This is a genomic window from Streptomyces sp. NPDC048514, from assembly GCF_043199955.1.
Classification (GTDB): domain Bacteria; phylum Actinomycetota; class Actinomycetes; order Streptomycetales; family Streptomycetaceae; genus Streptomyces.
This window is the reverse complement of the sequence record NZ_JBICWT010000002.1, coordinates 280,593-338,263: the sequence shown is the minus strand read 5'-3', so window position 1 is coordinate 338,263 and position 57,671 is coordinate 280,593. Positions and strand designations below refer to the sequence as shown.

General features: G+C 71.8%; 40 protein-coding genes and 1 pseudogene (2 of these 41 cut by a window edge). 20 read left to right on the top strand and 21 right to left on the bottom strand.

Going from position 1 to position 57,671, the window contains the following annotated elements; genetic code table 11:
* Positions 1-1,352, top strand: the 3' portion of a protein-coding gene (locus tag ACGFT2_RS04360) for a cation acetate symporter (RefSeq protein WP_393273341.1). 394 nt of this gene lie to the left of the window's left edge; 1,352 of the gene's 1,746 nt are visible here — the last part of the coding sequence; its start codon lies off the left edge, out of view; it ends in the stop codon at positions 1,350-1,352.
* A 105-nt stretch (positions 1,353-1,457) separates the two neighbouring features.
* Positions 1,458-2,708, top strand: a complete 1,251-nt coding sequence (locus ACGFT2_RS04355) for a sensor histidine kinase (RefSeq protein WP_393273339.1) — start codon at positions 1,458-1,460, stop codon at positions 2,706-2,708.
* Positions 2,709-2,739: 31 nt separating this feature from the next.
* Here ACGFT2_RS04355 and ACGFT2_RS04350 read toward each other — a convergent pair whose 3' ends face one another.
* Positions 2,740-3,501, bottom strand: coding sequence for an SDR family oxidoreductase (locus ACGFT2_RS04350; protein ID WP_393273337.1), 762 nt, complete (start codon positions 3,499-3,501; stop codon positions 2,740-2,742).
* Between the two features lie 376 nt (positions 3,502-3,877).
* Here ACGFT2_RS04350 and ACGFT2_RS04345 point away from each other — a divergent pair, with 376 nt between their 5' ends.
* A complete protein-coding gene (locus ACGFT2_RS04345) occupies positions 3,878-4,606 on the top strand; it encodes a GAF and ANTAR domain-containing protein (RefSeq protein WP_393273335.1) in 729 nt (242 codons plus the stop codon).
* A 70-nt stretch (positions 4,607-4,676) separates the two neighbouring features.
* Here ACGFT2_RS04345 and fdh read toward each other — a convergent pair whose 3' ends face one another.
* The 3 genes from fdh to ACGFT2_RS04330 form a co-directional block, all read right to left on the bottom strand.
* On the bottom strand, positions 4,677-7,937 hold the full coding sequence (gene fdh / locus ACGFT2_RS04340; RefSeq protein WP_393273333.1) for a formate dehydrogenase: 3,261 nt from the start codon (positions 7,935-7,937) through the stop codon (positions 4,677-4,679).
* Positions 7,938-8,438: 501 nt separating this feature from the next.
* Complete coding sequence (nrfD, locus tag ACGFT2_RS04335) at positions 8,439-9,497, bottom strand: NrfD/PsrC family molybdoenzyme membrane anchor subunit (RefSeq protein ID WP_393273331.1); 1,059 nt, start codon at positions 9,495-9,497, stop codon at positions 8,439-8,441.
* On the bottom strand, positions 9,494-10,579 hold the full coding sequence (locus ACGFT2_RS04330; protein WP_393273329.1) for a 4Fe-4S dicluster domain-containing protein: 1,086 nt from the start codon (positions 10,577-10,579) through the stop codon (positions 9,494-9,496). Before ACGFT2_RS04330 ends, nrfD begins: the two co-directional genes overlap by 4 nt.
* A gap of 481 nt (positions 10,580-11,060) precedes the next feature.
* Between ACGFT2_RS04330 and ACGFT2_RS04325 the strand changes: the two genes are divergently transcribed.
* The 5 genes from ACGFT2_RS04325 (at position 11,061) to ACGFT2_RS04305 (ending at position 15,844) form a co-directional block, all read left to right on the top strand.
* Positions 11,061-12,581 (top strand): catalase, encoded by a 1,521-nt coding sequence (locus tag ACGFT2_RS04325; RefSeq protein ID WP_393273327.1) that lies wholly within the window; start codon positions 11,061-11,063, stop codon positions 12,579-12,581.
* A gap of 435 nt (positions 12,582-13,016) precedes the next feature.
* Positions 13,017-13,934 carry an SDR family oxidoreductase gene (locus tag ACGFT2_RS04320; protein ID WP_393273325.1) on the top strand — a complete coding sequence of 306 codons (918 nt, stop codon included), beginning with the start codon at positions 13,017-13,019 and terminating at the stop codon, positions 13,932-13,934.
* A 133-nt stretch (positions 13,935-14,067) separates the two neighbouring features.
* Positions 14,068-14,214, top strand: coding sequence for a hypothetical protein (locus ACGFT2_RS04315; RefSeq protein WP_393273323.1), 147 nt, complete (start codon positions 14,068-14,070; stop codon positions 14,212-14,214).
* Positions 14,214-15,488 (top strand): PP2C family protein-serine/threonine phosphatase, encoded by a 1,275-nt coding sequence (locus ACGFT2_RS04310; RefSeq protein WP_393273881.1) that lies wholly within the window; start codon positions 14,214-14,216, stop codon positions 15,486-15,488. Before ACGFT2_RS04315 ends, ACGFT2_RS04310 begins: the two co-directional genes overlap by 1 nt.
* Entirely contained in the window at positions 15,485-15,844 is a 360-nt protein-coding gene (locus ACGFT2_RS04305) for an STAS domain-containing protein (RefSeq protein WP_393273322.1), read from the top strand. The genes ACGFT2_RS04310 and ACGFT2_RS04305 overlap by 4 nt, the downstream gene beginning before the upstream one ends.
* Before the next feature lie 126 nt (positions 15,845-15,970).
* Here ACGFT2_RS04305 and ACGFT2_RS04300 read toward each other — a convergent pair whose 3' ends face one another.
* The 4 genes from ACGFT2_RS04300 to ACGFT2_RS04285 all read right to left on the bottom strand — a co-directional run bounded on the left by ACGFT2_RS04300 (position 15,971) and on the right by ACGFT2_RS04285 (position 22,611).
* A complete protein-coding gene (locus ACGFT2_RS04300; protein WP_393273320.1) occupies positions 15,971-17,191 on the bottom strand; it encodes a metallophosphoesterase in 1,221 nt (406 codons plus the stop codon).
* A 315-nt stretch (positions 17,192-17,506) separates the two neighbouring features.
* The gene (locus ACGFT2_RS04295) at positions 17,507-19,684 is read right to left on the bottom strand and encodes an FUSC family protein (protein WP_393273879.1); all 2,178 of its coding nucleotides are present in this window, start codon (positions 19,682-19,684) and stop codon (positions 17,507-17,509) included.
* Positions 19,685-20,015: 331 nt separating this feature from the next.
* Positions 20,016-21,191 carry a glutathione-independent formaldehyde dehydrogenase gene (locus tag ACGFT2_RS04290; protein ID WP_393273319.1) on the bottom strand — a complete coding sequence of 392 codons (1,176 nt, stop codon included), beginning with the start codon at positions 21,189-21,191 and terminating at the stop codon, positions 20,016-20,018.
* Between the two features lie 298 nt (positions 21,192-21,489).
* Positions 21,490-22,611, bottom strand: coding sequence for a hypothetical protein (locus tag ACGFT2_RS04285; RefSeq protein ID WP_393273317.1), 1,122 nt, complete (start codon positions 22,609-22,611; stop codon positions 21,490-21,492).
* Positions 22,612-22,915: 304 nt separating this feature from the next.
* Between ACGFT2_RS04285 and uvrA the strand changes: the two genes are divergently transcribed.
* Positions 22,916-25,384 (top strand): excinuclease ABC subunit UvrA, encoded by a 2,469-nt coding sequence (uvrA, locus tag ACGFT2_RS04280; protein WP_393273877.1) that lies wholly within the window; start codon positions 22,916-22,918, stop codon positions 25,382-25,384.
* 127 nt (positions 25,385-25,511) lie between these two features.
* Here the strand turns inward: uvrA and ACGFT2_RS04275 are convergent, their stop codons facing one another.
* Both ACGFT2_RS04275 and ACGFT2_RS04270 read right to left on the bottom strand, forming a co-directional pair.
* Positions 25,512-26,075 carry a type 1 glutamine amidotransferase domain-containing protein gene (locus ACGFT2_RS04275; protein ID WP_393273315.1) on the bottom strand — a complete coding sequence of 188 codons (564 nt, stop codon included), beginning with the start codon at positions 26,073-26,075 and terminating at the stop codon, positions 25,512-25,514.
* A 382-nt stretch (positions 26,076-26,457) separates the two neighbouring features.
* Complete coding sequence (locus tag ACGFT2_RS04270; protein WP_393273313.1) at positions 26,458-27,621, bottom strand: MFS transporter; 1,164 nt, start codon at positions 27,619-27,621, stop codon at positions 26,458-26,460.
* A gap of 266 nt (positions 27,622-27,887) precedes the next feature.
* Here ACGFT2_RS04270 and ACGFT2_RS04265 point away from each other — a divergent pair, with 266 nt between their 5' ends.
* Positions 27,888-28,778: a LysR family transcriptional regulator gene (locus tag ACGFT2_RS04265; protein ID WP_393273311.1), complete on the top strand. Its 891-nt coding sequence runs from the start codon at positions 27,888-27,890 to the stop codon at positions 28,776-28,778.
* A 33-nt stretch (positions 28,779-28,811) separates the two neighbouring features.
* Here ACGFT2_RS04265 and ACGFT2_RS04260 read toward each other — a convergent pair whose 3' ends face one another.
* Positions 28,812-30,593, bottom strand: a complete 1,782-nt coding sequence (locus ACGFT2_RS04260) for a PucR family transcriptional regulator (RefSeq protein ID WP_393273309.1) — start codon at positions 30,591-30,593, stop codon at positions 28,812-28,814.
* A 280-nt stretch (positions 30,594-30,873) separates the two neighbouring features.
* Between ACGFT2_RS04260 and dnaK the strand changes: the two genes are divergently transcribed.
* Genes dnaK through ACGFT2_RS04220 form a run of 8 tightly spaced genes read left to right on the top strand, consistent with a single transcriptional unit; the run spans position 30,874 to position 39,921 of the window.
* On the top strand, positions 30,874-32,775 hold the full coding sequence (gene dnaK / locus ACGFT2_RS04255; protein WP_393273307.1) for a molecular chaperone DnaK: 1,902 nt from the start codon (positions 30,874-30,876) through the stop codon (positions 32,773-32,775).
* Between the two features lie 8 nt (positions 32,776-32,783).
* Positions 32,784-33,392, top strand: coding sequence for a nucleotide exchange factor GrpE (gene grpE / locus ACGFT2_RS04250; RefSeq protein ID WP_393273305.1), 609 nt, complete (start codon positions 32,784-32,786; stop codon positions 33,390-33,392).
* A gap of 6 nt (positions 33,393-33,398) precedes the next feature.
* Complete coding sequence (locus tag ACGFT2_RS04245; protein WP_393273303.1) at positions 33,399-34,364, top strand: DnaJ C-terminal domain-containing protein; 966 nt, start codon at positions 33,399-33,401, stop codon at positions 34,362-34,364.
* Positions 34,361-34,768 (top strand): chaperone modulator CbpM, encoded by a 408-nt coding sequence (locus tag ACGFT2_RS04240; RefSeq protein WP_393273302.1) that lies wholly within the window; start codon positions 34,361-34,363, stop codon positions 34,766-34,768. Before ACGFT2_RS04245 ends, ACGFT2_RS04240 begins: the two co-directional genes overlap by 4 nt.
* The gene (gene clpB, locus ACGFT2_RS04235) at positions 34,759-37,395 is read left to right on the top strand and encodes an ATP-dependent chaperone ClpB (RefSeq protein WP_393273300.1); all 2,637 of its coding nucleotides are present in this window, start codon (positions 34,759-34,761) and stop codon (positions 37,393-37,395) included. The genes ACGFT2_RS04240 and clpB overlap by 10 nt, the downstream gene beginning before the upstream one ends.
* The gene (gene trxA, locus ACGFT2_RS04230; protein ID WP_393273298.1) at positions 37,392-37,838 is read left to right on the top strand and encodes a thioredoxin; all 447 of its coding nucleotides are present in this window, start codon (positions 37,392-37,394) and stop codon (positions 37,836-37,838) included. Before clpB ends, trxA begins: the two co-directional genes overlap by 4 nt.
* Before the next feature lie 5 nt (positions 37,839-37,843).
* Positions 37,844-38,107, top strand: a complete 264-nt coding sequence (locus ACGFT2_RS04225; protein ID WP_393273296.1) for a UBP-type zinc finger domain-containing protein — start codon at positions 37,844-37,846, stop codon at positions 38,105-38,107.
* Entirely contained in the window at positions 38,107-39,921 is a 1,815-nt protein-coding gene (locus ACGFT2_RS04220) for an FAD-dependent oxidoreductase (RefSeq protein WP_393273294.1), read from the top strand. Before ACGFT2_RS04225 ends, ACGFT2_RS04220 begins: the two co-directional genes overlap by 1 nt.
* A gap of 254 nt (positions 39,922-40,175) precedes the next feature.
* Here ACGFT2_RS04220 and ACGFT2_RS04215 read toward each other — a convergent pair whose 3' ends face one another.
* Both ACGFT2_RS04215 and ACGFT2_RS04210 read right to left on the bottom strand, forming a co-directional pair.
* Positions 40,176-42,623 carry a SpoIIE family protein phosphatase gene (locus ACGFT2_RS04215; RefSeq protein WP_393273875.1) on the bottom strand — a complete coding sequence of 816 codons (2,448 nt, stop codon included), beginning with the start codon at positions 42,621-42,623 and terminating at the stop codon, positions 40,176-40,178.
* A 439-nt stretch (positions 42,624-43,062) separates the two neighbouring features.
* Positions 43,063-44,133 carry a zinc-binding dehydrogenase gene (locus ACGFT2_RS04210; protein ID WP_393273292.1) on the bottom strand — a complete coding sequence of 357 codons (1,071 nt, stop codon included), beginning with the start codon at positions 44,131-44,133 and terminating at the stop codon, positions 43,063-43,065.
* A gap of 245 nt (positions 44,134-44,378) precedes the next feature.
* On the opposite strand from ACGFT2_RS04210, the gene ACGFT2_RS04205 reads away from it, so the two are divergent.
* On the top strand, positions 44,379-47,594 hold the full coding sequence (locus tag ACGFT2_RS04205) for a bifunctional cytochrome P450/NADPH--P450 reductase (protein ID WP_393273290.1): 3,216 nt from the start codon (positions 44,379-44,381) through the stop codon (positions 47,592-47,594).
* Between the two features lie 49 nt (positions 47,595-47,643).
* On the opposite strand, the gene ACGFT2_RS04200 is transcribed toward ACGFT2_RS04205, so the two are convergent.
* On the bottom strand, positions 47,644-48,267 hold the full coding sequence (locus tag ACGFT2_RS04200) for a TetR/AcrR family transcriptional regulator (protein ID WP_393273289.1): 624 nt from the start codon (positions 48,265-48,267) through the stop codon (positions 47,644-47,646).
* A gap of 270 nt (positions 48,268-48,537) precedes the next feature.
* Here ACGFT2_RS04200 and ACGFT2_RS04195 point away from each other — a divergent pair.
* Positions 48,538-49,482 (top strand): annotated as a pseudogene (locus ACGFT2_RS04195) (M56 family metallopeptidase).
* Between the two features lie 126 nt (positions 49,483-49,608).
* Here the strand turns inward: ACGFT2_RS04195 and ACGFT2_RS04190 are convergent.
* From ACGFT2_RS04190 to ACGFT2_RS04160, 7 genes are all read right to left on the bottom strand, one after another.
* Positions 49,609-50,475 carry a phytanoyl-CoA dioxygenase family protein gene (locus ACGFT2_RS04190; RefSeq protein WP_393273288.1) on the bottom strand — a complete coding sequence of 289 codons (867 nt, stop codon included), beginning with the start codon at positions 50,473-50,475 and terminating at the stop codon, positions 49,609-49,611.
* A 14-nt stretch (positions 50,476-50,489) separates the two neighbouring features.
* Positions 50,490-51,362, bottom strand: a complete 873-nt coding sequence (locus tag ACGFT2_RS04185; RefSeq protein WP_393273287.1) for an NAD(P)/FAD-dependent oxidoreductase — start codon at positions 51,360-51,362, stop codon at positions 50,490-50,492.
* A 136-nt stretch (positions 51,363-51,498) separates the two neighbouring features.
* Positions 51,499-52,599, bottom strand: a complete 1,101-nt coding sequence (locus ACGFT2_RS04180; protein ID WP_393273285.1) for a phosphotransferase family protein — start codon at positions 52,597-52,599, stop codon at positions 51,499-51,501.
* Complete coding sequence (locus ACGFT2_RS04175; RefSeq protein ID WP_393273284.1) at positions 52,599-53,837, bottom strand: acyl-CoA dehydrogenase family protein; 1,239 nt, start codon at positions 53,835-53,837, stop codon at positions 52,599-52,601. Before ACGFT2_RS04175 ends, ACGFT2_RS04180 begins: the two co-directional genes overlap by 1 nt.
* Before the next feature lie 29 nt (positions 53,838-53,866).
* The gene (locus ACGFT2_RS04170; protein ID WP_393273282.1) at positions 53,867-55,525 is read right to left on the bottom strand and encodes a class I adenylate-forming enzyme family protein; all 1,659 of its coding nucleotides are present in this window, start codon (positions 55,523-55,525) and stop codon (positions 53,867-53,869) included.
* A gap of 42 nt (positions 55,526-55,567) precedes the next feature.
* The gene (locus ACGFT2_RS04165; RefSeq protein ID WP_393273280.1) at positions 55,568-57,124 is read right to left on the bottom strand and encodes a long-chain fatty acid--CoA ligase; all 1,557 of its coding nucleotides are present in this window, start codon (positions 57,122-57,124) and stop codon (positions 55,568-55,570) included.
* 99 nt (positions 57,125-57,223) lie between these two features.
* Positions 57,224-57,671, bottom strand: partial view of an aspartate aminotransferase family protein gene (locus tag ACGFT2_RS04160; RefSeq protein ID WP_393273278.1) — the 3' end only. It continues 809 nt past the right edge of the window; the window shows 448 of its 1,257 coding nt (coding positions 810-1,257); the start codon falls outside the window, past its right edge — the gene reads right to left on this strand; its stop codon occupies positions 57,224-57,226.

Here is a 57,671-nt window from a genome sequence, read left to right as displayed (position 1 = left end):
ACCTGCTGCCCCAGCTGCGCGGCGCCGGCCTGACCCTCAGGCTGCTCACCGGCGCCCCGGGCCGGCTCGGCGGCCTGCTCGTCGCCCTCGTCGTGACCGCGGCCGTCGCCGCCGGCGGAATGCGCAGCGTCACCTTCGTCCAGGCGTTCCAGTACTGGCTGAAACTCACCGCCCTGCTGGTGCCCGTGGCGTTCCTGCTGCTCGCCTGGCGCGCCGACCACACCCCGGCGCCCGCCTGGGACGAGCGGCCCGTCTTCCACCGCGCCACGGCGGTGCGCCTCGATGCGGCGCTCACGCTCACCGTGCGCGAGCCGGTCCGGGTGACCGTGTCCGGAACCGTCGACGACCGTCCCGTACACGGTGGTTCACTCCGGCTTGCGGAGGGCCGGCACCGGATCGGCGCGGACACCACGCTGCGCTTCCCGGCCGGCGCCGTCGTCCCGATGCCGGACCGGACCGCCCACCGCGCCGCTCCCGCCAGCTGGGCCGAACCCCTGTTGTCGAGCCGCGGTCAGCACAGCCTGTACGCCACCTACGGGCTGATCCTCGCCACCTTCCTCGGCACCATGGGCCTGCCGCACGTCGTCGTGCGCTTCTACACCAGCCCCGACGGCCGCGCCGCGCGCCGTACCACCGTGATCGTGCTAGGCCTGCTCGGCGCCTTCTACCTGCTGATGCCCCTGTACGGCATGCTGGGCCGGCTCTACGCGCCCGACCTGCTGCTCACCGGCGACACCGACGCGGCGGTCCTCGTCCTGCCGCAGCGGCTGGTCGGCGGCATCGGCGGCGACCTGCTCGGCGCGCTCGTGGCAGGCGGTGCCTGCGCGGCGTTCCTGTCCACGGCCTGCGGGCTCACCATGTCGGTGGCGGGCGTGCTCGCCCAGGACGTGCTGCCCACGCTCGGCATCCGCCGCATCCGCCACTTCCGGCTGGCCACGCTGCCGGCGATCGCGGTGCCCGCAGCGGCGGGCACCGTGGTCGGCGACCTGCCGGTGGCCGACGCGGTCGGGCTCGCCTTCGCCGTGTCCGCCTCGTCGTTCTGCCCGCTGCTCGTGCTCGGCATCTGGTGGCGCGGCCTGACCCCGCCGGGCGCCGTCGCCGGGCTGCTGCTCGGCGGCGGCTCGGCGCTCACCGCGGTGACGGTGACCATCGCGGGCGGTGCGCGTTCGGGCTGGCTGCACACACTGCTCGCCTGGCCCGCCGTCTGGTCCGTGCCGGTGGGCTTCGCGGCCATGGTGCTGACGTCCCTGGCCACCCGCCACCGCGTTCCCGCGGGCACGGCGGCGACGATGGCCCGGCTGCACCTGCCCGAACCGTCACCGCCCCGCCCCGGACCCGCCACCACGACCTGACCGAGGAGCCACCGTGCACCCGCGCCCCCCGCACACGGAAGCCGCCCCCGGCCTCCCGGACCCCCGCCGCGACCCCCGGCCCCGCCGCCGCAGGGCGTGTCGCCCGTGACCGTGCTCGTCGTCGCCGTGCTGGTCCTGGCCGGGCTCGCCGTGTTCGTGCTGGGGGCGGCGCTCGGGCACGGCGCGGCCCGTCGCCAGCAGGAGCACTCGGCCGGCGGCGCGGCGGGCGCGGCCTTCCACGCCCTGCACACCGCCTCGCGGGCCGCGGCACCCCTGCGCGCCGGACTGAACCCCGACACCGCCCGCAAGGCGCTCCGCCGCCTGCGGCCCCTGCTCGACGTGCCCGCACTGGCCGTCTGCGCCACCGCCCCCACACCCGCCACCGCCTCCGCCGGGACCGCGCCCCCACCCGTCTCCGCCGGGACCGCAGCCGAGGGCGTTCTCGCCTGGGACGGCGTCGCCGAACACCACCGCGGCCGGCTCGCCGAACAGTTCACCCCCGCCCCGCGCACCCGGACGCTTCCGCTGCCGTGCGACGACGAGGACTGCCCCGTGCGCTGGGCGGTGCTGGTTCCCCTCACGGCCGACGGCAGGACCGTGGGCGCGCTCGCCGTACTCGCCGGCACGGAGTCCACCGCCCTGGTCCGGGCCGCGGAGGAAGCGGCCCGCAGGCTCTCCGTGGAGCTCGACCTCGCCGATCTGGACCGGGCCCGCGCCGGCGCGCACGAGGCCGAGGTCCGGGCCCTGCGCGCCCAGATCTCCCCGCACTTCATCTACAACTCCCTCGCCGGCATCGCCTCCTTCGTCCGTACCGACCCGGAGCGCGCCCGCGAACTGCTCCTGGAGTTCGCCGACTTCACCCGATACTCCTTCCGCCGCGACGGCGACTTCACCACCCTCGCCGAGGAGTTGCGCTCCATCGAGCAGTACCTGGAACTCGCCCGCGCCCGCTTCGGCCCCCGGCTGAAGGTCACCCTGTGCATCGCCCCCGAGGTACTGCCCGTGACGCTCCCGTTCCTCTGTCTGCAGCCCCTCGTCGAGAACGCCCTCAAGCACGGCCTGGACGAGTCCGGCGAACGCGGCGGCGTCACGATCGCCGCCGAGGACGAGGGCACCGAGGCCCGGGTCGTCATCGAGGACAACGGCATCGGCATGGAACCGGAACGCCTGCGCGCCATCCTGCGCGGCACGGCCGGTCCCGCCACCGGCATCGGCCTGAGCAACGTCGACCGGAGACTGCGCCAGGTCTACGGCGACGACTACGGGCTGGTCGTCGAGACGGGCGTCGGAGCCGGTACGAAGGTCACGGTCCGCGTCCCGAAGTTCCGGCCGGGCGTCCAGGCGCCGCCGCCCTGACCCCGGCCGCGTCGCACCCACGGCGCGGACGTCAGCGGGCGATGAGCTGCTGGCCCCCGTCGATGTCGTACGTCGCGCCGGTCAGGACCTCGTTGCACATGAGGTGGACGGCCAGAGCGGCGACGTCCTCCGGGCCCACGACCCGCCGGACGGGCAGCGTCGCGCGCAGCTCCTCCCGCCTCGCCTCGAGCCCGTCGCCCAGAAGCGCGGCGGACAGGGGTGTGTCGACGAAGCCGGAGGCGATGAGGTTGACCCGCACCGGCGCCAGCTCGAGCGCCAGGTTCGCGACGAGGGCCGGCTGGGCCGCGGTGAGGGCGGACACCACCGCCATGCCGACGCCGGGCCGCCGGCCGCCGGTGCCGCTCATGAACAGCAGGGTGCCGCCGGCCCGGACCTTGGCACGGCTGTACAGGGCCACCGCGAGCGTCATCGTCAGACGATCGCCGAACTCGCGCCGTGCGTCGGCGAGGTCCATGCCGTCCAGGGGCATGTAGAAGGGGGCACCGGCAGTCACCATCACGTGGTCGACCGGCCCCGGAAGATCGTCGAAGAACTGCTGCACACTGTCGGTGTCGGTGGCGTCGAACGCCGCCGTGCCGACCGGGTCCAGCTCGTGAGCGGCTTGCCGCAGCCGCTCGGGGTTGCGGCCGGTGAGCACCAGCCTGGCGCCGTCCGCGCGCACCTGGCGGGCGGTTTCGAGGCCGATCCCGGCGCTCGCGCCGATCACCACGACGGTCTGGTCCGTGAGGCGGGACCCGCCGGCCGTACCGGCGAGGCCGGGCACCGCGCTCATGACGACGCTCCGCCGGGGGCAGTCACCTCGCGGCCGCATGTCCTCGCACTGCTCGTCATCGATACCTCCGGGATGCCGCACGCCCCTGGCCCCAGTGTCCTGGCCCCGGCCGTTGATCGCCTCACGGGACCGGTCCGGCAGGCGCGCTTCCCGCTCGTACCCCCTCAGCGGGAAGTGGTCCGCCGTGACGACCGCCGGGCGCGTGAGGCACACCCGGCGGGGAACCCGGGTGGGAAGGCCGTGCTGCTCCGGGGACCGCGCCCGGTGCCGGTGTGAAGCGACGGCCGCACCGAGGTGTCGTTCGGACCGGATCTCCGTTTCCTCGGTGGCAGACACGACGCCGGCCGAGTGGCCACGGGCCTTGCGAGGGATTTCGATGAATGCCGACGACGTCTACGACGACAACCGCATCACCCAGTGGCTGCTCGACACCGATTCGCTGGAGGATTTCCTCCAGACCCTGGCCGACGCCGCCCTGAAGCTGTCCCACGCCGTGGGGGTCGGGGTGACGCTGGAGCGGGACGGCCGGCCCCTCACGGTGGTCAACGCGGGGGTCGCGGCCCCCGAGCTGGACGAGAAGCAGTACGGGCTGGACGACGGCCCCTGTCTGCAGTCGCTGCGCACCGGTGAGGAGGTCGTCGTCGGCGACATGATCGGCGAGAGCCGCTGGGGCGAATACCCCGGCTACGCCGCCGCCTGCGGCGTCCGGTCCTCCCTGTCGCTGCCGATCGCCGGGCACACGCACACCGCCGGTGCGCTCAACCTCTACGCCGGGCCGCCCGGCGCGTTCGAGTCGGAGGCCGACCGCTCCGCCGTGCGCCCCCTCGCCGCCCAGGCCACCGGCGGTATAGCGCTGGCCCAGCGGATCGCCGACGTGCGCGAGTTCGCCGACCAGATGCAGACCGCGATGAGGTCCCGCAGCGTCATCGACCAGGCCATCGGTGTGGTCATGGGCCAGAACCGGTGCACCGCCGAGGCGGCCTTCAACATCCTCCGGTCCGCCTCCCAGCACCGCAACGTCAAACTCCGCGACCTGTGCGCCGAGCTGATCACCGGCCTCACCGGCGAGCCGCCCACCGAACCCGAACTGCGTCACCGCCCCTGACACCGGACCGGGCTCTCGTGGGCGGTGCCGAACCTTGCGTTCACGGGGCCGGTGACGTCGGATCGGGTGCTCAGGGGTCGGTGCCGGTGTGCTCGTCGACGCCCGCCCGTGCGCGGTAGGCCCGCACCAGTTCCAGGGCGGCCGGCCCACGAGGGCGGCGCCCCGGGCGGATGTCGACGGCGAACGCCTTGGTCTCCTGGATATGGGTGTTCGGGTCGAGGGACAGGTGGATCAGCTCGTTGGCCGCGTCTCCGGTGGAGTAGCCGTTCGGGCCCCAGTGGTACGGCAGGCCCACCTGGTGCAGGCGGCGGCCCTGCACGGTGAGCGGGGTCATGCGGTCGGTGACCAGCACACGGGCCTCGATCACGCCGCGGGCGCTGACGATCGTCGCCCATCCGACGTGCTCCAGGCCCCGTTCGGCGGCCAGCTCCGGGGACACCTCACAGAAGAACTCCGGTTGCAGTTCCGCGAGATAGGGCTGCCAGCGGGACATGCCGCCCGCAGTGTGGTGCTCGGTGAGCCGGTACGTGGTGGCGACGTACGGGTACACCCCCGAGCCCGGCTCCCGGCCGCTCGGCTGGTAGCGGTTGTCGGGCAACGACGGCATCAACTGCCGGACCGGATTGCGCTGTTGCCGGTACAGCGGGTTCACGAACGGCGAGTCCTGCGGCTCGTAGTGCGTGGGCAGCGGACCGTCGGTGAGACCGGACGGCACGTACAGCCAGGCCTTGCCGTCCGCCTGCATGATGAAGGGGTCGGTGCCCGACAGGGCCTCCGGTCCGGTGGCGTCCGGCGGCGGCTCGTGATCGGGCGACTTGTCGGCCTTGAAGTCCGGGACGTCGTGCCCGGTCCACGAGCCCTGGTCCGCGTCCCACCACACCAGCGCCTTGCGCTCGCTCCACGGCCTGCCGTCCGGATCGGCGGAGGCACGGTTGTACAGGATGCGGCGGTTGGCGGGCCACGCCCAGCCCCACTCGGCCGCCACCCAGTCCTGCTCGCCGCCCGGCTTGCGGCGTGCCGCCTGGTTGACCCCGTCGGCGTACACCCCGCAGTAGATCCAGCAGCCGCACGTGGTGGAGCCGTCGCCCTTCAGCTGCTCGTACGAGGCCAGCGGGTAACCGTCGGCGTCGTGGCCGTTGATCTCGGCGAGCACGGCCTTCGCGTCGGGCTCGGCGTACTCGCCCCTGGTGGGGTAGTCCCAGGCCAGGTCGAGTACGGGCCGGTTCATCGGATCGCTGGACCCGGCCAGCTTCTCGCGGATGAGCCGGCCGAGGTGGTAGGTGAACCACAGGTCGCTGCGGGCCTCGCCGGCCGGCTCGACGGCCTGGTGGTGCCACTGCAGCAGCCGCTGGGTGTTGGTGAACGTGCCGTCCTTCTCGGTGTGCGCGGCGGCCGGCAGGAAGAACACCTCGGTGCCGATGTCCTCGGTGCGCAGCTCGCCGGTCTCGATCTCGGGTCCGTCCTGCCACCAGGTGGCCGACTCGACGAGGGAGAAGTCCCGTACGACGAGCCAGTCGAGGTTGGCCATGCCCATGCGCTGCAGTTTGGCGTTGGCGGAGCCGACCGCGGGGTTCTCGCCCATCAGGAAGTAGCCCTTGCAGATTCCGTCCAGCTGGGCCATGACCGTCTCGTAGGTGGAGTGGGAGCCCGTCAGCCTCGGCAGGTAGTCGAAGCAGAAGTCGTTGTCCTCGGTGGCGGCCTCTCCCCAGTACGCCTTGAGCAGACTGACGAGGTAGGAGCGCATGTTGCCCCAGTAGCCCTTGTGCGCCGCCTCGGCCCGCACGTAGCCGTCCAGGTCCTGCTGCTGGTGGGCGTGCGGCATCGGGATGTAGCCGGGCAGCAGGTTGAACAGGGTGGGGATGTCCGTCGAGCCCTGGATGGAGGCGTGTCCGCGCAGGGCGAGGATGCCGCCGCCGGGGCGGCCGATGTTGCCGAGGAGGCTCTGCAGGACAGAGGCCGCGCGGATGTACTGCACGCCCACCGTGTGCTGCGTCCAGCCCACCGCATAGGCGAACGCCGTGGTCCGCTCGCGCCCCGAGTTCTCCGTGACCAGCTCGCACACCTGGCGGAAGAGGTCCTGCGGCACGCCGCAGACGTCCTCCACCATCCGAGGCGTGTACCGGGCGTAGTGCCGCTTCAGCACCTGGAGGACGCAGCGCGGGTGGGTCAGCGTCTCGTCCCGCTCCGGCTCACCTTCCGGGATGTCGGGGCCGCCCGCGCCGTGGGACTCGCCGCGTGCCGCTTCCGTCACCGTGCTGCCGCTGCCGGTGCGCTCGTCGTACTCGAGGTCCCGCTCGCCCGAGGCCGCCTGCATCTCGGTGCCCTCGTACTGCCAGCTGGCGTTGTCGTAGCTGCGGGTGTCGGTGTCGAGGCCGGAGAAGACGCCGTCGAGGTCCTCGGTGTCCCGGAAGTCCTCCCGCAGGATCACCGGCGCGTTGGTGTACGCCACCACGTAGTCCCGGAAGTACTTCTCCCGCTCCAGGACGTAGTTGACGATCCCGCCGAGGAACGCGATGTCCGAGCCCGCGCGCAGCGGCACGTGCAGGTCGGCGAGCGCGCTGGTGCGGGTGAACCGCGGATCGACGTGGATCACCTTCGCGCCGCGGGCCTTGGCCTCCATCACCCACTGGAACCCGACCGGATGGCACTCGGCCATGTTCGAGCCCTGGATGACGATGCAGTCGGCGTTCTGCAGGTCCTGCTGGAAGGTGGTCGCGCCGCCGCGTCCGAACGAGGTTCCCAGACCGGGAACGGTGGAGGAGTGTCAAACACGCGCCTGGTTCTCGATCTGGATGGCGCCCAGCGCGGTGAACAGCTTCTTGATCAGGTAGTTCTCTTCGTTGTCCAGCGTGGCTCCGCCCAGGCTGGCGATACCGAGCGTGCGCCGCGTGCGGGTCCGGTCGACCTCCCACTGCCAGCCGGCCCGGCGGGCGTCGATGACCCGGTCGGCGATCATGTCCATCGCCGTGTCCAGATCCAGACGCTCCCACCGTGTGCCGTGCGGACGGCGGTACAGGACATGGTGCTCGCGGGCCCCACCGGTCGTCAGCTGCAGGCTGGCGGCGCCCTTGGGGCACAGCCGGCCCCGGGAGACGGGGGAGTCGGGGTCGCCCTCGATCTGCGTGACGCGTCCGTCCTCGACGTACACGTTCTGGCCGCAGCCCACCGCGCAGTACGGACAGACCGACTTCACCACCCGGTCGGCGGAGGCGACCCGGGGCGTGAGCCGCGCGCTGGTACCGCTCTTGGCGGCGGCGCCGCGGCCCAGGGGGTCCGTCCCAGTGAGCTGGCGGTAGACCGGCCAGGAGTCGATCCAGGTGCGTACGCCCATCACGTCGGCCTTCCCGTGCTGCCAGGTGCTGCTGCGAGTGCCCGGTCCTCCTCCGCCCGGTCGGATGGGCGGGGCGCGGTTCCGGGGGCGCGGCGCCGCTCACCCGGTCGCCGTACCCGGCGGCCCGGGATTCACGCCTCTCCTCCTGCCATCCGATTTTCCCGCACTCGCCGGGACACGGCATCCCGGGTCCCACGCGCCCCGGCGGCACTCCGCCCCCCGGCGGGGCCCCCGCGAGGGGACCCCGACGGCCCCGGCCGTCCCAGGCTCCTCGGCGGTGTCGGCCGGCTCGGTGGCCTCGGCGGTCCCTGCGGCCCTGCGGCCCTGCGGCCCTGCGGTTCCTGCGGCCCTGCGACTCTGCGGTCCCTGCGACTCTGCGACTCTGCGGGCCTGCGGGCCTGCGGCCCTGCGGCCCTGCGGTCTCTGCGGTTCCTGCGCCCCTGCCCTGGCCGCCCGAGCGTCGTGAGGGGCGGCCGTCGGGGGCGGCCGTCGGGGGTCGCGTCAGGGCTGCGGTCCGCTTCCGTCGGGCTCTCCGGTGCTTCCCTCGGCCGCCCGGGCACGGAGCCGTTCGCGCTGCGGTACGACCGTGTACTTCGGATCCTCGGCCGAGGCCACGCCGCCCTGGAAGATCCCGAACCGCAGAGCCGCCGAACCGGCCAGCAGAGCCGCGCCCGCCACGGCGGCGCCCGGCCGGCTCCGTCCGCCCGCGTACGCCGCCAGCGCGGCACCCCCGGCGGTGAGCGCTTCTGCGGCGCACAACAGCGCGTGCGGCCCGCCCTCCTCGAAGGGCTCGGCCGTCCGCCCCATGCGCCGCTTCATCAGCCGGAAGAAGCCCAGCTCGACGGCGGCGCCGAGGACGGCCATGCGGCGCGCGGGGCCGGTCTGCCCGGTCGGCACGCAGGCGAGGGCGAGCCCGGCGGCCGCGGTGGCGCCGGACCCGGCGAACACGAACGGCAGCTCGCGGTGGCCCTCGTGCCACGAGGGCACCGCGGTGTCGGAGATCAGCACGGCGGTGTAGGTGGCGACGGCCGGTCCGAGCGCCGCGGCGGACGCCGTGGCGACGGCACCCACCCGGCGGTGGCGGCCGGTGACGTCGGCGGCAGCGGCGGCCACCGTCAGCGGGGCGTAGCCCGCCAGCAGCCACGAGCCCAGGTTCATGGGGGAGGTGGGCTTGAAGACGCGGAGCATGTTGACGAAGCGGGCGGGACGGCCCAGGTCGTGCACCAGCGCGACCAGCGAGAGGGAGATCGCGCCCGCCGCGCCGAGCTTCGCCGTCCGGGCCAGTGCCGGCCGGGCGGTGGCGTGCGCCCCGGCGGCCAGCGGCGACGAGGCGCCGGCGAGGCCACCGAGGTAGAGGTAACCCGCGATGTCCAGGGGCTTCCACGTCGGCTTGTTGAGGATCGGCTTGCCGTAGTACGAGGAGAACTCGGCGTCGGGCACCATGGCCCGCTCACCGCGCCCCCGGCGCCGCCGCCTGCGTCCGGCGTGCTCGCCGGCGACGGCGTCACGGCCGGGACGCGTGTCCGCCACCCCGTCACGAGTGACACGGGATCCGGTCATCGCGGCCTCCCGGCGAAACTGACCACGGCCAGCGCGGCGAGCGAGGCCGCGGCCGCGGCCGCGTGCCGCCACATGGCGGGCAGGTCACGCGTGGTGACGACCGGGTCGGGCGGCAGCCCGTAGACCTCAGGCTCGTCCAGCAGCAGGAAGAACGCGCCGTCACCGCCGACCCCGTCGCCCGGGTCCTCGCCGTACAGGCGCGCGTCCGTGACACCGGCGGCGTGCAACCGGGCGACCCGGGCGGCCGCCCGCTCCCGCAGTTCGTCCAGCGCGCCGAACTGGATGGAGTCGGTCGGGCAGGACTTCGCGCAGGCCGGTTCCATGCCGACGCCGAGCCGGTCGTAGCACAGGGTGCACTTCCAGGCCCGCCCGTCGTCGCGACGCTGGTCGATGACGCCGTAGGGGCAGGCGGGCACGCAGTAGCCGCAGCCGTTGCAGATGTCCTCCTGTACGACGACCGTGCCGAACTCGGTGCGGAACAGCGAGCCGGTCGGACACACGTCGAGGCAGGCGGCGTGCGTGCAGTGCTTGCAGACGTCGGAGGACATCAGCCACCGCAGCTCGGTGCGTCCGTCGGCGGAGACGGGGGAGATCTCCGCGCTGCCCGCCGGGCCCGACGAGGTCGCCGAGCCCGGGGGCGAGGCTCCCGGCCCCGGCCCCGGCCCTGGACCGGGGCCGGATGGCGCGGCGAGGCCGCGCGCGGCGGCGAATACGTCGACACCGGCACCGGCACCGAGATCGACGTCCTCGTGGTGGACGCCTGGTTCCTGACCGCCCAGCGGCTTGCGCTGCTCGATGAAGGCCACGTGCCGCCAGGTGCTGGCGCCGAGGCCCTGGGTGTTGTCGTAGGACATGCCGGTCAGTTCGAGACCGTCCTCCGGGATCGCGTTCCACTCCTTGCACGCCACCTCGCAGGCCTTGCAGCCGATGCACACCGAGGTGTCCGTGAAGAAGCCCATGCGCGGCGGGGCGTCGGCGTACCCGGCGGCTTGCGCCACGTCGGGCTGCGGGCCGGAGAGCTGGTTGCCCCGCACGGCGTCCGGACCCCGTTTCGCCGCTCGGGCGGCGGTGCCATCGGTCATGTCCCGGCCTCCTCGCTCACCTGCGCGGCCCGCACGCCCTTCCAGCAGACGCCGCCGCCCGGCCACCCGCAACCCCAGGCGCACCCCTCCGCGGGCATGACAGGCGCACGGCACCACCCCTCGGCGCGGCACGGACCGATGACGTCGGGACCGTCTCCGCGATGCCGGCGCGGGTGCCCTGAGCGTGCGCGACGGGTGCCCTGAGCGTGCGCGGCCGAAACCGTGGCCCGCGACCTGCAGAAGCAGTCGGGAGGGATCGGGAGCCGACCTCGGGGACCACTCGATGTCGGCCCTTCTGCGTAGGTCGGTCGGCGCGAGGGCGTTTATCCGGTCCTCTCCGGGTCACGCGACCCAGGGGAACGAGGTGCCGGCCGGGACCGACCGCGCCGCGCGAGCGCGCGGAGACGGCAGCCCACACCGCACGGGTCGTCGGCGCCCGAGGAGCCGACGTCGCTGCCGGCGCACCACGAAAGGGAGACTCATGACGGAGATCCGACCCGCCACCACCACCGACTCCGGCGCACCGGTGGAGAGTGACGAACACTCGCTCACCGTGGGCCCCGGGGGGCCGATCCTGCTGCAGGACGCCTATCTGATCGAGCAGATGGCGCAGTTCAACCGGGAACGGATCCCCGAGCGCCAGCCGCACGCCAAGGGGAGCGGCGCCTTCGGCCACTTCGAGGTGACGCACGATGTCAGCGCGTACACGAAGGCGGCCGTGTTCCAGCCCGGTACCCGCACCGACCTGGTCGCCCGCTTCTCCACCGTCGCCGGTGAGCGGGGCAGCCCGGACACCTGGCGTGACCCGCGCGGCTTCGCGGTGAAGTTCTACACCAGCGAAGGCAACTACGACATGGTCGGCAACAACACGCCGGTGTTCTTCGTGAAGGATCCGATGAAGTTCCAGCACTTCATCCGGTCCCAGAAACGCCGCGCGGACAACAACCTGCGCGACCACGACATGCAGTGGGACTTCTGGACCCTCTCCCCGGAGTCCGCACACCAGGTCACCTGGCTGATGGGAGACCGCGGCATCCCGCGGACCTGGCGCCACATGAACGGCTACACCTCCCACACCTACATGTGGATCAACGCCGCCGGCGAGCGGTTCTGGGTGAAGTACCACTTCAAGACGGACCAGGGCATCGAGTATTTCACCCAGCACGAGGCCGACCAGATGGCCGCGGCCGACACGGACTACCACACCCGGGACCTCTTCGAGCACATCCGGGACGGCGACTACCCCAGCTGGACCCTGTACGTGCAGGTGATGCCGTACGAGGAGGCCGCGGGCTACCGGTTCAACCCGTTCGACCTCACCAAGGTGTGGCCGCACGGGGACTACCCGCTCATCCCGGTCGGTCGCATGACGCTCGACCGCAACCCCACCGACAACCACGCCCAGATCGAGCAGGCGGCGTTCCAGCCCAACAACCTGGTCCCCGGTATCGGGCCGAGCCCGGACCGCATGCTGCTGGCCAGGCTGTTCTCCTACGCGGACGCCCACCGCTACCGCATCGGCGCCAACTACCAGCAGCTGCCCGTGAACGCGCCCGTCGTCGACGTCCACACGTACTCCAAGGACGGGGCGATGGCCTACCGGAACACGACCGACCCGGTGTACGCCCCGAACTCCAAGGGCGGCCCCGCGGCGGACACCGAGCGCTACGGCTCCCCGCCCAGCTGGGCCGCGGACGGCGAGATCACCCGCGCCGCCTACGTCTCCCACCCGGAGGACGACGACTGGGGGCAGCCCGGCACCATGGTGCGCGAGGTCCTGGACGACGCCGCCCGCGATCGTCTGGTCGACAACGTCGTCGGCCATCTCCTCAACGGAGTGAGCGAGCCCGTCCTGGAGCGTGCCTTCACGTACTGGTCCAACATCGACGAGACCATCGGCAAGCGCATCGCCGACGGCGTACGGGCCAAGGCCGACGAGAAGGACCCCAAGGCCGCCGAACAGGGCAGCCCCGCGCGAAGCTCCATGCAGCACAAGGCGTGAGGGGCTCGGTCGGCTCCTGAGGGCGGACACCACCGCCATGCCGAAGGAAGCCGCGGGGGACCGGCGCCGACGGCCCGGCGAGGCGGAGCGGGCGCTCCCCGCGCCGGGCCGCCGACGGTGCCCGAACCGATCGCGTCGGCACGGCCGGTGAAGCAGCCGCCCCGGGTGCGCTCGGCGCCGAACGCACCCGGCTTTCCCGGCCCGGGAGGGCACCCGGCTTTCCCGGCCCGGGAGGGCACCCGGCTTTCTCAGCCCGCGACCGCCGAACGCGCCCGGCTTTCCCGGACCGCGACCGCATCCGGCGTTCCCGGCCCGCCCCGGCCGACGCACCGGCTCAGCCCGCCACGGCCGAGCGCACCCGACGCTTCCCGGCGAGCCGCCACCGAGCGCCGCGGAGGAGGCGGCCGACACGGCAGCGGGAGAAAAGGGGATCGCATGCCTACCGTCCGCCACAACCGCCCCCACCCCGCCGAGCACGACAGCCCGCTGCGGGGCCGGGTCGCCGTGGTCACGGGCGCGGCACGCGGCGTCGGCGAGGCCCTGGCCAGGCGGCTGTCCGCGCAGGGCATGCGGATCGCGCTGCTCGGCCGCGAGGAGGAGACCCTGTCCCAGGTGGCGGCCACCCTGGCTACCACGACCGTCTGCGTCGCGGCGGACGTGACCGATCAGGCCGCGCTCGACCGTGCCGCGCGGCAGGTCGAGGAGCGGCTCGGGGCGGCCGACGTCGTCGTCGCCAACGCCGGCATCGCCGTCGGCGGACCCTTCACCAGCACCGACGCCGAGCTGTGGCGGCGCGTCATCGACGTCAACCTGGTCGGCGCGGCGAACACCGCCCGGGCCTTCCTGCCCCAGCTCGCCCGGACGCGCGGCTACTTCCTCCAGATCGCGTCGACCGCCGCCTTCGGCTCCGCGCCGATGATGAGCGCGTACTGCGCCTCCAAGGCGGGTGCGGAGTCCTTCGCGCTCGCACTGCGCGGCGAGGTCGAACCCGAGGGGGTCGCCGTCGGCATCGCCTACCTGCACTGGACCGGCACCGACATGCTCGCCGGCATCGACGAGCATCCGGTGCTGAGGGCCCTGCGCCGGCACCAGCCGTCGTTCGCACGGCGGATCCACAGTCCCGCCCAGGTCGCCGACTGGCTCGCCACCGGCGTCACACACCGTGCCCGGAGCATCTACGCGCCCCCGTGGCTGCGCTGGTGCCAGCCTTTGAGGCCGCTCTTCCCGTTCGTGGTCAGCCGCGTCGCCCGACACGAACTGCGGGAGGGATCGACCGACGACCTCGGGGCCGACGTCGGGGTCCTCGGGGCGGGTGGGCACGCCGACTGGACGTCCTTCAGATCGGAGACCTGACCTACGGCGGCTCCCTCGTGCGCGAGCACGGCGAGCGGATCCGGTCGCCGGCGTCCGCCGATGGCACCCACGTCACCGCCGCTCGTCGCCGACGGACGGAAACGGCGGCCTCTCCGTCTGCGAGGATGGCTGCATGGACGCGCGGAGCAGGAACCAGGTCTTCGCCCGGATGACGTTCGCGTCCGACGACCGCGACGACCTCGCCGGCCTGGGTGTGCCCACGCCGGCCGCCCCGTGTTCCCGCGACGCGATCGCCGAGTCCGCGGGAGCCGCCCGATGATGTGCCGGACCGGCGACGAGGGAGAGGGTGCGGACGCGCACCGCGACGAGCGGTCGCCCGACGAGCGGGCGCAGTTCGCCGCGCTGCTGGAGGACAGCGTCGAAGACCTGTACGAGCACGCGCCCTGCGGCTATCTGTCCACCCTGCTGGACGGCAAGATCGTCAAGATCAACAACACCCTGCTGGGCTGGCTCGGCGAGCGGCGCGACGATCTGGTGGGCCGCAGGAACTTCTCCGACCTGCTGACCGTCGGCGGCCGGCTCTACCACGAGACCCACTTCGCCCCGCTGCTGCGGATGCAGAACGAGATCAGCGGCGTGGCCCTGGAACTCAAGGCCGCCGACGGCTCCCGCCTGCCGGTCCTGGTCACGTCGACCGTGAAGAGGGGCAGCGACGGGCAGCCGCTGCTGATCCGCACGACCGTCTCCGACGCCCGAGACCGCCGTGCCTACGAGACGGAGCTGCTGCGCGCCCGCGAGGAGGCCGACCGGGAACGCGACCGTCTCCAGCGCCTGGCCACCACCCTGCAGCAGACCCTGCTGCCGCCCGCGCTGGCGAGCGTGCCCGGCCTGGACGTCGCCGCGTACTACCACATCGCCTCCGTCGACGAGGTCGGCGGTGACTTCTACGATCTCTTCCCGCTGGCGGCCGGCACGTGGGGGCTGTTCCTGGGCGACGTGTGCGGCAAGGGCGCCGCGGCCGCGGCCGTCACCTCCCTGGCCCGCTACACGCTGCGTGCCGCCGCCGTCTACGACCCGGACCCGGCCGCGGTCCTGGACAACCTGAACACCGTCCTGACCCACGAGTACAACGGCACCGACCCCCGGTTCTGCACCGTGATCTTCGGTCTGCTCACCCCCGACCCCGACCGCGGCGGTTTCCACATCACCCTGGCCAGCGGAGGGCACCCGCCCGCCCTGCTGATGCGGGCCGAGGGCACCGCCGACTACCTGCCCACCCCGGGCGGACAGCTCATCGGCGCCCTGCCCGACGCCTGCATCGCGACCACCACCGTCCACCTCGCCCCCGGCGACACCCTGCTGCTGTACACCGACGGACTCACCGAAGCCCACATCAACGCCACCACGGGCGACGGAGAACGCTACGGCGACGACGCCCTCCTGGACTTCGGCCGCGCCCTGGCCCCCACCGTCGCGGGGGACACCGTCGCCGCCATCCGTGACCTGCTCGACACCTTCGGCGCCGGTGTGGACGACGACACCGCCGTCCTGGCCATCCACGTGCCCCGACTCCCCGGTGGAGAGCAGAAGTGACCCAGTACCTGACACTCCACACCCGCAGCACCACCGCCGGGGCGGTCATCGAACTTGCCGGCGAACTCGACCACCGCACGGCCGCCGACGTCCGCGAAGCGCTCCCCGGCCTTCGTCTGCGGGCCGGCCAGCAGCTCGTCCTCGACCTCGGAGCCCTCACCTTCTGTGACTCCAGCGGCATCACCGTGCTGATCTCGGCCCGTAACCACGCCCTGGCGGCCGAAGCGAGCATCGCCCTGGCAGCGGTGCCCCACCGGGTCAGCCGGATCTTCCGCATCGTCGGCCTGGAGCAGGTCTTCCCCAGCTACCCCACCGTCCAGGACGCCGAAGCCGCCTGGCACCCCACCGCCGGCTGACCGGCGTGCCCGTCGGCGTGCGATCCCGGCACGGACATGGACGGCGTCGGCTCGGCCGTCGAGTCCCGCCCCCTACCCGCCGGACCGCACGGACGACTCCAAGTGGGTGCGTTGGCCTGCCCGGTGCTACGGCCGGGTGGGCGGGTGCGGGGAGCGGAGCACGAGCAGGGTGATCTCGCTGGGGGCGAAGACGCGGAACGGCGGGCCCCAGAAGCCGGTGCCGCGGCTGGTGTAGAGGAGGGTGCGGGTGCCGTGGTGGCTGAGGCCGGCGAGGGCGGGCTGATCGATGCGGACCAGGTGGTGGAAGGGCCAGATCTGGCCGCCGTGGGTGTGGCCGGAGAGTTGGAGGTCGATGCCGGCGGCTGCCGCCCGGTCGATGAACTTGGGCTGGTGTGCCAGGAGCAGGACGGGCAGGTCGGGGTCGGCGCCGCTCAAGGCCCCGGCGAGGTGGGCGCCGTGGCCTGCCAGGCCGGAGGACTCGGCGGTGACGTCGTCCACGCCGGCGACCACGAGGGTGTCGCCTCCGCGTTCGAGCAGCAGATGGCGGTTGCGCAGCGGCTCCCAGCCCAGCTCGTCCATCAAGTCGACCCAGCCCTGGGCCTCGCTGTAGTACTCGTGGTTGCCGGTGACGTACACACAGGCCCGGGTGGCCCGCACGGTACCGAGTGGGGCGGCCTGGGCGCGGCGGCGTTCGGCCGTGCCGTCCGCGATGTCGCCGGTGTGGCAGACCAGGTCGGCTTTCAGGGTGTTCACCGTCTCGCACACCCGTGCCGACCAGCGGGTGCGATCGAGCGGGCCGTAGTGGGTGTCGGAGATGAGGACGACACGGATGCCGTCCAACGCGGCACCCAGCCGGGGGAGTTGCACGTCGAGTCGGCGCACGCGTGGCACACGGCGCGCTTCGGCGTACCCCCAGGCGAGCAGTACGGCGGTCACGCCGAGGACGGCCCACGTGACGCTCCGGGCCCGGTCCTGACTCTCGCCGGCGCCGGCCGCGGTCAGGGCGAGCCGCAGCATGACGCCGAGCAGAACGGACCAGGTGAACAGAAGCCAGCCGGTGCCCAGCAGGGTGTCACCGATGATCGCCGCCCGGTCCTGCTGGCGCCGGCCGTGGCCGCGCATCATCGCGAGCGGCATACCGATGAGGCCGAGGGCGAAGAGGGCGGTGCCGACCAGTGTGACGGGCAGCGGCCAGTGCTGGCCGGTGTACAGGAGCACCCAGCAGGGCACGGCCCACAGCAGGACGGGGGCGATCAGCGGGATGTAGCGCATCAGGCGGTGCAGTCGGCTGTGCCGCGGCGCTTGGGCTTCGCTGTCGGCGGGCCAGGTGTTGCTGGTGTCGGTCACGCTTCCCCTCTCTGACCGGGCTGCCGTCTCGCGCACTGTATCCGGTCGCCCTCGGGCCGGCCGGACCGGCTTTCGAGGCAGCGGCTTCGAGGCGCTCCTGGAACTGACCCGCCCATGCGTCCAGAGTCCCTGACACTCCGTCACGGAGATCAGTGGTTCGTACTGGGAGCGGCTCCGCACTACCGGGCTCCGAACTGCCGGCCCTGGCGGGTCCATCCTTGTGCCGGACACCGGCGTAGGTGTGGCGGCGCTCGGCGCGGCCGGGAGACTGTCTCCCGTTCCAGGAGGCGCCGCGCTCTTATGTCGCCGGCGCCGTCACCCACCTCGGTGCGCGGGCCCTGATCCGTCACCTTCCGTCGCCGCGGCGGCCCGCACCCGCTGCTCCTCGCGAGCAGAGCCGACGTCCCGTTCCAGGGGTGTGCGGCTCACGGCTGTCGCGAGGTCTTCCAAGGCCCGTTTCTGCAGTTCGGCTTCGCGCCGCACGACCGGGCTCCCGTTGCCGGCGGCGGTGTCCTCCCACGCGTGGAGCGCCTCCTCCACGCGTCCCCAGTCCGGATTCCTGTGCTCGCGCACGGCGACTGCCGCTTTTTCGGTGTCCGTCTCCAGGGCCTCGGCGAATCGCTCCGCCTCGGGGACGAAGGAGCCGTCGGCCCGCGGGACGTGGCTCTCCATGAGCATCGCTGCCCGGCCGAGCCCCTTGAGCGCCTCCTGCGCCTCCTGCGCCTCGCGTGACGTCAGACCCCTGGGGCGGACAGGTTCCTGCCTTGCCCGGTCGTACGCCTCCTGCCAGGCGGCACGTGCCTCCCTGCTCTCCAGCAGTGCCCGGCGCATGTCAGCGTGATGCTCCCGGGTCGGTTCGGCGTAGTCGCGGAGGACCGCGGCCGCGTAGCGGCCGTTGGCGGCGAGCCAGTCCGCGAGCCGGCCCGGCAGCCGGGGTGTCTCCCATGCGGGGAACACCACGTACGCCAGCATCGCCAGGGCCCCGCCGAGCAGGGTGAGCAGCACCCGCTCCGGGACCGTCTGCTCCCATGCCTGGCCGCCCATGCCGAGCAGGAAGACGACGTAAGCGGCGGTGAAGCACTGGGAGTAGGCGTAGCCGGTACGGTTCAGCGTGTACGACAGGGCCGCCGAGACCACCGCCAGCGCGCCGGACACACGGGCGTCCGTGCCCAGGGCCCGCACCATGCCGGTGGCGAGTGCGACCCCCGCCAGGGTCCCGGCGAGACGGGCCACCGCACGCGCGTACGTCCGGTGGAAGTCCGGCCGCATCACCATCACCGAGGCGATGGGCGCCCAGTAGCCGTGGCCCAGGGGTAGCCGGGCGGCGATCAGATAGCCGAGCGTGGCGACCGCCGCCAGGCGTACGGCGTGCCGGAACACGGGCGAGTCCCGGCGGAGCTCACGGCGCACCGCCCGGACGACGACCGGGACCAGCCGGAGCAGTGTCGGGCGCACCAGGAACTGGGCGCCGGCGGGGCCGGGCGGCGTGGGCGTCCTTCCGCGTGCGCAGCCGCTCCCGGCGATCTCCAACGCCTCGCCGAGCAGTTCCACGAGCCGCTCGGCGGCTTGCCGCGCCGGGCCCTCCAGCACCTCGTGCTCCTCGTCGACGCGCAGGACGTCCGTGCTCTCGGGCCGCACCTCGGCGGGAGTGCCCCGGCGGATCGAACGGGCGGCCGCATCCAGGACGTCGGCGGCCGCGTCGAGCAACTCCCGCGCGCGGTCCCGCCCGGGTCCTTCCGCCGGGGCGCCGACGTCGGGGTCGGCGAGCGCGGCGACGACCGGCCGAATGCGCTCGGCGAGTCCCCGGGGGCCGTGCAGGACGGGGGGACGGGTGCGGGCCTGTGACGGCGTCACGGCGGCCGCGTCCCGGGCCGTCATCAACGGCTCCGGGTCGAACGAGGCGGTCGGGTCGTGCCGCAACCGGCGGGCGTAATCCGCCACGGCGGCCAGGGCGTCGGCGAGCGCGTCACGATGCGCTCCCCAACGGCGGATGGGGAACAGCAAGATCAGCACGGCCTGTGTCACGCCTCCGAGGGCGATGACCCCGGCGTGCTCCAGGGCTCCCCCGACGCTCGTGGGCAGGGTGATGGTCACGAGCATGCTGCCCACGGTCGACGCCGCGACGATCCCAGCGGTCGATCCGACGGCCCACGCCATTCCCGCGGCAAAGGCCCATACGGCCAGCAGTGGGAGGAACGTGACGAGTCGCCCCGCCGCCAGGTAGCCCACGAAGGTGCTGAGCGCCAGACCCGCGCCCGCGCCGAGCGCGACCACCTTGCGTGGACGCCAGCTGCGCTGGAAGGTGGCCCCACCCGCGGAGTAGGCGCCGAGGGCGGCGGACGCGGCGTACGCGGGGGAGATCAGCCACAGCGTCGGCCCGACGACGATCGCCACCCCGGCGGCCGTGCGCAGCGCGAGCAGGGGCTCCAGTCGCGTCTCCTCGATCGTGAGCCCGGATCGCACGACTTCCCCGAAGGCCCGCAGCCACGTCACCGGTGTCCGCCTGGCCGGGACGCCCTGCCGGGTCGCGTCGGGCTGGGTGAGGTGCGGCAGCCGTCGGACAAGGAAGCCTCCCACCGGGCCCGCGAACCGGCCGGCGGCCGCAGCCGCTGGACGGGATGCCGCCCCTGCGGACACTGCTGAGCGTCCGCAGTCCGTCCTCCGGCCGGAGCGCGGGCAATCGCTGTTGGTTCGGGTCCGGCCGGAGCGCGGCGATCGCCCCCAGCACCGCCGGCGGACGGGCAGCAGGCCACCCGTCCCCCGGACCGGTCCGGGGGAGACAGGGAGCGCCGGCCGGCCCCGAGTCTCTTACCGCTTTACCGCTCTACCGCTTGCGGCCGTTCCCGTGTCCGTTGGGATGCAGGACCACCTTGGTCCAGCCCTCGTCACGGGCGTCGAAGTGCTCGTAGGCGGTGGGGGCCTCGTCCAGGCTGAGCTCGTGGGAGACGACGAAGCTCGGCTTCGCCTTCCCGCCGGCGATCAGATCCCGCAGCGCCCGGTTGTACTTCTTCACCGGCGCCTGCCCGGTCCCCATGCGCTGGCCCTTGAACCACATCATGCCGAAGTCGATCGGGACCTTGCCCTGAGCCTCCAGCTCCCCCTGGGCTTCCGCGCCGCCGGGGTCCTGGGGCAGGAACACGCCCACCACGCCGATGTCGCCGGTGAACCTGACCGAGTCGATCAGACCGTTGAGCGTGAGGCTGGCGTCCTCGTGCCCCTGGGGGTCGTGTGCCTGGTAGCCGACGCATTCGCAGCCGTTGTCGGCGCCCAGCCCGAGGGTGGCCTCCTTGACGACCTCCGCCGGGTTCTGCTCGGCGGTGTTGATCGGGATGGCCCCGATCTCCTCCGCCTTGCGCAGCCGGTCGGGCTGGTGGTCGGCCGTCCAGACGCGTCCGGCGCCCTTGAGGAGGGCGGAGTAGGTCGCCATCAGCCCGACGGGACCGGCGCCGAAGACGATGGTCTGGTCACCCGGTTTGACGTGGGCCATCTCGGTGGCGTGGTACCCGGTGGGGAAGATGTCGGCGAGCATGACGTAGTCGGTCTGCCGCTCGGCGGCGTCCTCGCCCAGACGCAGCGCGTTGAAGTCGCCGTAAGGTACGCGGAGCAGCTCCGCCTGGCCACCCTGGTAGGGGCCCATGTCGGCGAATCCGTAGGCGGCTCCGGCGAGGGCCGGTTCCGGCTGCATGGTCAGGCAGTAGTTGGTCAGACCCTGCTCGCACTGCTTGCAGAAGCCGCAGGCGATGTTGAAGGGCAGGACCACGTACTCGCCGACCTGGATTTTGCGGACGGCCGAGCCGACCTCCACCACCTGGCCCATGTTCTCGTGTCCCAGGGTGCGGCCGGACTCGAACGAGGTACGGCCCTCGTACATGTGCAGGTCCGAACCGCAGATGTTGGTGGTGGTGATCTTGACGATGATGTCGCAGGGGTGTTCGATCTTCGCGTCCGGTACGTCCTTCACTGTGACCGTCCGCGGGCCTTCGTAGACCGCTGCTTTCATGGTGGCTTCCCTTAGTGTCGCGGTAGGGCGCTGATGGGGAAGGCGCAGAGAGCCTGACTCTCGTAAGTGCTGCGTCGGGGCCCGGGACTCCGGCACGCCTCTGGGGGCCGTTCACCTGGATCAGATGGAACGGTCTGTCGCCGCCGGCCCCGCCAGACGGAGCTTCGGCGCTCCGGCGGCGTGCCGTGCGGGTCCCCGTCAGCCCCCGAGGCGAAACAACAACGCACCGACCGATCAGCGGAATCTCCGGAACCGGGCGACCACCGACCGACGTCACATCTCCGGCTGAGGTCACCCGCTAGTCACCGTTGTCGTCCCGCAGCACCCTGCGACGCTCCTGTTCGCGCTTGGAGTAGGCGGCTGCCCGGATCGCCTCGTCGCTCTCCAGGCCCGATCCCAGCGCGCCGCCCACCGTGGCGACCGAAGCGACGAACCAGGACAGCGTCCAGTACTCCGCGGCGTGCAGCGGGGTTCGTGTCGTGGAAGCGAACACCCGGTCGTTGAGGATGAACAGCGCCCATACCAGATTGACGACCACCAGACCCGCGTAGCAGACGAGCACCCCGATACCCACGGTCACGACCGTCGAGGCGTTGTAGAGAGCCGCCCTCTTCCTCGCCTCCGGCGAAACCTCATCCGTTCGATGCCACAGGTTCGCGTCCACGATCAGCCAGCCGATCATGAGAGCGACAGACCCGACCGTGGCGATCACCAGGCGTGGCGTGCTCAGGGAGGTGGCGAGGTTCCAGATGGTGGAGTTCACGGTGGCGACCGCTCCCGTGGCGAGTGCGGCCGCCAGGGCTTTCGACAAGCCCGGCACCAGACGCCACGGCCGGTTGGCGCGAACCATACCGAGGAGCACCCTCAGGTAACCGCGCGGCCCACTGACGATGTACCGCAGATCGGCGATCTCCTCCTCACCAACCTGGTCCGGATGAATGGGCGCGAGACGACCGATGAAGGGCCCCCGCAGCGGCTGACTTCCCGAAGGCTCCGCAGGCCCGGTGGCCTGCGGACCCGCCAGGCTGAGCACGGCTTCTTCCACGGCCTGCCGGGCCCTCGTCTGCAGCCGGAAGCCCCCCAGCGTGGGAAGAGACAGCAGCGCCACGCCGTGTTCGTGACTCAGATCCACCACGAGCTTGCGCCCATGTGAGTGCAGGGGAAGGTCGGTGAGAGCCACGACGATGTCCCAACTCTCCGCACTTCCGCGGTCCATGATCCGGTGCATCAGGGTGGGTGGGTCCTCGGCCCCTGCGGTGAACGGCTCGCTGACCACCTCGACGTCGAACCGTTGTCCCCGGCCCGACCTGCCGGCGAGCCGGTCAGGAAGCATCCGGGCCATGCGCTGCGCGATCTCCGTGGGCGCATCCGGATCCGCCAGGAGAGCCACGACCGTAACGCCCTGAGACGACACCCGCATGACTCCCTCTCGTCGGCTGCCCCGCGATCGCGAGTGCCCACAGGATGCCCCCGAGGTAACGCTGACGCCGTGTGACACGCAGGCCCCCGCCGGCAGGTGCAGGCGGTACGGTGAGGTCTCCTCGTCCTCCCCGCGCAGAGGCTGCTGCAGACAGGCTGCTGCAGACAGGGGGCAGGCGAAGGCCCCGGCCCCGGGCACTGACCGCCGCCGATCTCGACGTCTGGCGCTCGTGTGAGCGGAGCCCGGTGACGGCGCCTGTCGCGCGGTTCGCGGCGCGATCAGGTAACCAGGAACGGTGAACACGGTGAACGAGGACGCGACCGACCCCTTCGTGCATGTCCGGGGCGCCGGTGAGAACAACCTGCGGAACATCGATGTCGACGTTCCGCGGGACGCGATGGTCGCCTTCACCGGCGTCTCCGGTTCGGGCAAGTCCTCACTCGCGTTCGGCACGCTCTACGCGGAGGCCCAGCGGCGCTACTTCGAGTCCGTGGCACCGTACGCCCGAAGGCTGTTGCAGCAGGTCGGCGCACCACACGTGCAGGAAATCACCGGACTGCCACCGGCCGTGGCCCTGCAGCAGCGACGCGGATCGCCCAGCTCGCGCTCGACGGTCGGCACCATCACCACGCTGTCCAATCTGCTGCGCATGCTGTACTCCCGCGCCGGCACCTATCCGCCCCGGGCCGCACGGCTGGAAGCCGAGTCGTTCTCACCCAACACCGCGGCCGGCGCCTGCCCGGAGTGCCACGGACTCGGCGTCGTGCACGACGTCGCCGAGGACCTGCTCGTCCCGGACCCCTCGCTGAGCATCCGCGAGGGGGCGATCGCCGCCTGGCCGGGCGCCTGGCAGGGCGCCAACCTGCGCAGTGTCGTGAGCGGCCTGGGGATCGACGTCGACCGACCGTGGCGCAGGCTCAGGAAGAAGGACCGGGACTGGCTGCTGTACACGGACGAGCAGCCCTCCGTGTACATCGAGCCGGAGGAGGGCCGCGTCGACTACGGCTACCAGGGCAAGTTCTGGAGCGCCCGCAAGCACGTCATGCACGTCCTCGCCGACTCCAAGAGCGAGAAGATGCGCGAACGGGCGCTCCGGTTCGTCAGGAGTGTGCCCTGCCCCGCCTGTCACGGCAGCGGACTGCGGCCCGAGGCGCTCGCCGTGACCTTCGCCGGACGTTCCATCGCCGAGATCAACGCGATGCCGCTCACCGGGGTCGTGTCGTTGCTGCGGCCCGTCGCGGGGCGGTCCGAGGCCGACGCCACCACGTCGACCGCACGATCCGGGGAGACGACCGAGGTCGCGGTCCGGATCTGCGGCGATCTGGTTGCGCGGGTCGACGTACTGCTCGACCTAGGCCTCGGATATCTCAGCCTCGGACGCCGCTCGACGACCCTGTCGCCCGGCGAGGCGCAGCGGCTGCGGATCGCCACCCAGCTGCGCTCGGGGCTGTTCGGCGTCGTCTACGTCCTCGACGAACCCTCCGCGGGCCTGCACCCGGCTGACGCGGAACCGCTGCTGGACGTGCTGGACCGCCTCAAGGCGGCGGGCAACTCGCTGTTCGTCGTGGAGCACGACATGGACGTCGTACGGCGGGCGGACTGGGTGGTCGACATCGGCCCCGGTGCGGGCGAGGGCGGCGGACGCGTGCTGTACAGCGGCCCGGTCGCCGGTCTCGAGCGGGTCGGGGAGTCGGCCACGAGCCAGTACCTGTTCGGGCGCGCCCAGCCGCTCGACCACCGCCCGCGCACACCGCACGGCTGGCTGCACCTGCGCGGCGTCTCCCGCCACAATCTGCACGACGTGTCCGTCGACGTACCGCTCTGCGTACTGACGGCGGTGACGGGCGTGTCCGGTTCCGGGAAGTCGACGCTGGTGACGCAGGTGCTCGCCGAGGTCGTCCGCGGCCACCTCGGACTGGTACCCGAGGAGCCCGACGAGGCGCAGCTGGAGGTCGACGTCCAGGACGCGTCGGGGATCGAGTCGTTCGACCGGCTGGTCCGGGTCGACCAACGGCCCATCGGCCGGACTCCCCGCTCCAACCTGGCCACGTACACCGGGATGTTCGACGCGGTGCGCAAGCTGTACGCGGCGACGGACGAAGCCAGGGCGCGCGGCTACTCGGCCGGGCGGTTCTCCTTCAACGTGCCCGAAGGGCGGTGCGAGACCTGCCAGGGCGAAGGATTCGTCGCGGTCGAACTGCTGTTCCTGCCCGGCACCTACGCGCCGTGCCCGACCTGCGAAGGCGCCCGGTACAACGCCGAAACGCTGGAGGTCACCTACCGCGGCAAGAACATCGCGGAAGTACTGGCGCTGTCCGTCGACGCCGCCGCCGAGTTCCTGTCCGCCGTCCCGGCCGCCTCCCGCAGTCTGGAGACGTTGCGTGAGGTGGGACTGGGGTACCTGCGGCTGGGCCAGCCCGCGACGGAACTCAGCGGCGGCGAGGCGCAACGCATCAAACTGGCCACCGAACTGCAGCGAGCCCGCCGCGGGCACGCGCTCTACCTGCTCGACGAGCCGACGGCGGGGCTGCACCCCTCGGACATCGCGCTGCTGCTGCGACAGCTGCACCGGCTCGTCGACGAAGGCAACACGGTCGTCCTCGTGGAACACGACCTGGACACGGTCGCCACCGCCGACTGGGTCATCGACCTCGGTCCGGGCGGCGGCGACGCGGGCGGGCGGGTGGTCGCGGCGGGCCCGCCGGCCAAGGTGGCGAGGGCCCGCCGCAGCGCCACCGCGCCCTATCTCGCGGCCCGCCTCGCGCGCTCCTGACACCGGCGAGGGAACTGACCACCGGTCAGCCGCGTTCTGGGCGCCGGGTCGCGCGCGGCGCCGTGCTGCTGCCGGCTTGTGGCGTGTACGGCTCGCGAGGTGCCCCGTTCGGGCCCATTCCGCCGGGTCAGCCGGGCATGGGCTGGTGCGCCCGGCCGAACTGCTCCACGACGGCGGCGCAGAAGGCGGGCAGGTCGGCCGGGCCGCGGCTGGTGACCAGCTGCCCGTCGACGACCACCTCCTGGTCGGCGACGTCCGCGCCGGCGTTGCGCAGGTCGGTGCGGATGCTGGGCCAGGAGGTCAGGCGACGGCCGCGCACGGCGTCGGCTTCCGCCAGGGTCCACGGGCCGTGGCAGATCGACGCGACCGGTTTCCCGCTGGCCATGAAGTCCTTGACGAACTGGACCGCGTCGCGGTCCATGCGTAGCTGGTCGGGGTTCATGGTGCCGCCGGGCAGGAGCAGGGCGTGGTAGTCGTCGACGGAGGCGTCGGCGACCAGGCGGTCCACGGGGAAGGTTCCGGCCGCGTTGAGGTCGAACTGGCGGGCCTGGATCTCGCCGGGGTGGAGGGAGAGGATCTCGGTCTTCGCCCCTGCGCCCTGCAACGCACCGCGCGGCTGGTCGAGTTCCACGCGCTCGACGCCGTCGGTGGCCAGGATCCCCACCCGCATCCCCTGGAGTTCCTGTGTCATGGTATGGCTCCCTTCGCAGGTCGGAGTCGGACGCCGCCGCGTGAGGGCAAGTGGGGCTGTCGGGTGGGTGTCCTGTCGAGGGGAGGGTGTTGCTGCGAGCTGCTTTTCCCGAACCTCGAGACACCCGTCACGGTCGTCCCTTTTGCCTCCTCACCCGGAACGGACGGCGCCGCTCGTACCCGCCCGCGCCGCCATCGGCTGCTCCCCGGACGAGGTTCGCAGAGCCCCCTGCCGAGCGCCTCCGCACTGCAGGCCGAAAAAGGACACCGCCTCTTCCCCTGGCAGAGCAGCATGAAGCGCGTAGGCATTCCTCGGCCGGCCGTCCGCGCGAGGCGGCACGGCGTTGCGACCCCGCCCCGCACAGAGCGCCACCCCGGCGACTCTAGAGCGCGCCGGGACGGGGTGCGCGTTCGCGCGACGCGACGGCGACCGACACGACGGCGCCGCAGGAGAGGACCGCCGCGAAGCCGATCATCGCGGTCTGCACGGCGAAGTGCCGCAGGGCGATGCCGAACAGGACGGACGGCAGGCCCATTCCCAGGTACGCGACGACGAAGAACACGGCGAGGACCCCCGCGCGTGAGGCGGGCGCGGCAACGGAGACGGCACGTTCGAGGCCTCCCTTGAACAGCAGCCCGGAACCGGCTCCCGACAGGGACACGGCGACCAGGTAGAGCCAGAGCGCCGGGTGGTAGAGGGCGACGGCGCACAGGACCAGGCCGACCGGGAAGACCACCGCCCCCACGGTCAGGACCCGGGGCAGTGGGAGGCGGCCCAGCACCAGCTGGGCGGCCGCCGCGGCACCGAACATGAGGAAGGCCGCCAGGCCGACCACGAGGTGCGAGTCGGTGTGCAGGGTGCCGTGGAGCACGCTCGCCCCGAGGGAGGAGATCAGGCCGAGGATCGCGAAGGCGAACGCGCCCAGCGCGCCGGCCGCGCAGAAAGTCCGCCGGCCGCCGGGGCGCAGGACGAACCTGCTGGGCGGTTCGGCCACGGGCAGCTCCAGGTCCACGGTCTCCGGGGTGGACAAGACCAGCGCCAGGCACACGGCCATGGCGAGCGTGAAGATCGCCTGGCTGGTGATCAAGGGCGTGGGAAGCCACTCGGCGGCGGCTCCGGCGACCAGGGGCCCCGAGGCCAGGCCGCCCAGGTTGGCGGCGGTGGCCACGATGCCGGGCAGCACCGAACCCGTCCGTTCCGGACGGGCCTCGTGGTGGAGGTCGTGCAGGTACGTCGTCGCGGTCGAGGCCATCAGCCCCAGTCCGACACCGTTCAGGATCCTGCCCGCGATCAGCCCCGGCAGATCCCGCCACACGATCAGTACGACCGACGCGACGATGCCGACCAGCAGCGCCGGGACGATGACGCGTCGCCGGCCGAGCCGGTCCGACAGGTGGCCCAGTCCCAGAAAGGCGGCCGCTGCGCCCACGACCATCGAGGCGTACGCCACCGTGACCGTGGTCGCACCGAAGTGGTCCCGGGCCTCGTACAGCGGCCACAGCGGGGTCGGCGCGGTGCCGAAGGCCATCAGCACGGTGTAGGCCACCGCCACGAACCAGAAGCCGGTCGTGTGCGAGGCACGGCGCCGGGCGGGGGCGCGGGGCGGCAGGGCGGCGGGAGCGGGTGCTGGGAGCCGGATGGTCGGGTCGTCGGGAGCGTCGGCTGGGGGACGGCTCAGCGGCGTCGGAACGGCAGGCAGGGGTACCCCTCCTCGGGCGGAAGTGGATGACGCTTTCCATCCTCCTCACCAGCCGGGATCAGTACCAACGAATGTTTTTGCTGGGCTTGAGCAGTGCGAGTGATACTTCTCGGGTGGAGCTACGTCAGCTGGAGCACTTCATCGCGGTCGCCGAGGAGCTGAGTTTCACGCGTGCCGCCCGTCGGCTGCACGTGGTGCAGTCCGGGGTGTCCGCCGCGATCCGCTCCCTGGAGCGCGAGCTCGGCTGTGCCCTGTTCGAGCGCACGTCGCAGCAGGTCCGGCTCACCGGGGCGGGCGCGGCGCTGCTGCCGGAGGCCCGGGCCACCCTGCACGCCGCCCAGGCGGCCCAGGACGCCGTGCGCGCCGCACAGGACACGCTGCGCGGCACGGTGAATGTGGGCGCCATGGCCTCGGTCGAGGTGGTGGACCTGCCTGCGCTCCTCGGGCGGCTGCACGCGCGGCATCCGGCGATCGACGTGCGGCTGCGGCTGGCGACGACCGGATCGGCGGGACTGGCGCACGCGCTTCTCAGCGGCGACCTGGACGTGGCCTTCCTGTCGCTGCCCGAACGCAAGCCCGCCGGGATCGACGCACGGGAGCTGGCCACCGTGCCGCTCGTCCTGGTGGTGAGCGCCGCCCATCCGCTCGCGCAGCGGGGAAAGGTGGCACTTGCGGACCTCGCGGGGGAACCCTTCGTGGACTTCCCGCCGGGCTACGGCAATCGCGAGGTGGTCGACCGGGCGTTCGCGGCGGCGGGCGTCGTACGCCGGGTGGCACTGGAGGTGCCCGACATCGACATGGGGGCGGCACTGGTCCGGCACGGTCTGGGCATCGCCTTCCTGCCCGCGTTCGCCGTCGCCCGCACCCCCGGCCTGCACGTCCTGGACGTCCTGGACACCGTGCTCCGCTGGAGCATGCATCTCGGCACGTCGTCGACCCGGCGGCCCAGCTCGGCTCTGCGGGCGCTGCTCGACCTGGTCGACCTCCACGTCCTCGCCCTGTGACGCCCGGGCCGCGCCCCGGACGTCACCCGGACATCAGCCCGGTCCGCCCAGCACGATCTTCCACACTCGGGTCGCCACCTGGAGGTTCAGCCGGTCCTCGACGTTCGCGAGGTCGTGGCCGCTGATGTCGCGGATGCGCTGGAGCCGATAGCGCAGCGTGCTGCGGTGGATCGCGAGGGAGTCCGCGGTCTCGTCGTAGTTGCCGCCGCAGTCGAAGTACCGGGACAGGGTCTCCACCATGGCCGCGCGGTGCCGGGAGTCGTAGTCGATGAGCTGCCCGAGCCACTCGTCGACGAACGTCTCCAGTTCCCGGTAGTCGTTGCCGGGTCCCAGGATGCGGTAGAGGCCGAGCTCGTCGAAGAACGTCGTGCCATAGCGCTCGCGGGAGTGGCGGCGTACGTCCAGGGCGCGCTGCGCCTCCTGGTAGTGGTGGGGGATGTCGTTCAGGGAGTCGGAAGGGGCGCTCACCCCGATCGTCCCGGACCGTGTTCCGGTCTCCCGGGCGAGCGCCTCGTACAGCGCGCGGGCGTGCGGCCTCTCGTCGGCGATGAGGACGACGTGGTCGGAGCGGCGGGTCAGCAGCGAGCGCATGCCCACGGCAGAGGCCGCCCGCCCCACGGTCCGTGCGAAGGAGTCGTCGGGGGCCCGGTTCGACCACCGCACCACGACGATGTAGTGGCTGCGGTGCAGGTCGTGCCCGACTGCCTCGGACCGGGCGTAGGCACTCGGCTCGTCCGTCCCCGCCAGGAGGTCGTCGGCCAGCTCGCGGTGCAGCCTCAGCTCCGTTTCGGCCAGAATGCGCAGGTGCGTCATTTCCAGGGCGAGCGACGCGGCTGCGTGTTCCAGCGCGAGCACGGTGTGCTCGTCGGCCTCCTCCCGGGCATCGACCAGGGCCAGCACGCCCAGGATCTCGCCGTGCGGGCGGATCAGGGTGATCAGCCGGCCCCTTATCCGCACCGGCCCGGTCTCTCTGGCGACGGCGTGCAGCATTTCGTCCTGGCGTACGGGGTCCGGTTCGGGATAGGGGATGGGGCGGCTGGGGCCGGTCCAGGACCTCAGCCGACCGAAGCGGTCCTCGACCAGCGCGGGAAGTCCGGTGAGCCCGTGCAGTGCGCGGGTGACGGCTTCGTCGCCGCCGCCCGAGGCGGCGACGTCGGCCATGAGGGCGTGGACGGCTCGCTCGTAGCCCAGCTCAGCCACCACGGAGATCAGCTGCCGCTGGAGGGCTGTGCGTTCCTCCCTGAGCCGGTGCAGCTCCAGCGCGTCCTCGCGCTGGCGGCGGTGTGCGAGGGCGACCGACAGCGCAGCAGTGGTGTGCCGGACGAGCAGGGCGAGCAGGGATCGCTGGGCCTCGGTGGGCCGGGAGCGGGACGTGACCACGAGGTAGCCGTAAAGTCCCCCGGGGCCGCGTAGCCCCAGGGCCCGGCCCCAGGGCCTGCCGGCCACGGTCACGTTGCCGTCCCGCCCGGCCAGCTCCCGCACCCTCCGGCCCACGGCCAGGGCATGCGGCCGCCTGTTCCTCGGGCTGGGGACCAGGTCGCCGCCCACCTTGAGGTATCCGGCCTCGGCGCGGTATGGCCCCGCGGCGACGATGTGGTCCATGGCCAGGCCCAGGATCTCACCTTCGTCCGGAGCGTCGAACAGGGCGCGGGAGAGCGCGACCAGTTCGTGGTGGGCCCGGTCGGCCGGGGGGCGAGCGGTCAGGCGGGGCCCCCGGCGCGCGGCCGTGGGGTGCCGCCCGACGCTGCCCCGCGGAAGGCTGCCCCTCCGGTCGGAGTAGCGGTGGGACAGGCCGTACGCCCGACTGCCGACCATGGGATCACTCCGTCCTTTCGGAGGCGAGCGGCTTTCGCGTACCCGCTCCCGGGCCGGCTACCCGAGACGTGTGGGTTCTTCGTCTCGTACCCGTGGGGCGACCGGGCCCCCGGATTCCTGACTTGCCAGGCGCAGGCGTGGAGCCACCCGGTTCGTCACCCTGGGGAGTGCTCGAGACCCTCCGCGCGCACCGGTGGGAAACCGGCGGAGATCCCAACCTCTACCTGAACGAACGTGATCCGGAGAGTCGACGCAGGCGCCGCACCGGGAGGAGTTCCTCATGGCCAAGGCAGTGGGCATCGACCTGGGCACCACCAACTCGGTGATCGCCGTGTGGGAGGGCGGCGAGCCGTCCGTCGTGCCCAACAGCGAGGGCAACCGCACGACACCGTCCGTGGTGGCCTTCACCGACACCGGGGAACGTCTGGTGGGCCAGCTGGCCCGGCGCCAGGCGATCCTCAACCCCAAGGGCACCATCTACTCGGCCAAGCGGTTCATCGGCCGGCACTTCGACGAGATCTCCGACGAGGCCAGGGCGGTGGCGTACGACGTCGTCGAGGGCGACGGAGGGGCGGCCCGCTTCAAGGTGCGGGACAAGCTGTACGCGCCTGAGGAGATCAGCGCACAGGTGCTGCGCAAACTCGCCGACGACGCGTCCAAGCAGCTGGGGGAGCGGGTCACGGAGGCGGTCATCACGGTGCCCGCCTACTTCAACGACGCTCAGCGCACCGCCACCAAGGACGCCGGACGGATCGCCGGACTGGAGGTGCTGCGGATCATCAACGAGCCGACGGCGGCCGCCCTCGCGTACGGCATGGACAAGAAGGAGCACGAGACCGTCCTCGTCTTCGACCTGGGCGGCGGCACCTTCGACGTGAGCATCCTCGACGTCGGCGACGGCGTGGTGGAGGTGCGCTCCACCGCCGGTGACAGCCACCTGGGCGGCGACGACTTCGACCGGCGTCTGGTGGACTACCTGGCGGACGACTTCCAGAAGGAGAACGGCATCGACCTGCGCAAGGACCCGCAGGCGCTGCAGCGACTGTTCGAGGCGGCGGAGAAGGCCAAGACCGAGCTCAGCTCGGTGACGCAGACGCAGGTCAGCCTGCCGTTCATCACCGCCGACGCCTCGGGCCCCAAGCACCTCACCGACTCGATCATGCGGTCCACGTTCGAGCAGATCACCGCCGACCTGGTGGAGCGTTGCCTGGGACCGGTCCAGCAGGCCATGGCCGACGCCAAGGTCGGCGAGAGCGACATCGACGAGGTCATCCTCGTCGGCGGTTCCACCCGCATCCCCGCCGTCCAGGGTCTGGTCCGCCGGCTGACCGGCGGCAAGGATCCCAACATGAGCGTCAACCCCGACGAGGTCGTGGCCCTGGGCGCCGCGATCCAGGCCGGGGTGCTCAAGGGCGAGGTCAAGGACGTCCTGCTGCTCGACGTCACACCCTTGTCGCTGGGCGTGGAGACGCGCGGCGGAGTGATGACGAAGATCATCGAACGAAACACCACCATCCCCGTGCGCCGCAGCGAGACCTTCTCCACCGCCGAGGACAACCAGCCGGCCGTCGATGTGGTGGTCCTCCAGGGCGAGCGCGAGCGGGCCGCCGACAACCGGGTGCTGGGCCGGTTCCAGCTCACCGACATACGGCCGGCACCGCGGGGCGAACCGCAGATCGAGGTCACCTTCGACATCGACGCCAACGGCATCCTCAACGTCAAGGCCCGCGACCGGGACACCGGCAAGGAACAGGGCATCACCATCAGCGAGAGCTCCAACCTGGACCGCGGTGAGGTCGAACGCATGGTCCAGGAGGCCGAGCGCAACCAGGGCCAGGACCAGGCACTCCGCGAGGCCGTCGACGCCCGCAACGAACTCGACGCCGTCGCGTACCAGGTCGAGAAGCGCCTCGCCGAACTGGGTGACGCGGCGCCCGCGCACGAGAAGGCACGCGCCGAAATGCTCGTGTCCGACGCCCGGGCGGCGGTCAAGGAGGAGGCGGGCGTGGAGCGCGTGCGGCCTCTGACCTCCGAACTCCAGCAGGTGCTCGCCGGGCTGGCGGCCCATCAGGGCGCCGCCGCCCCAGGGGGCGGTCCCGGCCAGGACACCGCCACCGGCGGTCCCACGAGTGGCGGTGGCGGTGACGATGATGTCATCGACGCCGAGTTCGACAAGAGCTGAGGCGCGAGATGCCCACCCACCCCCAGGAGCCCGACCGGGCCGCGTCGGATCCGGGCGTACGGGCCCCGGAAGGCGCCGGACCTCCTCCTCGCGAGGATCTGCCCCAGCCGGGCCCGTCCCGGCCCGAAGCGGCGAACGGCGAACCGGGACCCGATGCCGCCGGCCCCGCGCCTGCCGAGAACGAGTACACGACCGCGATCCGGGAACTGGAGGACCGCTGGCGGCGCGCGCTCGCCGACCTCGACAACCTTCGCAAGCGTCATGCCAGGGAACAGGAGCGCGAACGGGCGGTCGAGCGGTCCCGCACGGCGGCCGCCTTCCTGCCCGTCCTCGACAACCTCGAACTCGCCCTGACCCACGCCGGCGCCGATCCGGGCGCGATCGTCGAGGGCGTCCGGGCCGTACGCGACCAGGCGGTGAACGTCCTCGAACTGCTCGGCTACCCGCGGCATGCGGAGACCGGCGTCGCCTTCGACCCGGCCCGGCACGAGGTGGTCGGCGTCGTCCAGGACCCGGACGCCCCGCCGGGCACCGTCGTCGAGGTGCTGCGCCCCGGCTACGGGGACGGCGAACGGCAGCTCAGGCCCGCCGCCGTGACGGTCGCGAAGCGGGAGTGACCGGTCATGGCACGGGACTTCTACGAGGTGCTGGGCGTGTCGCGGACCGCGAGCCAGGACGAGATCCAGCAGGCATATCGCAAACTCGCCCGCAGGTACCACCCGGACGTCAACAAGGACCCCGAGGCGGAGGAGCGTTTCAAGGACCTCAACGAGGCGCACAGCGTCCTGTCCGACCCCAAGACCCGGGCCCGCTACGACCGCTTCGGCGAGGACTTCCGCAAGATCCCGGAGGACTTCGACGAACGGGTCGCGGCCCGAGCGGGCGGTGGCTTCCGCGGCCGGAGGCCCGCAGGCGCGGGCGGTCCTCGCGTCCGGTACGCCACCGGCTTCGGTGACGGCTTCGGCGACGGCTTCGGCGCGGAGGGCATCGACATCGAGGACCTGCTCGGCTCCATGTTCGGAGCCGGCGCCGCCCGAGGCGGAGTCCCCGGAGCGGACCAGGAGGCCGAACTGCCGCTCACCGTCGAGGAGGCGTACCGAGGCGGCCGTCGCACCGTCACGCTCGCCGGTCCCACCGGGCAGCCGCGGCGGTACGAGGTCGACGTGCCGCCGGGCGTCACCGACGGACAGCGCATCCGGCTGGCGGGTGAGGGCGGCCAGGGCAGTGGTGACGCCGCCGCCGGCGACCTGTACCTGCGGGTGCGTGTCCAGCCCCACCCCCGGTTCCGGCTGGACGGCCGTGACGTGTACGTCCAGGTTCCGGTCGCCCCGTGGGAGGCGGCCCTGGGTGCGACCGTGCCGGTGCCCACGCCCGGCGGCGGCACGGCGAAGGTCACGGTGCCGGCGGGCTCGTCCAGCGGCCGGCGGCTGCGGCTGCGCGGCGAGGGCATGCCTAACCCGCGCGGCGCGAACGGCGACCTGTACGCCGAACTTCGCGTCATGGTGCCGCCCGTCCTCGGCGACCGGGAGCGCGAACTGTTCGAGGAGCTCGCCGCCACTTCCTCGTTCGACCCCAGGAGGACGCCATGAACGACCGACCCGCGGGAGCGGGGGGCATCGGCCGGGCCGGCGTGGGCGACCGTCCGGTACGAACGGACGCCGACATCACCGCCTCGACGGCTGTCCGGTACGCGCTCGTCCCCGTCCCCAGGCTCTCCCTGGCCGCCGTGGCCCTTCGCTCGGGCCTCCACCCCGATGTGATCAGCCGGTTCGTCGCCCTCGGCCTGGTCGAGGCCGAACGCGACGCCGCGGGGCGACTGGTGTTCGACCCCACGGCCCCGGCGGTTCTCGCCCGTATCCAGCGGCTGCGCACCGGGCTCTGCCTCAACTACGCATCCATCGGCCTGGTGCTCGACCTGCTCGACCGCATCAGCCTGCTCGAAGCCGCCCTGCGCGGCCGCGGCACGAGGAGTGAAACACCCCCATGGACATGAACCGTCTCACCCAGAAGTCCCAGGAAGCCCTCCAGGAGGCCCAGAGCGCGGCCGTCCGCATGGGGCACACCGAGGTCGACGGGGAACACCTGCTGCTCGCGCTTGTCGATCAGGAGGACGGTCTGATCCCACGGTTGCTGCAACAGGCCGGCCCCGAGCCGAAGGAGCTGCGCGCGGCCGTGCGCGAGGAACTCTCCCACCGCCCGAAGGTCACCGGCCCCGGCGCGGCACCCGGCCAGGTCTTCGTCACCCAGCGCCTGTCCCGCCTGCTCGATGCCGCCGAGCGGGAGGCCAAACGCCTCAAGGACGAGTACGTGTCCGTGGAGCACCTCCTGCTCGCCCTGGCCGAGGAGGGCTCGGCGACCGCCGCCGGACGCCTGCTCAAGGAGCACGGTGTGACCCGGGATTCGTTCCTGAGCGCGCTCACCCAGGTCCGCGGCAACCAGCGTGTCACCTCCGCCAACCCCGAAGTGGCCTATGAGGCTCTGGAGAAGTACGGCCGCGACCTGGTCCTCGAGGCTCGGTCCGGGCGGCTGGACCCGGTCATCGGCCGTGACGCGGAGATCCGCCGCGTCACCCAGATACTCAGCCGCAAGACCAAGAACAACCCCGTCCTCATCGGTGATCCCGGCGTCGGCAAGACCGCCATCGTCGAGGGCCTGGCCCAGCGCATCGTTCGCGGCGACGTCCCCGAGGGCCTGCGCGACAAGACGGTGTTCGCTCTCGACATGGGCTCTCTGGTCGCCGGCGCCAAGTACCGCGGCGAGTTCGAGGAACGCCTCAAGGCCGTGCTGTCCGAGGTGAAGGCCGCCCAGGGGCGCATCCTGCTCTTCGTCGACGAACTCCACACCGTCGTAGGCGCGGGTGCCGCCGAAGGGGCCATGGACGCGGGCAACATGCTCAAGCCGATGCTCGCCCGCGGCGAACTCCACATGATCGGCGCCACCACCCTCGACGAGTACCGCAAGCACATCGAGAAGGACGCCGCCCTCGAACGCCGCTTCCAGCAGGTCCTGGTCGACGAACCGAGCGTGGAGGACACGATCTCCATCCTGCGCGGACTGCGCGAACGCCTGGAGGTCTTCCACGGCGTGAAGATCCAGGACACCGCACTGGTCTCCGCGGCCACCCTCAGCCACCGCTACATCACCGACCGGTTCCTGCCCGACAAGGCCATCGACCTCGTCGACGAGGCGTGCGCCCGGCTGCGTACCGAGATCGACTCCATGCCCGCCGAACTCGACGAGATCACCCGCCGCGTCACCCGCCTGGAGATCGAGGAGGCGGCCCTGTCCAAGGAGACCGACGCCGCCAGCAGAACCCGCCTGGAGGAACTGCGCAGGGAACTGGCCGACCTGCGCGGCGAGGCCGACGCCAAGCACGCCCAGTGGGAGGCCGAGCGGCAGGCCATCCGCCGCGTGCAGGAGCTACGCCAGGAACTGGAGCAGGTCCGCCTTGAGGCGGAGGAGGCCGAACGCGCCTACGACCTCAACCGCGCCGCCGAACTCCGCTACGGCCGCCTCCAGGACCTGGAGCGCCGGCTGAAGGCCGAGGAGGAGCAACTGGCCGCCAAGCAAGGGCAGAACCGGCTGCTGCGCGAGGTCGTCACCGAGGAGGAGATCGCCGAGATCGTCGCCGCCTGGACCGGCATCCCCGTCGCCCGCCTCCAGGAGGGTGAACGCGAGAAACTGCTGCGCCTCGACGAGATCCTGCGCGAGCGCGTCATCGGCCAGGACGAGGCCGTGAAACTCGTCGCCGACGCCATCATCCGCGCCCGCTCCGGCATCCGCGACCCGCGCCGCCCCATCGGCTCGTTCATCTTCCTCGGCCCCACCGGCGTCGGGAAGACCGAGCTGGCCAAGACCCTCGCGGCGGCCCTGTTCGACTCCGAGGAGAACATGGTCCGCCTCGACATGAGTGAGTACCAGGAGCGGCACACCGTCAGCCGGCTCATGGGCGCACCACCCGGATACGTCGGCTACGAGGAAGGGGGCCAGCTCACCGAGGCCGTACGCCGCAAGCCGTACTCGGTCGTGCTGTTCGACGAGATCGAGAAGGCGCACACCGATGTCTTCAACACCCTGCTGCAGGTCCTCGACGACGGCCGCATCACCGACTCCCAGGGCCGCACCGTCGACTTCCGCAACACCGTGATCATCATGACGTCCAACATCGGCTCCGAGCACCTCCTCGACGGCGCCACCGCCGAGGGCGAGATCAAGCCGGACGCCCGCGCCCTGGTGATGGGCGAGCTGCGCGGGCACTTCCGCCCGGAGTTCCTCAACCGCGTCGACGACATCGTGCTGTTCAAACCGCTCGGCGAGCGGCAGATCGAGCGGATCGTGGACCTGCAGTTCGACGAGCTGCGCCGCCGGCTCGCCGAACGCCGTATCACCGTCGAACTCACCGAAGCAGCCCGGGAGTTGATCGCCCACCAGGGTTACGACCCGGTGTACGGGGCCCGGCCGCTGCGCCGCTACATCTCCCACGAGGTCGAGACGATGGTCGGGCGCGCCCTGCTGCGCGGTGACGTCCAGGACGGCGCGACGGTCCGCGTCGACGCCGAGGCGGGGGAACTGGTGGTCACCTACGACCAGCCCGAGGACGTGAAGGGACGGGCCGCATGAGCACGATGCAGGTGACGACCGTCAGTTGTCCGAACTGCGGGCGCACCAACCGGGTGCCCGTGGCCGCGGAGGGCAGGCCCAAGTGCGGCCACTGCAAGCAGCCCCTTCCGTGGATGGTGGACGCGGGCGACGACGACTTCACCGAGGTCGCCGAGCGGGCCGATGTCCCCGTCGTGGTCGACCTGTGGGCCACCTGGTGCGGCCCCTGCCGCATGGTCAGCCCCGCACTGGAGAAGGTCGCCACCGATCTCGCCGGCCGAATCAAACTCGTCAAGGTCGACGTCGACAAGAACCCGCGACTGTCGCAGCGTTTCGAGGTCCAGGCCGTACCGACACTGCTGATCCTCGACCGGGGCGAGACGGTCGCCCGGCAGGCGGGGGCGGCGCCCGCCCCCGCTCTTCGCCGGTGGGTGGAACAGTCGATCACCGCCCGGGAAGGGTGATCCGGATGACCCTGCATGCAGACCCCCACCTCTCGCTTGTCCGGCCGGTCCGGCCGCTGACCCCGGAAGGGTGTCAGGAGTGCCTGATGCTCGGCTCCCCGTGGGTCCACCTGAGGCTCTGCCTGACCTGCGGGCACGTCGGCTGCTGCGACTCCTCGCCGAACAAGCACGCGCGCAGGCACGCGGCCGCCGTCGCCCATCCGATCGTGCAGTCGTTCCAGCCCGGCGAGGAATGGCGCTGGTGCTACGTTCACGAGGCGTTCGTCTGATGTCCGGCGACCAGTCGCTGCCGGGCGAAGAACCGGTGCCGGAGAAGGCGGACGAGGCCGCCCTCTGGGAGACCCCGGACATCTACGGCGCGTATCCGCGCCTCACGGAGGACCAGATAGCACGTCTGGCGGAGCACGGGCAACGCCGGAACACGGCTGCGAACGACGTGCTGATCCGTGAGGGGGAGCGCTGCGAGACGTTCTTCGTCGTCCTCAGCGGTACCGTCGCCGTCGTCGAGGACCACGGCACTCCCGAGGAGCACGTGCTGCGCGTGCACGGCCCCGGTCGCTTCATCGGCGAACTCGGCCTGCTGTACGGACAGGTGGCCTTCTACACCGCTGTCGCCAGGGAGCCGGGCGAGGTCCTCGTCGTCCCCTTGGACCGGTTGCGCCACCTGGTGTCCCAGGACTCCACCATCGGGGACATCGTGCTGCGCGCCTGTCTGTGCCGTCGCGCGCTGCTCGTCGGACAGGGCGCCGGCTTCCGCATCATCGGCTCGCGCTACTCGCCCGACACCAGACGGCTGCGCGAGTTCGCCGTCCGCAACCGGCTGCCGCACCGCTGGATCGACCTGGAGACCGACGAGGAGGCCGAGGAGCTGCTGCGCCGCTTCGGCGTCGGCCCGGCGGAGACACCACTCGTCATCTGGCGGGACACCACCCTGTTGCGCAACCCCAGCAACGCGGAACTGGCCCGGCTCATCGGCATGCCGTCACTACCCGCCGGAAACCGCCACGGCGACGTCCTCATCGTAGGCTCCGGACCCGCCGGCCTCGCTGCCGCGGTGTACGCCGCCTCCGAGGGCCTGAGCACCACGGTGGTGGAGGCGATGGCCACCGGCGGCCAGGCCGGCACGTCGTCCCGCATCGAGAATCTGCTCGGCTTCCCATCCGGCATCTCCGGCGCCGAACTCACCGAACGCGCCGTGCTCCAGGCCGACAAGTTCGGCGCCGGGATCAGCCTGCCGCTGGAGGCGACCGGTCTCCATCCCAAGGACGAGGACCACTACGTGGTGGCGTTCGCCGACGGCAGCGAGATCGCCGCCCGCGCCGTCGTCCTGGCCATGGGTGCCCGCTACCGCCGGCTCCGGGTGCCCGGCATCGAACGCCTGGAGGGAACGAGCGTGCACTACTCGGCGACCGTCTACGAGGCCCAGCAGTGCCGCACCGACCCGGTGGCCGTCGTCGGCGGAGGCAACTCGGCGGGCCAGGCGGTGCTGTTCCTCGCCGGGTACGCGCCGAAGGTGTACCTGCTGGTCCGAGGAGCCGGCCTTGCGGCCAACATGTCCCGCTACCTGGTCGACCAGGTCGAGCGCCATCCGCGGGTGGAGGTCATGCTGCACACCGAGGTCACCGAGGTCATCGGCCGGCAAGTGCTGGAGGAGCTCGACGTGGTCGACAACCGCACGGGCGGGCACCGCCGGCTCGCGGTGCGGAGCCTGTTCGTCTTCACCGGCGCCGAACCTCACACCGAGTGGCTCGCCGGCACCATCGCCCTCGACTCCCGCGGCTTCGTCCTCACCGGGCCGGAGGCCCAGGAAGCCTGCGCCGACCCCGAGGTGTGGCACGGCCGCGGGCGCCCGTGCATGACCCTGGAGGCCAGCCTGCCCGGGGTCTTCGCGGTGGGGGACGTCCGTAGCGGCTCGGTGAAGCGGGTGGCCTCCGCGGCCGGTGAGGGCGCGATGGCCATCCACTTCGTGCACCGGCACCTGGGGCACTCGGCCGTACCCGGCACCACGGGCACGTCAGCTGCCGCGGGCCACTCGGACGTCTCCCCACGCATACGTCACAAGGAGTCCGCATGGCTCGCATGACGAAGGGCGGACGATGCGGTCCGTCCTGAAGATCGCCGACCGCACCGCCCGCCGCCGGGAGTAGGAGCGCGCCGCAGCCCGCCGTGACCGTCCGGGCACCGGAGCGTGCGGAGGCCGAGTCGGTCGGGCACGATGTCGGTGCCGGGGAGGCGGGCCGGGGCTTTCGCGACGGCCGGCCCTCGATCGGCCTCTTCGGCGAGTCGAGGCCCGTGGTTCAGGGACGCGACGGGGCACGGCGAGTGCCGCCGAAGTCGTCATGACGCGTTCGGTGCCGCGCTGGTGGCAGACGGCCTGGGCGGAGCCGTACCGGCGAACGGCAGGTGCTGTTCCGCCCAGATGGTTTTGCCGGATTGGTCGTAGCGGCTGTCCCAGCGTGCGGTGAGTTGGGCGACGAGGAACAGGCCGCGGCCGCCCTCGTCGGCCCAGCGGGCCCTGCGCAGGCGTGGCTGGGTGTTGCTGGGATCGGTGACCTCGCAGATCAGGACGTGGTCGTGGATCAGGCGCAGGCCGACGGGGCCGCCGGCGTAGCGGACGGCGTTGGTGACCAGCTCGCTGACCACCAGTTCGGTGGCGACGGCGAGATCGTCCAGTCCCCAGACGGTGAGCTGACGGAGGGCGGCCTTGCGGGCGTCGGCGACGATGGCGGGGTCGGCCGGGAATTCCCATGCGGCGGTGGCGTGGGGTGGCAGGATGCGGGTGCGGGCCAGGAGCAGGGCGATGTCATCGTGTCGAGGAGGGTCGGCGGCGTCGGCGAGCAGAGCGCGTCCGGTCTCCGTCAGGGGACGGTCCGGGCGGCACTGCGCTGCCAGTTCATCCATCAGATGCCGCAGGCCGGTGTCCGCGTCGTGGTCGGCGCGTTCGATCAGCCCGTCTGTGTACAGGGCCAGGATGCTGCCGGGGGCCATGTCGATCGTGGTGGTTTCGAAGGGCATGCCTCCGACGCCCAGTGGTGGCCCTGGGGAAAGCTCCTGAAGGATGCGGGGAATGCCGTCGGGCTGCACCACGATGGGGGGCGGGTGACCGGCGGAGGCCAGTGTGCAGCGGCCGGTGACGGGGTCGTAGAGGGCGTACAGGCACGTGGCGCCGATCGTGTCCTGGTGTTCGGGGCCGGCCTCGGTGGCGAGCCGGCCGACCAGGTCGTCCAGGTGGGTGAGGAGCTCGGTGGGATCGAGTTCCAGGTCGGCCAGGGTCTGGATGGCGGCGCGCAGTCGGCCCATGGTGGCGGTGGCCGGCAGACCGTGGCCGATGACGTCGCCGACGACGAAGGCGCATCTCAGTGAGGGCAGAGGGATCACATCGAACCAGTCGCCGCTGATCTCGGCGCCGCCCCCGGCGGGCAGGTACGCCCCGGCTGTGTCGGCCGCCGGGGAGTCGGTGGTGGCCCGCGGGAGCAGGCGCTGCTGAAGGGCCACGGACGCGCGGTGCTCGCGGGTGTAGCGGCGGGCGTTGTCCACGCTCAGCGCGGCCCGGGAGGCCATCTCGCCCAGCAGGTCCGCGTCCTGCTGGTCGAAGTGCTCCTGCTGCTCGGTGCGCCAGACGTCGATGTAGCCGAGTGCGAGGCCGCGCGCGACCAACGCGGCGGAGACCATCGAGTGCCCACCCTCGGGGGTGGCTCCGCGGAGGATCTCCGGGGCCCCGAAAGCCTCGACATAGCCCGCCCGGTCGGCGACGACGGCCTCGCCGCGCTGATAGCTCCGCAAGAGAGGGTGGTCCGGCCACGGGGGGACCGTGTCGCCGGGCTGGAGGAGCGCCGCCGGCCAGGACCCGGCGGCGGAGGCAACCGCGGCCAAGCGCAGGTGCAACTGTCCCCCACCGAGGATCTTGGGGGGCTCATCCCCTTCGAGCACGGCCTCGGCGAGGGCGACCGAGGCCAAATCTCCGAAAGCCGGGACGAGGACGTCCACGATGTCCCGCGCGGTGCGCTCGACGTCGAGGGAGGCGCCGATGCGGACCGAGGCCTGGTAGCGCAGCTCCATGTCTCGGCGGGCCCGCTGCCGGCCGGTGGCATCCGTGCAGAGCGCGGCTACTCCGCTCGCGCGCCCCTCGGCATCCTGCAGCCGGAGGGCGGAAAGCAGGAAGGACCACCGGCGGTCGGGAACCTGCGGCGACCTCATCCGCTGCTCGTGCACGACCAGCGGCACGCCCGTAGCGAGTACCTGTCGCAGTGCCGCCTCGGCGTTCTCGGCGTCCGGCGGGGACATCACATCCGCCAGCCGGCTGCCGACGGGCAGGCCGGGGCCGCCGAACATATCGGGGGTGATGTTGGTCCGCACAATGGTCAGGTCCGTGTCATGGATGCCGAGTCCGATCCGGTCCTGGGCGAGCAGAGCCCGCAGCAAGGCGGCACCCTGGTCCCAGTCGGTCACCCGGCCGGCGGGGGCCGCCAGCACCAGGAGTGAGGAGTGCGGCAGTGGCAGGACCTGGAAGACGACCTCGATCGCGTCACCGGAGCGGTGCCGCAACAGTGCCCGCCCCGCGTGCCCGGTCACGGTCTCGTCGGCCTCATCCCGGCGCCACCACTCGGGGGCGCCGGCGAGCAGGTCCTCGACCGGCTTCCCGCAGACCTCATCGGCCGACCGGTCCAGCAGGTCCTCTGCCGCGCGGGACCAGGTCAGCACAGTCCCCCGAGCGTCGAGCACGGCTGCCGCGATCTCGTCGAACACGGACAACCAGGCGCTGCCGCGCCGGGGGGACGACCACATCCCGCACATCTCCCAACCAACGTCCACTGCGCCCAGTATCTGTGGGTCAGCGCTTGTTCGCAGTGTTGAGGACAGCAAGCCATGGGGGTCGAGCCATCGTCGCTCCTCGTCGAGCGGTCTTTGCGCTTACGGCCATCGGGGACGATCTTGACAAATATCCGGGCGCGCGGTGATCACCCTGTGCACAGGTGAGTCGCAGTGGTACCACGAAGGAGGCGGCTCGCTCCCACAGGAGCCGGCGTGACCCAGTACCGCATGGTGGTGCGGATGACCGTCGGAGCGGCCTGACCGCATCGTTGCCCGGAGGGCGGAGGCACACTCGGGAGCCGCCGGTACCGGGTCACCGGCCGATGGTGAAAGCGGAGTCGTTCGCGGTGACCGTCACCATCTCGGGCACGCCGAGTCACCTCAGGGCGAAGGTGGCGTGCGCGGCGGGGCCTCAGGGGGTGAGCACCAGCCGGATCGGGTCGCCGATCTTCTTCTCCAGGCGGGCGACGGCGTCGGCCGCTTCGGACAAGGGGACGTGGGCGGTGATGGAGGGGGTCAGGTCGAGGCGACCGGCGGATGCCAGGCGGATGAGCTGTTCCACGTGGTCGTCGCCGGAGCCGTAGTGGCCGCGGATCTGCTGGGTCTTGAAGCAGAAGTCCAGGCTGTCGGCGACGGTGAGGGGCTCGGGGGTGAGGCCGACGAGGACGAGGACGCCTCCGGGGCCGAGTGACGCGGTGGCCTGGGTGCGGGCGGCGGCGACGCCGGCGAAGTCGAACGCGGCGTGGATGCCCTGTCCGGCGGTGGCCTCTGCGATGGCCTGGGTGAAGTCGGGTGCCGCCGGGTCGAGTGCGAGGTCGGCGCCGAAGGCGAGGGCACGTTCGCGTGCGGTGGGCAGTGGGTCGACCGCGATGATCGGAGCCGCGCCGACCAGGTGCGCGAGTCGGATGCCGTGGGCGCCGAGGCCGCCGGCGCCCCAGATGCCGACCGCCTGGGCGGGCCGGACGGTGCCCGCCTCGACGATGGCTGCGTAGGGGGTCGAGACGGCGTCGGGGATGATCGCGGCCTGGTCGAAGGGCAGGTGGTCCGGGAGCGGGACGAGGGTGTCCTCGCGGGCGAGGGCGTACTGGGCCCAGCCGCCGTCGTAGTCGACGCCACGGGTCAGTGGTCGCTGACACGTGCTGCGGCGCCGTACGCAGTCCTCGCACTCCCCGCACGCCTGCCCGGCCTGGAGGACGACCGGCTGACCGGGTGCCCAGGCGCCTCGGACGTCGGAGCCGAGGGTGTGGATGACGCCGGCGACCTCGTGGCCGAGGGTGACGGCGCCGCTCTCGCGCACGGCGTCGACGGGGAAGAACGGGCTGATGCTGCCGTCGATCAGGTGCACGTCGGACAGGCAGACCCCGGCGGCGCGTACCTCGACCAGTACCTCTCCGGGGCCGGGGACGGGTACGGGGACCTCTTCGACGGCGAAGGTGAGGGTGTCCAGGTGGAGCCGTCCGGCGAGCATCGTGCTCGTGGTCATGGCGGGGACCTCGATTCGTGGAGGCGGTGACTGTGGCGGTCGGTCGAGTTTGTCGATCGACCTTGTCGTATCACCTTGTCGCTTGACCAGGTCGCCGTCAAGCGAGTCCGGGCGAGACGTTCGAGGGCTCTCTTTAGTTCTGTCGGACGACCGTGTCATGCAACACAACCGATCGATTTTGTCGACTGACAAAGTCGCTTGTACGTTGGTGGGGACCGATTGATGCGGAAATGAAAGGCACGCTCATGACCCAGCCGTCCGTCCTCACGGCCCAGCCGGTGCCCGAGCGCCCGGCCCTGCCCTTGGTCGGCCATGCCCTCTCGCTCCCGAAGGGCTTCGCCGCGACCGTCCACATGATGAAAGAGGTCAAGGAGCTCGGGCCGGTCTACCGGGTCCGCGCCTTCGGGACCGAGTTGGTGATCGTGGGCGGCCTGGACCTCGTGACGGAACTGGCCGACGAGTCCCGCTTCCGCAAGAACGTGCACCCCGAGCTGGTCGACATCCGCCGGTTCGCCGGGGACGCCCTGTTCACCGCCTTCAACCATGAGCCGAACTGGCGGAAGGCACATGACATTCTCATGCCGGCGTTCTCACTGGGCGCGATGCGCGACTACCACGCGACGATGCTGCGGGTCGCCCACTCCCTGATCGGCAAGTGGGACCAGGCCGCAGGCCGGCGTGCCGTGGACGTCCCCGGGGACATGACCCGCCTGACCTTCGACACCATCGGTCTGTGCGGCTTCGACTACGACTTCGAGTCGTTCCGCCAGGACGACCCGCACCCGTTCGTGGAGGCCATGACGCGGGCCCTGGCGTTCACCCAGGCCAAGGGAGAGTCCATACCCGGCTCGGAGCGGTTCTGGCTCAAGCGGTCCGAGCAGTTCCGCCAGGACGTCAAGCTCATGACGAACCTCGTCGACGAGGTCATCCGGCAGCGCAGGCGGTCCGGCGACACCAGCACCGGCGATCTGCTCGGCAGGATGCTGCACACCCCGGACGCGCGCACGGGCCGGCCGCTGGACGATGTGAACATCCGCAACCAGGTCATCACGTTCCTCATCGCCGGGCACGAGACGACCAGTGGTGCCCTGTCCTTCGCCTTGTACTACCTGACCAAGCATCCGGAAGTGCTCGCGCGGGCGCAGGCCGAGGTCGACGCGCTGTGGGGCGACGCGGAGGCGCCCGACCCCGACTACGGTGACATCGGCAAGCTCACCTACATCCGTCAGGTGCTCAACGAGAGCCTCCGGCTGTGGCCGACCGCCCCCGCCTTCGCGGTGGAGCCCCTTGAGGACACGGTCATCGGCGGCAGGTACGGCGTCCGCGAGGGCGAGACGCTGATGGTCCTCACCCCGGCGCTGCACCGCGACCCCGCCTGGGGCGAGAACGTCGAGCTGTTCGACCCCGAGCGCTTCACCCAGGAGCAGGAGGAGAAGCGTTCCGTCCACCTGTTCAAGCCGTTCGGCAACGGCGAACGAGCCTGCATCGGACGTCAGTTCGCCCTCCACGAGGCCACGCTTCTGCTGGGTCTCCTCGTCCACCGCTACCGGCTGATCGACCACACCGACTACCAGCTGGAGATCAAGCAGACACTCACCCTCAAGCCCGACGACTTCACGCTCAAGCTCGCCCGGCGCACCACCCAGGAGCGCCGCCGGCCCGCCGTGACGGTGGGCGAGACGACAGCGGGACAGAGCGCGGGCGCGGCCCGGCGGGCCTCCGGCACCGCACTCACCCTGCTGCACGGCTCCAACCTCGGCACCTGCGCCGGCATCGCCCGCGACCTGTCGGACGAAGGCGAGGAATACGGATTCGCCTCCTCCGTGGCCCCCCTCGACCGCGCCACCGGGAAGCTGGATCCCTCCGCCGGCCCACTGGTGATCGTGGCCGCCTCCTACAACGGCCGGCCCACCGACGACGCCGCCGAGTTCGTCGCCTGGCTGGACGATCTTGAGCCCGGCTCGCTCACCGGCCTCCCGTACGCGGTGCTCGGTGTCGGCGACCGCAATTGGGCCGCCACCTACCAGCGGATCCCCACCCTCATCGACGAACGCCTCATGGCGGCCGGCGCCGTACCCCTCCTGGCCCGCGGCGCGGCCGACGCCTCCGGAGACTTCGCCGGAACGGTCGACCGCTGGACCACCGACCTGTGGACCTCTCTCCTCGAGCGGTACGGCGACGCCACGACCGACGCCGCCGCCGCGGCCGCCGAGCCCGAGGAAGGCCAGGGCCTCTACGAACTGGAGGACGCCACCGACTCGGTCATCGACGGCCTCGCCGCCCGGCACGGAGTCCAGCCCATGGAGGTCCTCGACGCCTACGAACTCGTCGACACGGACCACGAACTCGGCCGCTCCAAGCGCTTCCTTCGCCTTCGCCTGCCCGAGGGCGTCACCTACCGCACCGCCGACCACCTGGCGATCCTGCCGGGCAACCCGGAGGCACTCGTCCAGCGGGTCGCCGCCCGCTTCGGACTCGACCTGGACCGCACGGTCCGCCTGCGCGCCCGCCGCCGCAGCCGGGGTGCCCTGCCCGTCGACCGGCCGCTGACCCTGCGCCGCCTGCTCACCGACTTCGTGGAGCTCCAGGACGCCGCCACCCCCGAGCAGGTGGCCGTACTCGCCGAGTACACCGCCTGCCCGCCCGAGAAGCAGCCCCTGGCCGCCCTCGCCACCGCCGGGCCCGAGGACTTCCGCGAGCAGGTGACCTCACAGGGGCGCAGCATCCTGGACCTCCTGGAGCAGTACCGCGCCTGCGAGCTGCCCTTCGAGCACTTCCTGGAGCTGCTGCCGGTCCTCCGGCCCCGTCACTACTCGGTCTCCTCCTCTGCCCAGGCCTCGCCCGGCGAGGTGGACCTGATGGTGTCACTCCTTGCCGCGCCCCACCGCTCCGGCGAGGGAACCTTCCGCGGCATCGCCTCGCACTACGTCCAGACCGTGAACGCCGGCGACGTCGTCCAGGCCAGGGTGCTGCCGTGCAGCGACTCCTTCCGCCTCCCCGAGGACCCGTCCGTCCCGGTGATCCTGGTGAGCGCGGGCACCGGGCTCGCGCCCTTCCGCGGAGCGGTCCTCGACCGGCACCACACCGGGTCCACCGGCACACTGCTGTGCTACTTCGGCTGCGACCACCCCGACGTCGACTACCTCCACCGCGAGGAGTTCGAGGCAGCCGAGGCCGCCGGTGCCGTCAGCATGCGTCCCACCTTCATGCACGCGCCCGTCGACGGTGCCCGCTTCGTCCAGGAGCGCATCGCCCGGGAAGCCGACGAGGTCTGGGCCGTGCTGGAGGCCGGCGGCAAGGTCTACGTCTGCGGCGACGGGCGGCGGATGGCGCCCGCGGTGCGCGAGGCGTTCACGGCGATCTACCGGGAGCGGACGGGCGCGGACGAGGGGGAGGCGGCCGGCTGGCTGGTCAGCCTCGTCGAGTCCGGTCGCTATGTCGAGGACGTCTGGGCCGGCTGACCGGCTCCTCGGAGCGCCACGGCCACGGACGCGCAGACGCCCGTGGCCGTCAGCCGGTGGGGACGACCGCGAGTTCGAGCCTGCCACCGGCCAGTGCGACGGTCGCAGCGATCAAGGCCCGCAGGCCCGTGTCGTCCGCAGGCTCCTCCCGGGCGTAGAGGCGTTGCATCGTCAGGCCGTCGAAGCCGGAGAGGAAGAACCGGGCGACCAGGCCCGCAGGCTGGGCGAGGACGTACCCGGTGCGGGACGCGGTATCGGTGAAGATGCGCTCCGTGACCTCGGTGACCTGCCGGTAGTGGGCCGTACGCGCTTCGAAGAGACCAGGAGTGCGCAGGGCCAGCATGGCCAGCTCCGTCAGCAGCTGGTAACCGCTCGTCTCCTCCTCGACCGTGCGCCACAGGGCGCCGGCCATCGCGGCGATCGTCTCTTCGAAGCCCGCGTCCTGCGGAGCGGCCCGCGCGACCTGCGCGATCAGGTCCCCGGTGAGGTGCTCCATGACCGCCCGGTAGAGGTCCTCCTTCGTGCCGAAGGTGTAGTGGACGGTCGCCTGGGCGACACCCAGCTCCGCGGCGATGGCACGCGTACTGCCCGCGGTCACACCCTCCCTCGTCATGAGGGCGATGGCCGCCTTGATCAGCTGGGGTCGGCGCTCGGCCGCGGATACATGAGCCATACGTTCGACTATACCGACTTAGTCGCTGGACCAAGTCGTCCGCGGCGGCACCCCGCGGGACCGTACTGCCCGGGGGACCTTCAACTCGGTACGGCGCGCCCGACGCCGGCCACCGTCCCCGCCACGCACCCCGCCACGCAGGAAACGGCGCCCGGTCCGCTCCTGCGGGGCCCGGCGCACGCGAGGAGACATGGACGCAAGACACCTGCACCACTCGGAAGCGGTGGCCCCCGCCGGCCGCCCGTGCCCACCAGCCACCGGAGCCCCGGCATGACCAGTTGCCTGCTCCTGCTCCTGCTCTGCGCTCTCGGCCTGGCAGCCGCCATGCCGGTCGCTCGGGCGTTGAACCGGGCGACCTGGCCGGAGCAGAGCCCCGTGCTCGGCCTGTGGGTGTGGCAGTGCCTGGTCGCCACCGCCCTGCTGAGCTGCCTGACCGCGCTGGTACTCGGCATGGCCGCCGTCTTCCGTACCGTGCGCGACCACCTCTTCGGCTCCGCGCCGCCCGGTGTCGTCGCCGCCTACCAGCTGTCCTCCGCCCCCGCCTAGGCCGCGGCCCTCGTCTTGCTGATGGCGGCGGGAGCCGCTTGGACGGTGGCCGTGCTGGTCGGGCGGCTCGGGGCGGTCCGGCGGGCCCGGGCCGCGGCCCGGGCCCGGCTGCGGGAGCGGGCACCCGAACTCCCCGCCGGCCTTCCAGCGGGCCGCGGCCCCCTGCTGGTCCTGGAGGAGGAATACCCGGACGCCTGGTGGATGCCGGGTAGCCCGTCCCGGCTCGTCGTCACCACGGGGGCGCTGCGCCGGCTGACCGATCGCCAACTGGAGGCGGTCCTCACGCACGAGCGCGGTCACGCCCGCGCCCGCCACGACTGGCTGCTGCATCTGTCCGCTGCCCTGGCGGGCGGCTTCCCCAGGGTGCCGCTCTTCACCCACTTCTGCGAACAGACCCATCGGCTGGTGGAGCTGGCCGCCGACGACACCGCCGCGCGGCGGTGCGGGCATCTCACCACCGCGCTGGCCCTCATCGAGCTGAACCAGCACCGAGGGGTACTCTCCCGCGCATCCGGCCGCCGTCTGCTCGACGACCGGGTGAACCGCCTTCTGACGCCCCCGCCGACGCTCGAGCCACGACAACGCACCCGCATCGCCGCCGCGGCGGCACTGGCCCCGCTGCTGCCGCTGCTCATCACCTTCGCGCCCGGACTCGACGCGCTTGGCTGACCGGCTCACTCGTACGGGCGTCCAGGGCTCATTCGGCCACGAGTGCCGCTGCCACGCCACCGCCCCGGCGTACCGTCACCAGCGCCCCCGGTCGACCGGCGGCGACTGAGCTGATCGGGCCGGCTCTCAGAGACCGAGGTAGTCGCCCAGGTCGGCGTAGTCGACCTGCCACAGGCCAGGAGAGCCCGTCGGGTACTGGGAGCGGAACCCGAGCATGCGCTGGACACGCGGCGAGAGCGTCCTGGCGACCTCCATGTCGACCAGGAAGGGGTACGCCTCCTCGCCGGTGAGGAAGCCCGGATTGAGGGCGAAGGCCACAGCCCGCCGGTACTCGTCGCCGGTCCGGTTCGCGCCACCACCGTGCGCCGTCTTGCCGCTGAACAGAAGGGCGTCTCCGGCGTTCATGATCGCGGGGATGGTCTGCTCAGGAGTCCCGCGGTCCTCGAAATCGCTCCAGTGGTTGCTCCCGGGGATGACCCGGGTGGCGCCGTTCTCCTCCGTGAAGTCGCTCAGGGCGATGAGGAAGTTGAGGGTGACCTCCGGGCCGCTGGGCCCCATCCCGATGAACGGGAACCAGTTCTCCAGATCCCGGTGCAGCATCTGGGCCCGGCTGTGGGGACCGATCTCGATCACCTGGGCGGTGGTCATCCAGTATGTGCCCGACTCCGGGAGGAAGATCTGGTCGCAGATCTCGTGGACCAGGGAGTGTTCGAGGATCTCGTTGCGGAACGTGGCGCTGTGCGTGACCAGGTTCGTGAGTCGCTTGGTGTTGTTGCCGTGGAACGCGGCCACCATGTCGTCCTCGTGGGTCGAGCCCGGGCGAAGCGCCTGCAGCGGCGGCTCGATCTCCGCGTTGAAGCGGTCCATCTGCTCCCTCGTCAGGAAGTTCTCGACGACGACGCCTCCGTCGCGGGTCAGGAGCTTGAGAATCTCTTCCGTCGGCGTGTCAGTCGTGACCGGCGAAAGGGTCTGGGGCTGCTTCTGTGCTGTCATGTGAACTCTCTCCCTCAACGCGAACTCCGGTTGGCCTGACCCCCGATCAGCCGCCGGCATGGTGGCTTTCCTGGTCGGCTGCGCGTCGTTTCCTCGCTGTTCCGGTGACTTGTGGCGTCACTCTCGCCAGCCACGACCGTCGGCGAGAACGACAGCGAGCACCTGCTTCGCCCAAAACCGGGTGCACGATGCACAGGCCGGTCGCACGGCCGCTCTCGCCAGCCGAGCGGGTAGCGGTCACCGGCTCCGAGACGGCTGATCAGCGCGTCCGTGCAGCACGCAGGGCGCGGCGCCGCCTTGTCCGCACGAACGGTGCCGCGGGGTGTCGAGAGCACGACCTTGCCGCCGTCCCGGGTGACGTCGGTGACCTTGGTCCGTTCGTATACCTGCGCCGAAGACGCGAGCAGGGCGCGCCGCACTCCGCGGCTCAGCCTGCCGGGGTGCAACGCTCCGCCCACGGCCTCGCGCATGCCGCCCACGAAGCTGCGGGGAATGCCGAGTTCCTCGCTCGTACCGACCGTTCCCCGCCCTCCGGCGCGCCGAAGGATCGCGGCGATGGTGCGTGTCCGCAGCATCTGTCCATGGGACACCGCGGCGAAGGCCAGACCGTTGGGCTCGTGGTCGCAGTCGATGCCGTGGGTCTTGATGAGGTCTTCCGTGAAGCGCGCCGAGTTCTCGGCCACCCGCACCATGCCAGGCACCTTCTTGGGGTGGAAGGGGCTCAGCAGACGGAGGTCGCCGCCCGGAACGGATGCGATCTGGCCGCCGTTGCGCGAGCTGGCGCCGTAGCCGCAGAACTCGGCCTCCAGCAGGGATTCAGGGCTCCAGTCGAACAGGCGGAGCGCCAGCAGGGTCACCGCGGCGAGCGTCGCCAGGGCTACGGGCACCTAGGCGACCGTGATCTGTCCTCCCGCCGGGCGAGCTGAAGTACACGGAGATCTCTCCGAGGGCCGTGGAGCAGGAGAGCAGGAGAGCAGGACGCCGACGGCGAGCGGAAGCGGTTGACCCGGGACGCGCCGGGTGTCAGCGGCGAGCGGCCGCCGTCAGGCCGGCGTATCGCCCGGCCCGCTCCAGCAGCCGGGGGACACCCGTTTCGAGCGACGGCCCGAAGGTCTTGTCGTGGGGGCGCTCGCCACGCTGCCAGCGGGTGTGGATGGCCTCGCAGAAGATCGCCGCCTTCCACAGGGCGAGGGTCTGGTACCAGGGCAGCGGGGTCAGATCGAGGCCCGTGCGGGACAGGTAGCGCTCTGCCAGCTGACGCTGGGTGAGGTAACCGGGCGACCGGGTCACCCGGGTGAGCTCGAGCGGGGTGGCCGCCCTGCCCGCCTCGGAGTAGGTGGCGGTGAGGTATCCCAGGTCCGCGAGGGGGTCGCCGAGCGTGGCCATCTCCCAGTCCAGGATCGCGAGGACCCTGGCCGGCGCCTGTGGAGCGAACATCAGGTTGCCCATGCGGTAGTCACCGTGCACCACCGAGGCCGCCTGGCTCGTCGGCAGGTTACGGCCGAGCCAATCCCCGATGCGCTCCACCGCGGGCAGGCCGCGTGTGGTGTTGACCTCCCACAACCCGCGGAACCTGTCGACCTGGCGCCGGAGATACCCCTCCGGGAAGCCCAGGGAGGCGAGTTCCCCTCCGGTCACGTCGATGCCGTGCAGGGCGACGAGGGTGTCGACGACCGCCTCGCTGGTGGCCCGGCGCTGTCCGGCGGAGGAGAGGTGGGGTGGGATGGTGCCGGTGACGACGGTCCCGTCGAGCCGGGACATGAGGTAGAACGGCACACCCAGAAGCGACTCGTCCTCGCAGACGGCGACGATCTCCGGTACCGGTACCCCGTGCTCGCCGAGGATCTTCTGGATGCGGGCCTCGCGCACCATGTCGTGCGTCGACTTGGGCAGGGGCGGGCGCGGTCCACGCCGTAGTACGACGCACTCACCACCGCGCTGGATCAGATACGTGATGTTGGAGTGGCCGTCACCGATGCGCTGCCACGCGAGCGGGCCGCCGCCGATGCCGTGCGCGTCGAGGAAGCCGGTGACCGCGTCGAGGACCAGGAGCGGAGGGCTGTCGAGGTGACGGGCCCCCTCCCGGCTCGCGACGACCTCCACGCCGTCGGGAACGGTGTGCATCACGCGCCTCCGTCCCGGCCGACGACGGCGTCGCCCCTGTACCGCTCACCGGCCTGGACCGCGGCGCGGCGGCCGGCCGAGGCCCGGCGGGCGATGGCCCACCTGTGGGTCTCGTTGGAGCCGTCGTAGATGCGGAACGGACGGACCTCGCCCAGGTACTGAGCCAGCGGCAGCCCGTCGGAGACCCCGTCCCCGCCGCAGATCTGGATGGCGCGGTCGATCACCCGGAAGATCGCCTCCGAACAGTGCACCTTCGCGATCGACGACATCGCCGAACCCGCCTTCGGCTCACTGTGCAGCAGAGCCGCGGTCTTGGTGATGATCGCGTCGGAGGTCTCGATGTCGATCACCGACTCGGAGATCAGGTGCTGGGCCAGGCCCAGCGAGTCGATCGGACCGCCGAACAGCTCACGGCTTCCGGCCCGGTCCAGCGCGATGTCGTGCGCCCTGCGCGCCAGCCCCAGCCACCGCATGCAGTGCGTGAGACGTGCCGGCCCGAGCCGTACCTGCGCGTACCGGAAGCCGAGCCCGACCTCGCCGAGCACCGCGTCGTCGGCGACGAAGCAGTCCTCGAGGTACACGTGCGGGTGACCGCCGTCGATGGAGCGGTCGACGGTGTGGATCGCCTCGCCGACCCGGATGCCGGGGTTCGTCATGTCGACGAGGAACATGGTGGCCCCCTCGGGGGAGCCGTCGACGGCCGAAGTCCGCGCCATCACGATGCAGAACCCGGCACCGACGGCGCCGCTGGTGAACCGCTTGTGGCCGTCGATGATCCAGCCGCCGTCGGCGCGCACGGCCGTGGTCCGCAGCGCGGCCGGGTCGGATCCCGCTCCGGGGTGGGGCTCGGTCATGCCGAAGCACGACCGGACGTCCCCCGCCGCCAGAGGCGCGAGATAACGCTTCTTCTGCTCCTCGGTCGCGATCAGGTTGAGCATGTGCATGTTCCCCTCGTCGGGTGCCATGCAGTTGAGCGCGACCGGACCGATCGGCGAGTAGCCGGCCTCCTGGAGAATCGGTGACCAGTGCTCGACGGGCAGGCCCTGCCCGCCGTATCCCGTCGGCACGAGCGGCGCGAAGACGCCGGCCTCCTTCGCCGCGGACTGCAGCCGGTCACGGGTGGCCTGGTCGAGACGTCCGCCCGGTGCGGGCTCCGAGTCGATGACGACCTCGCGGACGAACCGGCGGGTGCGCTCACGCAGCTCCGCGGTCTCCGGCGGAAGGTGAGGGAAAGTCATGGCTGTCCTTTGTCGGATGGGCGCGGTCGTTACGCGGTGCCGTCGACGCCGCGGAGCCGGGCACGCCGGATCTTGCCGCTCTGCGTCTTGGGCAGGTCGGCGAGGAAACGGATCTCGCGGGGACACTTGTATGCGGCCAGCCGCTCACGGGAGAGGGCGATCAGCTCCTCCGCCGTGGCGGTCAGACCCGCCTTGAGCGAGACGTAGGCGACGACGGTCTCGCCGCGGTACGCGTCCGGCTGCCCGACGACCGCGGCCTCCAGCACCGACGGGTGCTCGTACAGCGCGTCCTCGACCTCGCGCGGCCAGACCTTGTAGCCGGACACGTTGATCTGGTCCTTGAGCCGGTCCACCAGGTAGATCCAGCCCTGCTCGTCGATGACGGCGACGTCACCGGTACGGAGCCGGCCCTCCGGCATCGTCTGGCGGGTGGCCTCGGGCCTGCCCCAGTACCCGGGCACCACCTGGGGCCCGCTCAACTCGAGTTCGCCCTGTTCCCCGCTCGGCACCGGGTTGCCGTGCGGGTCCACGACGCGCGCGGTGAGGTGCGGCAGGGGCCTGCCGATGGACAGCGTCCCGCTCGGCAGGTGCACGGGCGCCCTGTCCCCGGGAGGCACGGCGATGACGGCGGACGTCGTCTCGGTCATCCCGTAGCCGTTGTGGAGGTAGACGCCGAACCGCTCATGGAACCGTTCGACGGTCGCCGGCGGGATCGGCGCGCCCCCGGAGTACAGGGCCTTCACCGACGCGAAGTGCTCCGGTCCGGCCTGCGGCAGCTCGTAGATCGCGTTGTACGCGGTGATGGAGCCGATCGTGTAGGTCACCTCGTGCTCGGCGAAGGCATCCAGGGCGACCTCGGGGTGGAACCGGCCGGCCAGCACGAGCGTGGTGTCGGTGAGCAAGGAGATCGTCGCGTTGACCACCGCCCCGGTGATGTGGAACAGCGGGGCCATGGCGAACACGACGTCCCCGTCGCCCACCCCCATCCACGACGCGCAGGTCGCCACCACGCTCAGGACGTTGCCGTGGGTGTTCATGGCACCCTTCGGCGGCCCTGTCGTGCCGGAGGTGTAGGTCAGGAACGCAACGGCCTCACCCGTCAGCCTTGTCGGCGAGGGCCGGCGCCCACGGAACTCCTCGATCAGCGCCACCAGGTCGCCGTCCGGCGCCGGGGCGTGGCGTTGCGTGGTCGCGAAGACTCGCGGGTCGTTGCGGGACTGGTAGTCCAGTGCCGACGTGCTGATCAGCCACCGCACCGAGCTCCCCGCGAGCGTGCCGAGCGTCTCGTGGACGTCCGTGTCCGCGCAGACGACGCCGACCGCCCCGGAGTCGTCGATGATCCGGCGGAGTTCCTGGCGCCGGTACATCGGGTTGAGTCCCAGTGCCGTGGCCCCCAGCTTCCACAGGGCCAGCAGCACCAGCGCGTACTGCGGGATGTTCTGCAGGTACACGCCGACCCGATCACCCCTGCCGGTTCCGCGGGCCTCGAACGCGGCGGCCAGGGCGTCCGACGCCGCGTCCACCTCCTGCGCGGACAGGGCGCCGTCGAAGAAGCGGAGCGCCGTGCCCTCCGGGTTCTTCGCCACGCGTGCCTTCCAGGCGGCCACGAGCGAGTCGGGAACCGCATCCGTCCCCGTGCCCGCCCCGTCGGGGAACGTGTCCCTCTGCCGGTCCTCATCCACTGTCATCCGCCGTCCTTCCCACCCGTGTCCGTGCGCTTGTCGTGCCGGTCACGCGAGTTCGCGCTTGAGGATCTTTCCGGTGGACGTCATCGGCAGCGTCTCGACGATCTCCACGATGCGCGGGTACTTGTAGCCGGCCATCTGCTCCCTGCCCCAGGCGATCAGCTCGCCGGGGCAGGCGTCGGCGCCGCGGTCGAGGATGACGAACGCCTTGATCTCCTCGCCGTGGCTCTCGTGCGGCACGCCGACGACCGCTGCCAGGCTGATCGCCGGGTGCGTCATCAGGACCTCCTCGACCTCGCGCGGGTACACGTTGAAGCCGCCGCGGATGATCAGGTCCTTCGCCCGGTCGACGATGTAGTAGAAGCCGTCCTTGTCCCTGCGGGCCAGGTCGCCGGTGCGGAACCAGCCGTCCCGGATCGCTTCGGCGGTGGCCTCGGGGCGGCCGTGGTAGCCGGACATCACGTTGTGGCCCTTGACCGCGATCTCCCCGACGGCGCTGCCCGTGCCGTCGTCCTCGACCTCCGACCAGTCCGAGTTGACGAGCCTGAGTTCCACGCCCCAGATCGGCACGCCGACGGAGCCGGGCCGGGGCTCCTGCGCCGGATCGCTGAAGGTCACCACCGGCGAGGTCTCGGAGAGGCCGTAGCCCTCCAGAACCCGGACGCCCAGTCGCTCCCTGACCTGTCTGATGATCTCGGCAGGGAGTGAGGCACCGCCGGAGACACCGACTCGCAGGTTCCTCGCGATCCTCGTGACGTCGACATCGTCGGTGAGCGCCTGCAACAGGCCCCACCACATGGTGGGGACGCCTGCGAAGAAGGTGATGTCCTCCCGCTGCATCAGGGACACCGCCTGCCGGGCGTCGAATCGTGGCAGCAGCACCAGTGTGCTCGCCGTCGAGAAGCCGGCGTTCATCTGCACGGTCGCGCCGAAGGAGTGGAACAGCGGCAGCACGAGCAGATGGGTGTCCGAGGCCGGCTGGTTGTCCAACAGCCGGTTGCAGGCGAGGGTGTTGAGAACGAGGTTGGCGTGGCTGAGTTCGGCGCCCTTCGGCTGTCCTGTCGTACCGCTCGTGTAGAGCAGCACAGCCGGGTCGTCCCCCGTGGTCCCGAGGCTGTCGAACGTCGTCGCCGTGCCCCGCAGCGCGGCGCCCATGGTCTCGACGCCCTCGATCGGGCTTTCCGCCTCGGGATCGGCGGTGATGAGGAAGAAGTGCTCGCAGCCCGCGGTCCCGGTGAAGCCGGCGTGTCCCTCCACACCCATCGGCAGACCCGCGTCACCCTCGAAGCAGAAGAACGCCTTCGCCTCCGAGTCGGCCAGGTGGTAGGCGATCTCCCGGCCCTTGAGCAGGATGTTCAGCGGTACGACGACGGCGCCGGCCTTGAGGATCCCGTAGTAGACGATCGGGAACCAGGGCAGGTTCGGACAACTGAGCGCGACCTTGTCGCCGGGCCAGATGCCGCGGTCGACCAGGAGGTTGGCCACCCGGTTGGCGGCGGCGTCGACCTGGGCGTAGGTGAGACGCATCGAGCCGAGGACCACTGCGTCCCGGTTCGGGTACATACGGGCGGAGTCCTCGAGCAGGACAGAGAGGTTCAGCATGGTGTCTTCCGGGAAGGTGGACCGGGCCAGGCCGCGGAATGCGAAACACACGGCCTGGCCCGGGGCGGGTGGAACCAACGGGGAGGCTTGACCCGGACGTCACAGCTTCCGCAGAAGCCGGTCCAGGGCCTCGGCCGTCGCCTCGATGTCGGCGGAGGTATGTGCCGTGCTGATGAAGACCTTGCCGGACGGCATGAACAGGAAGCCTTGACGCAGCATCCCTTCGAGGAGCACGGTCCAGAGCCCGCCGGTTCCGTGGAGCCCGGTGGCCCCACCGGCAGGGACGTACTGGAGGAGCGAGCCGACCCGGTTGAAGCGGCCGAAGTCAGGAGATGAACCGAGAGCGCCACCGACGAGGGCCTCGAACTCGGACGAGGTCTGTTCGAGCAGCTCGTAGACCGCAGGGTCGGCCAGGACGCGCATCGTCGCCTCGACGGCCGCCAGCGCGATCGGGTTGGCGTTGAAGGTTCCGGCGTGCACGACGCCGGCCGTCACCTGATCGACCAGCTTGGCTCGGCCGACGACGGCGCTCTGGGTGAAACCACCG

Bases quoted from the DNA above. Each gene is read 5' to 3' on its own strand.
- ACGFT2_RS04330 (WP_393273329.1), bottom strand. From the start codon at position 10,579: ATGACCGATGGCACCGCCGCCCGAGCGGCGAAACGGGGTCCGGACGCC.
- ACGFT2_RS04245 (WP_393273303.1), top strand. From the start codon at position 33,399: ATGGCACGGGACTTCTACGAGGTGCTGGGCGTGTCGCGGACCGCGAGC.
- nrfD (WP_393273331.1), bottom strand. From the start codon at position 9,497: ATGACCGGATCCCGTGTCACTCGTGACGGGGTGGCGGACACGCGTCCC.
- ACGFT2_RS04275 (WP_393273315.1), bottom strand. From the start codon at position 26,075: ATGACACAGGAACTCCAGGGGATGCGGGTGGGGATCCTGGCCACCGAC.
- ACGFT2_RS04320 (WP_393273325.1), top strand. From the start codon at position 13,017: ATGCCTACCGTCCGCCACAACCGCCCCCACCCCGCCGAGCACGACAGC.
- ACGFT2_RS04215 (WP_393273875.1), bottom strand. From the start codon at position 42,623: ATGTGGTCGTCCCCCCGGCGCGGCAGCGCCTGGTTGTCCGTGTTCGAC.
- ACGFT2_RS04240 (WP_393273302.1), top strand. From the start codon at position 34,361: ATGAACGACCGACCCGCGGGAGCGGGGGGCATCGGCCGGGCCGGCGTG.
- grpE (WP_393273305.1), top strand. From the start codon at position 32,784: ATGCCCACCCACCCCCAGGAGCCCGACCGGGCCGCGTCGGATCCGGGC.
- dnaK (WP_393273307.1), top strand. From the start codon at position 30,874: ATGGCCAAGGCAGTGGGCATCGACCTGGGCACCACCAACTCGGTGATC.
- ACGFT2_RS04210 (WP_393273292.1), bottom strand. From the start codon at position 44,133: ATGACCACGAGCACGATGCTCGCCGGACGGCTCCACCTGGACACCCTC.
- ACGFT2_RS04205 (WP_393273290.1), top strand. From the start codon at position 44,379: ATGACCCAGCCGTCCGTCCTCACGGCCCAGCCGGTGCCCGAGCGCCCG.
- ACGFT2_RS04200 (WP_393273289.1), bottom strand. From the start codon at position 48,267: ATGGCTCATGTATCCGCGGCCGAGCGCCGACCCCAGCTGATCAAGGCG.
- ACGFT2_RS04225 (WP_393273296.1), top strand. From the start codon at position 37,844: ATGACCCTGCATGCAGACCCCCACCTCTCGCTTGTCCGGCCGGTCCGG.
- ACGFT2_RS04190 (WP_393273288.1), bottom strand. From the start codon at position 50,475: ATGACAGCACAGAAGCAGCCCCAGACCCTTTCGCCGGTCACGACTGAC.
- ACGFT2_RS04290 (WP_393273319.1), bottom strand. From the start codon at position 21,191: ATGAAAGCAGCGGTCTACGAAGGCCCGCGGACGGTCACAGTGAAGGAC.
- ACGFT2_RS04350 (WP_393273337.1), bottom strand. From the start codon at position 3,501: ATGAGCGCGGTGCCCGGCCTCGCCGGTACGGCCGGCGGGTCCCGCCTC.
- ACGFT2_RS04220 (WP_393273294.1), top strand. From the start codon at position 38,107: ATGTCCGGCGACCAGTCGCTGCCGGGCGAAGAACCGGTGCCGGAGAAG.
- ACGFT2_RS04260 (WP_393273309.1), bottom strand. From the start codon at position 30,593: ATGGTCGGCAGTCGGGCGTACGGCCTGTCCCACCGCTACTCCGACCGG.
- ACGFT2_RS04325 (WP_393273327.1), top strand. From the start codon at position 11,061: ATGACGGAGATCCGACCCGCCACCACCACCGACTCCGGCGCACCGGTG.
- ACGFT2_RS04170 (WP_393273282.1), bottom strand. From the start codon at position 55,525: ATGACAGTGGATGAGGACCGGCAGAGGGACACGTTCCCCGACGGGGCG.
- ACGFT2_RS04345 (WP_393273335.1), top strand. From the start codon at position 3,878: ATGAATGCCGACGACGTCTACGACGACAACCGCATCACCCAGTGGCTG.
- ACGFT2_RS04315 (WP_393273323.1), top strand. From the start codon at position 14,068: ATGGACGCGCGGAGCAGGAACCAGGTCTTCGCCCGGATGACGTTCGCG.
- ACGFT2_RS04285 (WP_393273317.1), bottom strand. From the start codon at position 22,611: ATGCGGGTGTCGTCTCAGGGCGTTACGGTCGTGGCTCTCCTGGCGGAT.
- ACGFT2_RS04310 (WP_393273881.1), top strand. From the start codon at position 14,214: ATGTGCCGGACCGGCGACGAGGGAGAGGGTGCGGACGCGCACCGCGAC.
- clpB (WP_393273300.1), top strand. From the start codon at position 34,759: ATGGACATGAACCGTCTCACCCAGAAGTCCCAGGAAGCCCTCCAGGAG.
- ACGFT2_RS04165 (WP_393273280.1), bottom strand. From the start codon at position 57,124: ATGCTGAACCTCTCTGTCCTGCTCGAGGACTCCGCCCGTATGTACCCG.
- trxA (WP_393273298.1), top strand. From the start codon at position 37,392: ATGAGCACGATGCAGGTGACGACCGTCAGTTGTCCGAACTGCGGGCGC.
- ACGFT2_RS04175 (WP_393273284.1), bottom strand. From the start codon at position 53,837: ATGACTTTCCCTCACCTTCCGCCGGAGACCGCGGAGCTGCGTGAGCGC.
- ACGFT2_RS04180 (WP_393273285.1), bottom strand. From the start codon at position 52,599: ATGCACACCGTTCCCGACGGCGTGGAGGTCGTCGCGAGCCGGGAGGGG.